Here is a 41,072-nt window from a genome sequence, read left to right as displayed (position 1 = left end):
ACCAGAGCGCACCCATGCAGCCGCCCCCCGCAAAACGCGCCATTGCCGCACCGCGCAGGCCTGCGGCGCCGACCAGGGAACTGGCCACGGCCGGGGGTGACTGGGAGACTTTCTAGTTCATGAGTCCCTGGAGCGTTGAGGCTGAAGTTTTCTGTGCGCGGCTGGCTGCTTCTTGCTCAAGTTTTCGGGGGAAATGTCGTTATCTCTCACAGAGGCGGTCGAAAAACGCCACCGGGTCATTGTCGTCGCCTTGAAAGGCCAGCCTAAATGTCGAATAGCATGTTTTATACCGGTCTGAGTGGCCTCAATGCCGCCCAGGCTGCATTGGTGACCACCGGCCACAATACCGCCAACGTCAATACCCCCGGCTACAGCCGCCAGGCTGCGCAGCTTGCCTCGAGTAACGGTATTTACAACCCGGGCGTCGGGTTTTTCGGCAGCGGGGTCAAGGTGGGTGACGTGACACGCAGCTATGACCAGTACCTTGTGTCACAGCTTAACCAGGCGCAATCCCTGAACCAGTCGCTGACGACGTATTTCACGCAGATCAGCCAGATCGACAATTTGCTGGCTAACCAGAAAGCGGGCCTGGCGCCCCAGCTGCAGTCGCTCTTCACCAACATTCAAGCAGTGGCCAACACACCGGCCGATCCGGCGGCCCGGCAGCAGCTGATCAGTTCCGCGCAAGCCACGGCCAACCAGTTCCGGTCCATGGATCAGTACCTGACCGGCCTCAACGGCAGTGTCAATGACCAGATTGCCGGTAGTGTCGATCAGATCAACACCTACGCCGAGCAGATCGCCAGCCTGAACAAGCAGGTCGCCATGCTCAGCAATGCCACCGGCGGACAGGCTCCCAATGACCTGCTGGATCAACGGGACCAGCTGGTCAATGAATTGGGGCAGCTGATTGGTACCAAACTGGTGGTTCAGGACGGCGGCCAGTACAACATCTTTGTCGGCAACGGGCAGACCCTGGTGCTGGGCGACAAGGCCACCAGGCTGGCTGCGGTGGCTTCATCGGGCGACCCCACCCGATCGGTTGTCGCGGTGGTCAACGCAGGCGGCAATGCCGTTCAACTGCAGGACAGCACACTCGGCGGGGGCGGTTCGCTCGGCGGGCTGCTGCAATTTCGCAGCGAAACGCTGGCACCGGCGCAAAACGCGCTGGGCCGCATGGCGATCGCATTGGCCGATACTTTCAATGCCCAGCAGAACCTCGGTACTGATCTGAACGGTGTCCTGGGATCTGACTTCTTTTCGCAGGCAAGCCCGGCTGTGCTGGTGAACAGCAAGAACACAGGCAATTTGGTGCTGACGCCGTCTTTTTCCGACAGCAACCAGTTGACCACGAGCGACTACCGACTTGACGTGTCCGCCGGCCCCGCCTACACCCTGACGCGGCTGTCGGACAACCAGAACATTCCCCTGACAGCTGGTTTTCCCGGTGCAGCGCCTGCGGACACCACCACCTTCGACGGCGTCACCCTGACCCTGGCCAGTGGCGCCGGCGCACCGGGCGACTCCTTCCTGATCCAACCCACCCGTACCGGTGCACGCGACTTGGCGGTACTGATGTCCGATCCGGCGAAAATCGCCGCGGCTTCGCCCATCGTGACCGGCAACACGGCCGGCAACCAGGGCAGCGGCGCCATCAGCGCCGGCAAAGTCGACGCGGCCTACCTGGCGACGCCGTTAGCGGCCACGGTAACGCTGACGTACAACAGCGTCACCAACCAGTTGTCGGGTTTTCCAGCCGGGGCGGCCGTCACGGTGACGCCAGCCAACGGCGTGCCTGACCCTGCCAGCCCCTACGCCGCGGGCGCACCCGTCACGTATTCGCAGGGGGCGACCATGAGCTTCAATGGCATCACCCTCACCATCAGCGGTACGCCGTCAAACGGCGACCGGTTCACCGTTGAAAAAAACAACGGTGGCGTTTCCGATGGCAGCAATGCCCTGTTGCTGGGCGCATTGCAGAACAAGAAAACCATGGGCAATGGATCGGCTACCTTTAACGACGCGTATGCGCAAATGGTCAGCAGCGTCGGCAACAAGGCCCGGCAGATCCAGATCGCCGGTACCGCCCAGACCAGTCTGACCACCCAGATCCGGTCTGCCCAGCAGTCGGTGTCGGGCGTGAACCAGGACGAGGAAACCGCCAACCTGCTGATGTTCCAGCAGATGTACCAAGCCAATGCCAAAGTGATCCAGACGGCGTCAACGATGTTTGATGCGGTCCTGGGCATCAGCCACTAGGCGTCACCCGCCACCAGGAGTTCATGATGCGTATCAGCACCCAGTCTTTTTACGAACAAAGCCAGACCACCATGGGCGCGCAGCAGAGCAGCCTGCTGCGGGTCCAGCAGCAGATTGGCGCCATGACCAAAATCCTGGCGCCGTCCGATGACCCGCTTGGCGCTACCCGAGCGCTGGCCGTATCGCAGTCCATCGCCCTGAATTCACAGTATGCGACCAGCCGCGGGCAGGCCACGCAGACTCTGTCGCTGGAGGAAAACACCCTGCAAAGTGTCACCACGGTGCTGCAGACCATCAAGGGCCTGCTGGTTGAGGCCGGCAACGGCACCCGAACCGACGCCGATCGGGCCACCATCGCCACCACGCTGCAAAGCAGCTTTGACCAGTTGCAGGGACTGGCGAACACCGATGACGGTACCGGGCAGTTCCTCTTTGCCGGTTTCAAGAGTGCCAGCGCGCCGTTTGTGCGGCAGTCCGACGGCAGTGTTCTCTATGCCGGCGACCAGGGCCAGCGCCTGATGCAGGTGGACGTGTCCCGGCGGATGGCGGGCACGGACGACGGCCGCAGCATTTTTCAGACCGTGCAGGGCGGGGCAGGCTACGTCAGCGCGTCACCCGTCGGCAACACGGGCAGCGGCGTGTTCGGCCCCGCGTCGGTGGTGGATCTGGCCGATCCCAACTACGGCAAGGATTTCGTGATCAGTTTTCCGACGGCCACCACCTACCAGGTCGATACGGCGGAGGTGCCGCCCGTGGCTGTGGTGCCAGCCACTGCTTTCACGGCCGACAGTCCCATTCAATTCGGCGGCCTGCAGATCAGCATCAGCGGTGCGCCGGCCGCCGGCGACAGCTTCAGTGTCGCCACCGCCAAAAATGCGGGTACGGACATGTTTGCAGCGATCGGCGATGTGATCGCCGCACTGCGGGCGCCGGTGGACAACGCCGGTCCGGCCGCACAGGCCAAGCTGTTGAACGCGTTGAGCACCGGCAACAGGAAGATCACCAATGCGCACGACAACGTCCTGACGGTGCGTGCTTCGGTCGGCACGCGCCTGCAGGAGCTGGACGCGTTGGGAAGCGCCGGCGACAGTCGTGCCCTTTATGACAAGAGTTACCTGTCCGACCTGCAGGACCTTGACTATGCGAGCGCCATTTCCGAGTTCTACCAGCGTGAGACCGCACTGAAGGCCAGCCAGCAGACCTTTGTCAGAATCCAGCAGATCGCGCTGTTCAATTACCTGTAGGCTTCATTGCGGATCCGCCCAATACGCTATTGATTTAATAGCTATCTGCGCACGTGGGTATTGGGCTAGGGCCTCAAACCGTGTAAAAAATCCAGCGTGGTCGTAAAACCTGATGCAAACCGCGGTTCCAGAAAAGGCGCCAGGTACTGCATCAGCAACTGCAGCATGGCCATGCCGGCCAGCAGTGTAATGGGAAAGCCAACGGCAAAGATGCTGAACTGCGGTGAGACCCGGTTCAAAATGCCCATGGCCAGGTTCAGGGTCAACAGCGTGGCGATGAGAGGCAGCGCCAGCATGAGGCCACCCGAGAAGATCTCGCCGCCCGCTGCCACCAGCTGGAACCAGCCGCCGGCGGCCAGTGGGGCGTCGGCCACCGGCAGGGCCTGGAAGCTCTCGGCCAGTGTCATGACCACCATCAAATGGCCGTCCACCGCGAGAAAAATCAGCATGGCCATCACGTTGAGCAGGCGTGCGATGACCATGGTGTTGCCGCCGCTGGTGGGATCGAAAAATGACGCAAAAGACAGGCCCATCTGCAGGCCCACGTATTCACCGGCCGCCTGCACCGCAGCAAACACCAGGCGCATGGAAAAGCCCATTGCCGCGCCAATGAGTACTTGCTGGATCAGGATCCAGAAGCCGGCGGCAGACACCAGCGGGACTGCCGGCATGGCGCCCAGCGTGGGCGCAACAACGATGGCCAGCAGGGCGGAGAGGCCGACCTTGGCGGCGCGCGGAACAGCGCGTTCGCTGAAGATGGGTGCGGTGCTGACAAGCGCCAGCATGCGCACAAAAGGCCAGAGAAAGGCCACCATCCAGAGATTGAGCTGGTCGGAGGTGACCGAGAAAACAGGGGGCATCAGCCGACGAGCTGCGGGATGGATGAAAACAGGTTGCGCATGTAGTCCAGCACACTGTTGAGCATCCACGGACCCGCAATCACCAAGGTGGCAAACACGGCCAGCAGCTTGGGAATGAAAGACAGCGTCATTTCATTGATCTGTGTCGCGGCCTGGAACAGGCTGATCAGCAGACCGGTGACCAGGGCCACCAGCAACAGCGGCGCGCCCAGCAGGAGAGAGAGCTTCATGGCCTCGTAGCCGAGCGCCATGACTGATTCGGGCGTCATGTCCAGTCCATCCCTAGGTGTAGAAGCTCTGCGCCAACGCCCCGATCAGCAGCTGCCAGCCGTCCACCAGAACGAACAGCATCAATTTGAACGGGAGCGAAATCGTGGCGGGCGGCACCATCATCATGCCCATGGACATCAACACGCTGGCCACCACAAGGTCGACGATGAGGAAAGGAATGAAGATCGTGAAGCCGATCTGGAAGGCGGTCTTGAGCTCGCTGATTACAAAAGCCGGCAGGAGAATTCGCAAGGTGACCTGCTCCGGGCCTTCCAGTTTCTCGATATTGGCCAGCCTGGCAAACAGCGCCAGATCAGCCTCGCGGGTCTGCTTGAGCATGAACTGCTTGAACGGCTCGACGCCGCGCTCCAGGGCCTGTTCTGCACTGATCCTGTTTTCGGAGAAAGGCTTGTAGGCCGTGCTGTGGACTTTGTCGAAGACGGGCGACATGACAAAAAAGGTCAGGAACAGCGAGAGCCCGACCAGCACCTGGTTGGGCGGTGAGGATTGTGTGCCGATGGCCGTGCGCAGCAGGCCGAGCACAATGAGAATCCGGGTGAAGCTGGTCATGGACAGCAGCAGCGCCGGCAGGAAAGACAGGGAGGTCAGCAGCACCAGCGTCTGCACGCTGAGCGACCAGGTCTGGCTGCCGCCGGGTCCGCGCGAGCTGGTGATGCCCGGCAGACCCTGGGCACCGGCCAGGGCCGGCAGGAGCATCAGCGCCAACAGCAGAAAGGGCAGAAGGAGCGGCAACACCGCGCGGCTTCCCAGGTAGACAGGACGGGTCACTGTCCGTCCCGCTTTCCGAGCTTGGTGAGGGATTCCGCCAGCCTTTGTGAAAATGCACTTGCGCCTGCCAGGGCACGGTGGGTCGGCGCCGCATCGAATTCGGACAGCTTTTGCGCTGGCATGGTGTGCAGCGCACTGACCTGACCCGCGGCGACGCCAAGCACCAGCCACGATCCGCCGATCTCCACCACCACGACCCGCTCGCGCTGCCCCACCATGGCGCTGGACACCACCTTCAGCAGGCGGCCACCGCCGGCCTGCTGCAGGCCAAAGCGCCGCGCGGCCCAGGCACAGAGAAAGATGAGGGCCAGCACCACGGCCAGGCCCAGGCCCGCCTGCAGCAGCCCGGCGGCACCGAAGGATCGTACGGGTTCTGCCGCCGCCGTGGGAACGGTCGGCAATACTGCACCAGCTGAAAAGCTGAGGCTGGCCAGCGCGGCGGCCGCCAGCGCACGAAGGTCCGCCCGCCTCATCGGTTCAGTTTCTGCATACGTTCTGACGGCGTGATGATGTCGGTCAGACGAATGCCAAACTTGTCGTTGACCACCACCACCTCTCCCTGGGCAATCAGGTAGCCGTTGATGAAGACATCCATCGGCTGACCCGCCAGACCGTCGAGTTCGACCACCGACCCCTGCGACAGCTGCAGCAGGCTCTTGATGGTGATGCGCGTGCGTCCCAGTTCGGCTGTCAGCTGGACAGGAACGTCGAGCACCCTGTCGATGTCGCCTTTGGCGATGTCGAAACCCGCGTTGCCCTGGATCGGCTGGAAAACCCGCTCGCCGGCCGGTGTGGACGATGGTGCGGGTGCCGGGGGTGGCGGGACCGGGGCCGGTGCTGTGTCTGCTGCCGAGGCGAGCGCCTGCTCGGCAAGTGCGCTGCCCCAGTCGTCCAGTTCGGCCGCTGGCTCTTGCTTGCTGTCTTCACTCATGGTCTTTTCCCTTGCTGGAGTCGCTGTCTTGGTGGTGGATCATTTTTTCCACGCGCAAGGCATAGTGGTTGTTGGAGGTGCCGTAGCCGCACTCCATGACAGGCACGCCGTTGACCTTGCCGATGATGGTTTCCGGAATCTCGACAGGCAGCACGTCGCCGACCTGCAGCCTGAGCAGCTGGCCGATGCTCGATTGCATGCTCAGGAAATGCGCCCTGAGCTCGACGTCGGCGCTTTGTACCTGCTGCGACAGCTGCCTGACCCAGCGTTTGTCAACTTCGATTTCGTCCTGCAACGGGTTGGACAACAGATCCCGGATCGGCTCGATCATGGAATACGGAATGCAGACATTGAGCGCGCCGCCGATGGGTCCGAACTCGATCTGGAAGGTCGTGTTGATCACCACTTCGTTGGGCGCCACGATATTGGCCAGTTTGGCGTGCATCTCGGAACGCACATATTCAAAGGCGAGCGGATAGACCGGCTGCCACGCGCTGCCGTAACTTTCCAGCGTGAGGTTGAGCAGCCGCTTGATGATGCGTTGTTCGGTCTGGGTGAAGTCGCGGCCCTCGATCCGGACGTGGTAACGGCCGTCGCTGCCGAACAGGTTGTCCACCACAAGGAAAACCAGCTTGGGGTCAAACACGAACAAGGCCGTGCCGCGCAACGGCTTCATGTGCATGAGGTTGATATTGGCCGGAACCGGCAGGTGGCGGATGAAGTCGCCGTACTTCTGGATCTGCACCGCGCCGACCGAAATGTCGGCGCTGCGCCGCATGAAGGTCAGCAGCGCACTGCGCAGGTGCCGGGCGAAACGGTCGTTGATGACCTCCAGCGTGTGCATGCGGCTGCGCACGATGCGATCGTCGGTGCCGAGGTTGTAGGTCGGCGGACCTTCCTGAGGAGGTGGCGGCGCACTGACTGCGTCGGTGTCACCGGTGACACCCTGCAGCAGCGCATCTACTTCGTCCTGGGACAGCTGCTGGTCATAAGCCATGGGTGAATTTCATTGAGCGGGTTACTGCAACATGAAAGTCGTGAACATCACACTGGATATCCTCAGCGACGGCAAATTGGCCACGAAGGGCTGGTTGAGCGTCGTCATGATGTCGGCGGCCAGCTGGGCTCTTTCTTCCGGGGTGACCAGCGACTCGCCCGCGCGGTTGGACAGGGCCGTGAGAAGCCGGCTGCGCACTTCCGGCAGGTATTGGGTGACCAGGGCCTGCGACTTGACGTCCGGAACCTTCAACGTGACGGCCACATGCAGGAATCGGCTGCGGCCGTTGGGCTGGAGGTTGACGGTCATGGGCTCCAGAGCGATGAAAATCGGATCGACGGGCGCCGTTGCGACGGGCGCGGCTTCCTTGCGCTTGCTGGCCAGATAAAAGGCTGCGCCAGCCGCCGCCAGGGTGACCAGCGTGACCAGAACAATCAGCAGGACGAGGCGCTTGCGCGACTTGGGGAGCTTCGCGGGGGGAGTGCTGGTGGCCATGACTTTGCTGTTGGGGTTTGAGAATCGATTGTTTTCGAAAACCGGCGCGCGGCATCGTGGGATAAGCAGGGGTAAAACGCGTCAGATCCGGCATTTGCCGGACACGCGTCTCATGGTGCTCCTCAAGCGTAGGTGTCTACGCTGATTCCTCTGCCTGGTGGCCGCGAAGCTTCCATCGCTTGCCTGACCACGGGTGTCAGGTTATCGGGTGTACGCTCCCCCCGGTAGCCGGGTTGGCCAGACTGCCCGTTCTGTCCCTCCGCGAAGGCTGCTTGCTGCTGGCTCCCGGAGTTGACCGACGTGTTGCCAAGGCTGATCCCGCTATCAGCCAGGGTGCTACGCAATTGCGGCAATGCGGCCTCCACGGCGGCACGCACCGATGAATGGGCCGATACAAACATGGCCTGGACCTGTTGGTCGTTCATGCTCAGTGTGACCTTCAGGGGACCGAGCCCCGGAGGATTGAGCTGGAGCTCTGCCACCTGTTCACCGCCCTTGCCCATGTGGATCATCTGCTGACCCAGGGCCTTGCCCCATTCGCCGCTGCCGACCTCGGGGGCGAGCGCTCGCGTCATGGCCGCAGGCGTCGGGGTGGGGGCAAGCAGCCCGGCGGGTGCTGGCGCTGCAACGCCGGCAGGACTGATGGCCACGGTGACGCTGGCGGCGGGCATGTCGGCGACGGCTGCCTGACCGATGGCGCTGGTGCCAGTGCCTGCAGGCAAGGCATCGGGCGCCATCGTCGTCGAAGGGAGCGGCTTGACGCTGGCGGGTGTGGCGTCGCGTTCAGGACCGCTGGCGGCCGTTGTTTCGGCGGGAACCTGTGACAGTTCGTCGGCTAGGCTGCGGTGCTGTGGCGACTGACCGGCCGTGCCGCTGTCCGCGTCGGTGGATGAAGCCGGGATAACCGCCGCAGCCGTTGCTGCGGCCGGGCTGGCGTCCGTGGCTTGCGGTCGACCGGGCAGGGCGGTCAGCCCTTTGTCCTTCTGGCTGGCCGCCGCCAGTTCGGGTGTCAGCCCGCTTGACAGTGCCAGTCGCGGTTCGGCCTCCTCCGCAGGGTCGGCGGTTGCAGGCGTGGTGATCGGTTCGCCGGCCAAGTCTGCCGCGAGGGCTTCCCCTGCAGGCAGACCCGTCAGCGCAGGGCTGGCAGCGCCCGCGATGGCGCCAGTGCGGGACGCCGCAACGGCTGCGGCCACCGTCCTGGGCGGCAGGTCTCCCGGCGGGACCAAAGGCAGCGCCATGGCATTGACCAGCTCCTCCGGATCCGGCTTATGGTCTTCCGGTGGACGCCGGGTCGCCGCGGCGGTGGCAGCCTTGCCCTCCGCCTTGCCGACGCCATCGCCGGCGGGTGCGAGTGAGCGGGAAAGTACGGCGCCGAAACTTTCGGCGCCGTTCGAGGCGGGCTCCTCGCTGCGTGTGGACGACTGGGAAGGCTGACTGTCGGGCGGGCGGGGCACGCTGACGGATGAAAGAATGGAAGACATGTTTTTCTCGGGTGAATTCAGTCGGCCACGGTGCCTGCGCGCAGGTAGAACTGCCGGGAAGTGCGTTCGTCACTGTCTCGTTGCTCTTTCTTGCCGAGCCTGACCATTTCCTGCTGGCGCACCCGATTGGCCAGCGTGTCGAAGGAGTTGAGGCGGCGCTTGTTGTTTTGCCAGTCCCCGCGTCCGTGCACCAGCCGCGTGTCGGCCTGGTCGGTCAGGGCGCGCTGCTGCTCGATGGCGCCATCCAGCGTGCTGATGAAGTTCTGGAAATTGCGCACATGGGACGATGACAAGCCGGCCAGCATCTGCTGCTGCAGCTGGACCAGGTATTCCTGCCGGTACTGCAGCAACATTTCCAGTTTCCCGGCAGCGCTGGTGTGGGCGTTCTGCAACTGGCCGAGCCGGCGAGTCGCCTCGTCGGTCTTGTTTTGCGCCAGTTCGATCAGTGTCGCGAGAGGAAGCTTGTTGGGCACGGCGTTTCTCCTGGTGGTTCGAGGGGTTGCGGTGATTGCGTCAGGGTCAGGACTGGAACAGGCTGTTGAGCTGCGCGGTGGCGGCCGCGTAGTCGACGCGTTCTTCCATCGTTTGCTGCAGGAAAGCCTCAATTTTTGGGTACAGGGCAATGGCCTGGTCCAGCTGGGTGTCGTGGCCGGGCGCATAGGCTCCCACGCTGATCAGATCGCGGTTGCGCTGATAACGCGACAGGGCCTGCTTGAAACCGCGAATGACCTGGAATTGCGCGGGCTCGATCAGCGCGGTCATGGTGCGGCTGATGGACGCTTCGATGTCGATGGCCGGGTAATGGCCGGATTCGGCGAGGCTGCGCGACAGCACCACGTGGCCGTCCAGGATGGCGCGCGCCGAGTCCGCAATCGGATCCTGCTGGTCGTCGCCTTCGGTCAGCACCGTGTAGAACGCGGTGATGGAGCCGCCCCGACCCTCGGCATCGCGAGCACCATTGCCCGCGCGTTCCACCAGGGCGGGCAGCTTGGCAAACACCGAGGGCGGGTACCCTTTGGTGGCCGGCGGTTCGCCGACGGCCAGCGCGATCTCCCTCTGGGCCATCGCGTAGCGGGTCAACGAGTCCATGATCAGCAGGACATTTTTCCCCTGGTCTCGAAAATACTCCGCCAGACAGGTCGCGTAGGCGGCGCCCTGCAGGCGAAAGAGGGGCGAGGTATCGGCCGGTGCCGCCACCAGCACGGCGCGGGCCATGCCTTCCTTGCCCAGCGTGTTTTCAATGAAGTCCTTGACTTCGCGGCCGCGTTCGCCAATCAGGCCAACCACAATCACGTCGGCGCTGGTGTAACGCGCCATCATGCCCAGCAGCACACTCTTGCCGACGCCGGAGCCTGCGAACAGGCCCATGCGCTGACCGCGGCCGACGGTCAGCAAGCCGTTGATGGCGCGCACTCCGACATCAAGCACGCTGTCAATCGGCGCACGGGTCAGAGGGTTGATGGGAGGGGCCGCCAGCGGTACTTCCCGGGAAAAATCGAGCGGACCCAGCCCGTCCAGAGGCCGGCCAGCTGCGTCCACCACGCGGCCCAGCATGCCGTCGCCCACCGGCAGGCGTTTGGTTCGTGGCCCGGTGCCACTGGCATGGCCCCCGGGCGACTCCAGCGCGTACACCCGGGCTCCCGGCAGCAGCCCGTCCACCTCGCTTTGGGGCATCAGGAAAATGCGGTCGCCAGCGAAGCCGACCACTTCAGCCTCGGCGTGTTTTTGAGGGTAGCCGGGAGGCAATTCAATCAGGCAGTCGCTGCCGACGGGAAGCCGCAGCCCGACTGCTTCAAGGACCAGCCCCACGGCGCGTGTCAGCCGGCCATAGGTGCGTACCGGAACGCTGTGTGCGACAGAAGAGCGCGCGTCGTCCATCAAGGTCTGCCAGGCCTCCAGCGGCGGCCTGGTGATGACGTTGGGTGTTTCAACCATGGACCAGCGCGGCGGTGGCGGTCATGTGGGGTCCCAGCGCCGCGGTAACGCGGTCCCAGCGGCTTTGCAGCGTAGCGTCCCGCTCGCCGCTGGCCGCCAGCACCCGGCAGCCGCCGCGCTGGGTACCCGCGTCCGCACGGATTCGCCATCCCGCTGTCTGCAGATCGTCCGCGAGATGTTCCTGCACCAGCGCCGCGTCATCCGGGTGCAGAACCAGCTGGGGTGAACCGGTCAGGGTGGGCTCGGCCTGCAGCAATTCACGAACCGTCTGCAAAATGGCCTGCGGGTCCAGTGCCAAGGCCTGGCCCAGCACCTGGCGTGCAATGTCCATCGCCAGCGCCAGCAGCTGTCCGGCGACCTCGCGCTCGGCAAGGCGCAAGGCGGCGGGAAGTGCCAGGGACAATGCCCGCAGGTGGTCGGCCTGTTCATGGACGGAAGCCATCGCGGCGGCATGGCCCTCGGCCTGCCCCTGCGCATATCCCTGCTGACGCCCTTCCTCTTCACCGGCCTGCTGCGCCTGAAGCCGCAGGCGGGCCAGTTCGTTTTCATCGATCAGCAGTTCCGGCTTGAGCGGCTCGACGACGCAGGCCGGTCCGGGTTCCGCGGAAATTGGCACCATGTCCTGCGCGAGGGATGTCATTTCCCAGCGTTCCCAGGCGGTCATCTGCTCCTTCGCTGCGCCGGGTCGACGCACGGCGGGCGCGGCGAAGCCTGAGGCGAATCGGTCGGTGCCGGAACGCTTGGCGAGTGGGGTCTGCTCATACATAAGAGTCGTTTCCTTGACCGCCGAGCACTATTTCCCCAGCGTCGGCCAGGCGGCGCACGATCTGCAGAATGCCTTTTTGTTCGGCTTCGACCTGTGACACCCGCACCGGACCGCGCATCTCGATGTCCTCGCGCAGCATTTCGGCAGCGCGCTGCGACATGTTCTTCAGGAACTTGTCGCGCAGTTCCTGAGGTGCGCCCTTGAGCGCAATGATCAGCGATTCCGACTCCACTTCCTTGAGCAACAGCTGGACGCTGCGGTCTTCGAGCTCCAGCAGGTTCTCGAAGAGGAACATTTCGTCGATCATCTTTTGCGCCAGCGCTTCGTCATGCTCGCGAACATGCTTGATCACGCTTTCTTCCTGAGCGCTGCTCATCATGTTGACAATTTCGGCGGCGGCGCGGATGCCGCCGAGACGGCTGCGCTTGCCGCCGTCTCCGCCCAGCATGTCGGTCAGCACCTCGGTCAGTTCCTTGAGCGCTGCGGGCTGCACGCCGCCAAAGGTGGCCACGCGCAAAACGGCGTCGTGGCGTGCGCGCTCGGGCAGGTGTTCCAGCACGTCGGCGGCCTTGTTGCGATCCATGTGGACCAGCAGCGTGGCGATGATCTGCGGGTGCTCGTCGCGAATCAGCTCGACCACTTCGGTGGCTTCCAGCTGGTTCAGCCGCTCGATGCCGCTGACCGATTCATTCGACTGCAGGATGCCTTCCAGGAGGTCTGCGGCACGATCATTGCCCATGGCCTTGTTCAGCACGGCCCGCAGATAGGTGCCTGAATCCAGGTGGAGCGCCGAGTATTGTTCGGTTTCGAGGCGAAACTCGTCCAATACGTCATTGACCTCGGTGCGTTTGACATGCGCCAGGGTGGCCATGGCCTCACCGAGGGCCTGGACTTCGTTGGGGGACATCTGCTGCAGCACCTTGCCGGCAGCTTCCTCGCCGAGCGTCATCAACAGGATGGCGCTTTTACGTGTTCCTTCGTCAAACATTTTTTTCGCCCATCCAGTGTTTGATCAGCATGGCAACAGCCCTCGGCTCCTTGGCGGCTGTTTCCTGCGCGTACCGGATGTTCTCCAGATGGCGTTCGGCCTGCCGTTCCTGCGATTGCGCCACAGTCTCTGCGGAGGGGGCCTCTTCCTTGCCGGGCGCTGCTGCCTGGACCGGTTCCGGATACAGATGTTTGCGCAGCAGCGGCCGCAGCACGGCAAACCACAGGTACAGGGCCAGTATTCCCAGCAACAGGTACTTGCCGCCGGTCTTGGCCATCTCGATGTTGTCGGGCTGGCGCCACACAGGCAGTTCAGGTGTATCAGTGCTGTCCGAGGCGAACGGGCTGTTGACCACATTGAGCGAGTCGCCGCGCTCGGCGCTGAAGCCCATGGCCTGGCTGGCCAGGTTCTTGATCTGCTCCAGCTCGGCGGCCGTCAGCGCCTGTGCAGTGCGCTTGCCCTGGGCGCCCGTCGCTCCGCGGTAATTGACCACCACGGCCACCGACAGCCGCTTGATGCCACCTGCACCTTGCTGCACATGGCGAATGGAGCGGTCCAGCTCGTAGTTGATGGTGGTGTCCTTGCGGTTGCTGGCCGGGCCAGTGGTGCGCGCCGGCGCGCCCATCACGGCGCCCAGTTCCGTGGTCATTTTGAGCTGACCTGCGCCGGCTGCGGCCGGTGGCTTGCCGGGCGCAGTGATGGGGGCCACCGGGTCCGGTCCGGGCTGATTGCTCAGCGCGCCCGGCACGCCGCCCACTGCGCCCGCGCCTTGCTGGCCGGACTCGCTGGACTGCTGGCTTCGCACCGCAGCGCTGCCGGGTTCCTGATTGGGGCGGTACTTCTCGTCGGTGTTCTCGACAATCGAGAAGTCGATATCCGCCGCCACCTGCGCGCGGACATTGCCGCTACCGACGATGGGTTGCAAAATGGCTTCGATGCGACGGATGTAGCCCTGCTCGATCTCCTGCGCATATTTGAGCTGGCTGACATCAAGGCCGCGTGTGCCGGCGTTCGCCGCAGACAGCAGGTTGCCCGCCTGGTCCACCACGGTGATGCTTTTGGCCGACAGCTCGGGCACGCTGCTGGAGATCAGATGGACAATGGCGCTGACCTGTCCCTCGTCGATGGTCCGTCCGCGATGCAGGCTCAGAACCACGGACGCACTCGGCTTTTTCTGGTCGCGCACGAAGAGCGAGGGTTTGGGCAGCGCCAGGTGCACGCGTGCCGACTCCACGGCCGAAATCGAATTGATTGACCGCGCGAGTTCTCCTTCAAGGGCGCGCTGGTAATTGATCTGTTCGGCAAACTGGCTGGTGCCGAACTTCTGGCTGTCCATCAGCTCGAACCCCACCGTGCCGCCTTTGGGCAGGCCCTGGGAAGCCAGCCGCAGGCGGGCTTCTGGAACCTTGTTGGCAGCGACCAGCAATGCCCCGCCGCCTTCGGCGAACTTGTAGGGAATGTTCATCTGCTGCAGCGACGCGATGATGGCACCACCGTCGCGATCCGACAGGTTGCTGTACAGCACTCCGTAGTCCGGGGCACGGCTCCACAGCAAAAGGGCCGCCACCGCCGCCACCGCGGCAGAGGCGCCAATCATTATTGGCAGACGGGGATTGGCTCTCAGCTGCTCCAGCCAGGGCAGGGCTTTGGGCAGGCCTGCTTCAGTACCCATGGCGGCGGAACTCATGCGCTCACCCGCTTAGCGCCGCGCCGCGGCGCGGAGGGGGTGCGGGCCGGTGAGCGTGCGGTAGTCCGGGTGCCTGCTGAGGCTGCAGATCGGCGACAGGACAGAGACGACAGGTGACATACGACAGTGATTGATAGATAAGGCATAAGGCGAAGGACCGGCTGGCCGGTGCAGTGAAGGGGCAGCCGGTGTTCGTGAATGATTGTCAGAGCGTGGTTTCTTTCCCGATCAGCCGAATAGCCGGGAGTTTTGCCGTCTTTTGGCGGGATGCGCCGCCTGGCTCGCTGGTACGCTTCAACCCGTTCATCAAGCAACGGGCGCACAGGCGCCAGGAAAACACCATGGCGATATCTTCTATTGAGTCCGTCCTGCAGCAAATGCGGGTTCTTGCCCAGACTTCCGGTCATCCATCGGCGGTGAGCAGCGAGGTGGCCAGCGGCGGTTTTGCCGGTGAGCTGAAAAAGTCGCTGGACCGCATCAGTGATACCCAGCAGCAGGCGTCCAGCCAGGCCGAAGCCTTTGAGCTCGGCAAGCCCGGGGTTGCCCTGAACGACGTGATGGTGGACATGCAAAAAGCCGGCATCGGTTTCCAGATGGGCCTGCAGGTGCGCAATCGGGTGGTTGCGGCCTACCAGGAGATCATGAATATGCCTGCCTGACGGGCGGCGGCGCGGCAAGGTGGATCTTTTTCGGGGTTGGCGCTAAAGGTTTTTCCGGGTCTGGCCGTTAACTTGAATAACGGTGGCTTGCAGACGGTTTCGGCAAGCAAGGCCAGCGTGACGGCAAGTTAGCCGGAGTCCACAACCTTTGTCAATCAGGAGTCCCTCATGGCCCAAGTCATCAATACCAATTCGCTCTCCCTGCTCACGCAGAACAACCTCAACAAGTCGCAGTCGTCGCTGAACACCGCTATCCAGCGCCTGTCCTCCGGTCTGCGCATCAACAGCGCCAAGGACGACGCCGCCGGCCAGGCCATCGCCAACCGCTTCACGTCCAACATCAAGGGTCTGGCTGTTGCACAACGCAATGCCAACGACGGCATCTCGCTGGCGCAAACGACTGAAGGCGCGTTGACCGAAATCAACAGCAACCTGCAGCGCGTCCGCGAACTGGCCGTGCAATCGGCCAACGGCTCCAACTCGGTGGCCGACAAGGCCTCGATCCAGGCTGAAATCACCCAGCGCCTCGCTGAAATCGACCGCACCTCGGCGCAAACCGACTTCAACGGTGTCAAGGTGCTGGCTGCCAACAGCAAGCTGTCCATCCAGGTCGGCGCGAACGACGGTGAGACCATCGACATCAACCTGAAGCAGATCGACTCTTCCTCACTCAAGCTGAGCGGCTTCTCCGTGGCCGCCAAATCGCTGACCGTCGGTGCCGCCGAGTTGACGGTTGACCCGGGCGCCGGTGCCCCCTTCGCGACGGACCTGTCTGCAGCTGCCACAGCCTTGACGACTGCGACCGGAAAGACGGTTGCCGCGGGCGACCTCTCGCTGCACAACGTGCTCGATGCAGCGGGCGCGGCTACCGACAAGTACGTGGTGAAGTTTGGTGAAGATTTCTACGCAGCGTCGGTTGATTCTGCAAGCGGCGGCGTTGATATCAATACGGTTGACGTCGATTTTGCCGATGCAGCCAATGGCATCGTGACCGCTTCGCCTGTGACGCTGACCGCCCAGTTGGTCAAGGTCGGAGCCGACGCCGCCGGCGCTGCACAAGCTTACGTCACGGTTCAAGGCAAGAGCTTTACCGTCAACAACGATTCGCTGGTCGACGCCGACAGCACGACCGTGACGGCGGGTACCCCTGCCGCCGCTCCCATCGAACTCAGCTCTGGCGGTGCCACCGTCGCTACCGCCGAATTCGCAGGCGTGGCTACCGGCAACGCGCTGACGAAGATCGACGCAGCACTGAAGATGGTGGACGACCTGCGCGGCTCCCTCGGTGCGGTGCAGAACCGTTTTGACTCGGTGATTTCCAACCTGGGCACCACGGTGACCAACCTGTCTTCCTCGCGTTCGCGCATCGAAGATGCTGACTACGCGACCGAAGTGTCCAACATGACGCGCGCGAACATCCTGCAACAGGCTGGCACCTCCGTGTTGGCCCAGGCCAACCAGACCACCCAGGGCGTGTTGTCCCTGCTGCGTTAATCGCCCACGGCACGCCTTCTTCGGAAGGTGTGCCTGCTTTTGTGCAAGCCAGGCGGCTTTGTCCGCCTGCGCTACGCACTCCCGCCTGGGGGTCCAGGCGTGAGTGCCTAGCGATTTCTCCGGGAGAGCCAGCATGACGATTTCTTCCAGTGCCGTGACAGCCGCTTCGTGGCGTGAGGCCGTGCCGCCGTCGCCGTCGCCTTCTGCCCGCGCCGGCGGGCCGCGCGACGTTGCCGCCGCAAAAGAGGCGGTGCCCGTGCCCGCGCAGGAGCGAGCCGCGCTGGTCGAGGTCAACCAGACCCTGAGGATGGCGTCCATCGGCGTGCAGTTCGAGTTCGACAAGGAGGCTGACACCCTGATCGTCAAGGTGGTCGATGTGGACAGCGGCGAGCTGATCCGGCAGATGCCTTCGGAAGAGGTGGTGCGGATCTCGCGGGCGCTCGGCAAACTCCAGGGCCTGCTCGTTCACCAGGCCGTCTAGTTCAAAACACCTTCAGGAGTCATCCATGGCATCGGTTTCAAGTTTGGGTATTGGGTCAAATCTCGATTTGAGTGGCCTTCTCACCAGTCTCACCAAGGCGGAAAGCCAACCCCTCGTCATGCTGCAAAAGCAGCAGATCAGCTACACCGCCAAGCTGTCGGCCTACGGCACCCTTCAGGGCGCGCTCAGCACCTTGCAGACAGCGGCCGGCAAGCTGGCTGACGCCAACCTGTTCCAGGGCGTCAAGGCGGCCTCCAGTAACACCGACGTACTTACTGCTGCGGCCTCGGCCACGGGCGCCGCCGGGATTTATGCGGTCAACGTCACCCAGCTGGCCGCAGCGCAGTCGCTGGCCGCCGCGGGCGTAGCCAACGCCACGGCCGCCGTGGGCAAGGGCACCGTCACCATCGATTTCGGCACCATCTCTGGCGGCACGCTGAACGCCGCCACCGGCACCTACAGCGGTGCGTCCTTCACCGCCGATGCCGCTCGCGCGGCGAAGTCCATCGTGATCGACGACAGCAACAACTCGCTGGAAGGTCTGCGCGACGCGATCAACAAGAGCGCCGACATTGGCGTCACGGCCGCCATCGTCAATGACGGCGGGACTTCGCCGTACCGCTTGGTGCTCACTTCCAAAGACACGGGCGTGGCCTCGAGCATGCGGATTTCCGTCGCCGGCGACGCCAGCCTGCAAGGGCTGCTCAACCATGACGCTTCCGGCGCGCAGGCCCTGCAGCAGACCGCCGTCGCGTCCAATGCGATGCTCACGATCGGCGGCGTGGCCGTGACCTCCAAGACCAATACGGTGGCCGACGCCGCCCCCGGCGTGACGATGACGCTGGCAAAGACCGGGGCCAGCACGCTGACGGTCAGTCGCGACAGCTCCTCAGTGGAAGCGGCCATCGCCGGTTTCGTCACAGCCTACAACAGCCTGCAGACCACGGCGGCCCAGCTGACCAAATACGACACGGAAAAGCATACCGGTGCGCCGCTGGTCGGCGACTCGACGCTACGTACCATCCAGACACGAATTCGTGCCGCGCTGAACACACCACAGGCAGGCGAGCTCAAGGTGCTGTCCAGGATTGGTGTGGGTTTCCAGAAGGACGGCACCCTGGCTTTCGACACCGCCAAGCTGAAGACCGCTTTGGCGGCCAGTCCGACCGCGGTGGCCGAGCTGTTCGCCGGCGACGGGACCACGGGCGGCGTCGGCAAACAGGTGTCGACCTTGCTGGAGGGTTTCACCAAGACCAACGGCATGATCAGCGCCGCGACGACGGGCATACAGACCTCGCTGAAATCGCTGGACCACCAATACACCGCGACGCAGAGCCGGGTCGAGGCCACCATTGAGCGCTACAAAAAACAGTTCACCGCGCTGGACCTGCTGGTATCGCGCATGCAGGCTACCGGCAACTATCTGACGCAGCAGTTCGCCAACATGAGTTCAAGCAAATAGGCCCGAAGGTTTTATGTACACCCCCTCCCACTCCTACAATTCGGGCGCGAGCGCCTACGCCAAAGTCGGCACTGAGAGCGGAGCCATGAGTGCCTCGCCGCACCAGCTGATCACTATGCTGTTCGACGGCGCCAAAACGGCCATTGCCATGGCACGTCACCACATGGCCAGCAACGACATCAGTGCCAAGGGACAGGCCATTTCGAAGGCCATCAACATCGTCGACAACGGCCTGAAGGCGAGCCTGGACCCGGAAGCCGGCGGCATGGCCGGCGCCGAACTGGTGGCGGACCTGTCGGCGTTTTACGACTATGTCACCCAGCGCCTTCTGTTTGCCAATCTGCGCAACGACCCAGCGCTGCTGGACGAGGCGGACCGCTTGCTGGACAACATCAGTTCCGCATGGCGCGAAATCGACCCCCACCAGTCGCGACCGCTGCCGACGGCTTCCGCTGCGCCCGGGGCGGCCCGTTTTTCTGCCGGAGCGTGACATGGGTTCCCAAAGTGAAGTCATGAACTGTTACGAGCAGATTGCGCCGCTGACCGAGCGCATGCTGATCCTGGCCCGAACCAGGCAATGGGCCGACTTGCCGATACTGGAAACGCAGTACAGCGGTATGGTGGATCGCCTCAGGGAGATCGAACCCCTGCATGCGCTGGACGAAGCGCAGTCGGCACGGAAGTACCAGTTGCTGGGCCGTATCACTGCCAATTCCAACGAGATCTTCGGCATGGTCATGCCCCAGCTTGCCAAGCTGGTGACGGCGATGCAGAGCCTGGAGCAGCAGCAGAGCGTTCAACGGGCCTACGGTCAAGGTCATTCCCTTTCATGAGCGGCGTGACGCCTTTGGTCGATACCCTTTTGGCCACGCGGCTGGGTCAGCGCGTGGACCTGGTACCGCTGAAGGCGCAGGTTGAAATTGCCGGTCCCGGCGCCGTGACCACTGTCGAAGAAGTCAGCAATGACGTGCGCCTGCCTTCGCGCGAAGCCTTGCAGCGTCAGTTGGCCGGGGTGCTTCCTGAAAAGGGTGACGGCGGACATGGCAGCGCTACGGGCCGGGCGGGCGGTGCCGTTACCCTGAGTGCTGCCGCCCGTGTTGTCAGCACCATCCTGAATCTGCCGACGGATTCCGTGCCTGCCGTTCGTGGGGCGGTCCCCCTCTCCCCCTTGGGCTCCACCCTGGCGGTTCCCGCCTTGGCTGCGACGCTGGCCCGGACCGTCGCCGTTTCGGGCCTGTTTTACGAATCCCACCTGCAACAGTATGCCGCTGGCTCGCGCTCGCTGGCCCAGATGGCGCAGGAGCCGCAAGCCGGGCTGACGTCTGCTGCCAGGCGCGTCATGCCCGTTCCGGCCGCGACCCTGGCTGCGCTGGAACTGTCAGCCAGCGGTGCCGCGGCGCCAGCCGTCCCGGCATCCACCTTGGTGCCCGCTGGCACCATTTCTGTATTGCCTGGCATCGATACCCTGGCGCCTGCGGAAGTGCAGCAGGATGCTGCACCGGCTTCGCCGGACAGCAGTGCCGAAGCCGATGCTGCTCCGGAACGCCTTCCGCAGCCATCTGTCAGGACGGGTCACCCGGAAACAGCCGAACTCGCCGCCGCCTACAGCCGTGTGGGAATGCCTGAAAGCGGACTGATCCCCCTTCATGGCGCCGATGCAGAGCAATTCACGGACGCTGACCCCGGCACGGGCGCCGTACCCGTTCGCGCGCGAGGCGAGCCGGTCCCGGCCATTCATCCGGAGGCTGTTGCGCTGGTGCGCCAGCAACTCGAGATGCTGGCGCTGCCGGTCTTTCGCTGGAGCGGTGAAGGCTGGCCGGGCACACCCATGGACTGGGAAATACGCGAGGAGGGCAGGGAGCAGAACCAACAGGAGGCGGACCGCAATGACGACGGTGATCGCCCTGCAGCGTCCACCTGGACCACGCGGGTGGCCCTGCAACTGCCCAGGCTGGGCGATGTGGACCTCCGCTTGAGCCTTTGCGGTACTGCGCTGCGGCTGCGTCTGATGGCATCCGAAAAGGCCACTGTTGCACTGCTCGGCGCGGGCCGCGACCTGTTGCCGCAGCGCTTCGGTGCACTGGGACTGCAGTTGACCGAGTTCCAGATCGGCGCCCTGGCGGAAGACACCCGGGCATCGGACAAACCGGGACATGGCGATGCCGCTTGACCCCTCCTCATGGCCCGTGGCCAAAAGCCACATGCCCGACCGGCCAAGCGCGATTGCGCTCTCCGCTGCAGTGGGAGGTGCTGCACCCCGGGTCGTCGCCAAGGGTTATGGCGCGGTGGCCGATGCCATCGTCCAGCGTGCGCAGGAAAGCGGCCTGTATGTGCATACCTCGCCTGAACTCGTGAAACTGCTGATGCACGTGGACCTTGATTCCCGGATTCCGCCCAATTTGTACATCGCTGTCGCGGAAATGCTGGCTTGGGTGCATCAACTGGAGCGACAGGAACTTAGCCCTGGATAGCCACTTTGTCGTCGAGATGACCATTTAAATAATCAAAAGTAGTTTTTTTATAACTCTAATCGGTTATTGAATATGATAATTGACGTAAAAATGATACTCAAATGATAAATACGATCTTGATGTGTAAGTTTTAACTGTTCTATGTTAAAAATTGCAAAGCAGATTTTTTCTGACATAAATACTGATAAATCTGTGATAGCGCGGAAATATGACAAAAGTGTTACTTTTGTACGCCTTCCGCAATAAACCTGCATGACGAGATACAAGAGGAGTTCAGACGTGGTTGAAACTGGTACCGCCAGCGAAATTGGTGATTTGAATTTGGCCTACCTGCTGCTGGCCCAGCGGCTGGTCAGGGAAGATGTTGCTTCTGCGATGTTCCGGCTGGGCATGAGCCGGGAATTGGCCGACCTGCTTGGCAACCTGTCGCTTTCGCAGATTGTGAAGCTGGCCGGTTCCAGCCTGCTGCTGTGCCGCTTCCGTTTTGACGATCAACCCATTTTGTCGGCGCTGACGCTGGGCGGCAAAAATCTGGCCTTGCAGCAGGCGCACACCGCCATTTTGCTGTCCGGCCAGCAGGTCGAGGCGGTTAACTGATGGTTCGCCCAGTCCGCAACGCCCCCGCGCTTCAATGTTCCGGGAGCCATCCGTATGGCCGCTAAAAGCGTCATCCTTGAGGCACGTGAAATCCACCTGGCAATGGACTTGATCAAGCTGGGTGCCCGCCTGCAGTTCCTGGAAGCCGAAACCAGTCTGAGCCGTGACCGTCTGATCAAGCTGTACAAGGAGATCAAGGGCGCATCGCCTCCCAAAGGCCTGCTGCCTTTCTCCACCGACTGGTTCATGACCTGGCTGTCGAACATCCATTCGTCGATGTTTTACAACATCTACCGCTTCATGGTCACGCATGGGGGGTGCACCCGGATCTCGGCCATCATCAAGAGCTACCGGCTCTATATCGAGCAGGTGCAGCAGCAGGGCGTCGAGCCGGTGCTTGACTTCACAAGGGCCTGGACACTGGTGCGCTTCTTTGACAGTGACATGTTGCAACTGAGCACCTGCACCCGCTGCACGGGCCTTTTTGTCGCCCATGCCCATGACTCCCAGTCCGGTTACGTCTGCGTGTTGTGTCGTCCTCCCTCGCGGGCAGGCAAGACACGCAAGACCAGTGTCCCGCACGACCATGCCGACATGCCGGTCACCGTCGCTGGCAACCCATGCACGATTTCATCCTCGCAGTGGCTGGCTGACGTGATGAATGGGGCGCGCGGGTCGCGGGTGACCGGTTTGCCTGCAGCCTGATTTGAATGAGTAGTGGGAGAACACTGTGCTGGTAATTGTTGGCTATCTGGTTGTGCTGGGGTCCGTGTTCGGCGGGTATGCGCTGATGGGCGGGCATTTCGGCGTGCTGTTTCAGCCTCTCGAGGTGCTGATCATCGGCGGGGCCGCCGTGGGGGCATTTGTCGCGGGAAATGACAGCAGGACCATACGCGCCACGATGAAGCAGCTTCCCAAGCTGCTGGGCAACTCGAAGAAACACGACAAGGCGCTTTACATGGAGCTGCTTGCACTGCTGTATGTGCTGCTCTCCAAAGGCCGCAAGGAAGGCATGATGGCACTGGAGTCGGATATCGACGACCCCCAGAACAGTGCAGTTTTCGCGCCCTACCCGGTCATTCTGAAAGATGAGCGTGTGTTGGAGTTCATGACCGACTACCTGCGGCTGATCGTGAGCGGCAACACGGATGCGCATGAGATCGGGGAGTTGATGGAGCACGAACTCGAAACCTACAGGCACGAGGCGGAGGTTCCGGCACACAGCCTGATGCGTGTCGGCGATGCGCTTCCGGCGCTGGGCATTGTGGCCGCGGTTCTCGGCGTTGTGCATGCGCTTGCTTCTGCCGACTTGCCACCCGCGGAAATGGGCCAATTGATTGCGCATGCGATGGTCGGTACCTTTCTCGGCATCCTGATGGCCTACGGCTTTGTGTCACCGCTGGCCAGTTTGATCGAGCACAAGGTGGTCGAGTCGCTGAAGGTCTACCAGTGCATCAAGGTCACCCTGATGGCCAGTCTGAACGGATATGCGCCACAACTGGCCGTTGAATTTGGACGGAAGATCCTCTGTTCGACCGAACGACCGTCGTTTACCGAGCTTGACGAGCACGTCCGTGAAGTCAAGAGCCGTTAAGGCAGGCGGAAGGAGTCAGCAGTGAGCGACACCGGCGGCAAACGGCCCATCATCATCATCAAGCGGCCGGTGCGGGCAGCTGCTCACCACGGCGGCGCGTGGAAAATTGCGTTTGCCGACTTCATGACGGCGATGTTCGCGTTTTTCCTGGTCATGTGGCTGCTGAGTACACAGACACCGAAGCAGCTCGCCGGCATCGCGGAACAGTTCAAGATGCCCCTGAAGGTTGCCATCAGCGGGGGCCAGAAAAGCAGCACCAGCACCAGTGTGATTCCGGGCGGTGGCTCCGACCCGACTTCCCGTGTCGACGGGGAGGTCAGGCAGTCCGAAGAAGAGAGCAGCAATGACCCGAATGACGTCAAGCGGCTGGAGAACCTCAAACAGCGGCTCGACGACATGATCGAGTCCAGTCCGGTGCTCAAGCAGTTCCGGCCGCAGCTGCTGATCGACATCACGCCCGAGGGCCTGCGAATCCAGATCGTCGACAGCAGCAACCGGCCCATGTTCGACCGCTCCAGCGCCGTGGTGGTGTCCTATATGCGCACCATCCTGCGCGAACTCGGTCCGGTGCTCAATGAACAACCCAGCAAACTCACGCTCTCGGGGCACACCGATGCAACGGTGTACACCCAGGGCGACAAGTCCTACAGCAATTGGGAACTGTCGGCGGACCGGGCCAACGCCTCGAGGCGGGAATTGCTTGCCGGCGGCATGCAGGATACGAAAGTGCTGCGGGTCGTGGGAGTGTCTTCGAGTGTGCATCTGAACAAGGATGACCCGTATGCGGCGGTTAACCGCCGTATCAGCATCGTGGTGCTGAACCGCCGTGCCCAGGCAGACATAGAAAACAGCAACATGGCCACTTCCGCGCTCAAGCAGGTCGGCGTCAAGCCAGGCCCTGGCAAACAAGCCGCGCTCGATGCCACAGCCACAAAGCCGGGAGGCCGTATCTAAATGAACATGAAAACCATATTGGTCGTTGACGACTCGGCCGTCATGCGCCATCTCAACTCCGCGGTGCTTCAGCAGGCGGGTTACGCCGTGTTGCTGGCCGAAGACGGCAGTGCTGCGCTGGAACAGGTCAGCAAGTCCGCGGTTGATCTGGTGCTGACCGACTGGACCATGATTCCCATGGATGGGGGCGAGCTGACGCGCCAGCTGCGGCAGCGGTCTGATTGCGCGCAGGTACCCATCCTGATTCTGAGCACGATCAGCAATGACGCCAGCAAATCAGAGGCGAGAAAGGCCGGCGCGACCGGCTGGTTGTGCAAGCCCATTGAATCCGACACCCTGCTGGCCGTGGTCGGCAGCCTGATGGCCTGAGGCCGTCCCTCCCCCGACGGGTGGCATCTGTCGCCCACCGGGGGCGACAGTACCCCAATACGAGAGACCTAGCGCGATGGATATCACCCAGTTTTACCAGGCATTTTTTGAGGAGGCCGACGAGTTGCTGGCCGAGATGGAGCTGCTGCTTCTCGGGCTCGACCTTGAGGCACCGGACAGCGAACACCTCAATGCGATTTTTCGTGCCGCACATTCGATCAAGGGCGGCGCAGCCACATTTGGTTTTCTGGCGTTGACGGACACCACGCACCTGCTTGAAAACCTGTTCGACCGTGCGCGCCACGGCGAACTCAAACTGAACACCAGGCTGATGGATGCCTTTCTGGAGACCAAAGACGTGCTGCAAAAACAAATGAGTGCCTACCGGGACGGCGGCGAACCTGACCGTGACACGGTCACGCGAATCTGCGAGGTGTTGCGGCAGCTGGCCCAGGAGGAAGGGGGCGGATCGGCTGCCGGACCTGCTGCAGCCCCGGCGCAGGCGGCAGTCGCCGTGCCGGCACCGGCTCCGGCTCCGCCTGCAGCCGAGACGGCAGACGCCACGGACGGGCAGACCCTGAAAGTGCGTTTTCTGAAAGTTTCGGAAGGCGATTGCCGGGTGCTGAGCGGTGAGCTGGCCAATCTGGGAAAAGTGATCGCGCAAACCCAGACAGAGGACAGCCTGAGCATCTGGCTCAAGACCACCTGTGATGCTGACGACATCATTGCTGTTTGCTGCTTCATCATCGAGGCTGATCAGATGGAAATCAGCACGGAGCCCCTGGCCGCTCCCGTTGCCGCCACGGTGATCCAGGACACCAATATCCCGGAGGGCCAGGCGGTCTCCGCGGAGACTTCTGCGCCTGCACCGGTCGCAGTCAAGCCGGCTGCGGGTGCTGCTGCGGTTGCGGTGGCCGGGAGCGCCAAGGAGTCCAGCTCGATCCGGGTGGATGTTGAAAAGGTCGACCAGATCATCAACCTGGTCGGTGAGCTTGTGATCACCCAGTCGATGCTGACGCAGACCGCTTCGACGCTGGACCCGGTGCTGCACGAACGCCTGCTCAGTGGCATGGGTCATCTGGAGCGCAATGCGCGTGATCTGCAGGAATCGGTGATGTCGATCCGGATGATGCCCATGGACTATGTCTTCAGCCGTTTTCCGCGCCTGATCCGCGACCTGTCCGCCAAGCTCGGAAAGCAGGTCCAGTTGATCACGGTCGGCAAGGAAACGGAGCTCGACAAGAGCCTGATCGAGCGGATCATCGACCCGATCACCCATCTGGTCCGCAACAGCCTGGACCACGGCATCGAAAGTCCCGAGCAACGGGTGTTCGCAGGCAAGGACCCGGTCGGGCGTTTGACCATGTCAGCGCAGCACCAGGGCGGCAGCATCGTGATCGAGGTCAAGGACGACGGCGGCGGACTGGTCCGGGAGAGGATTCTGGCCAAGGCGATACAGCAGGGCATGGCCATCAGCGAGACGATTTCCGATGACGAAGTCTGGCAGCTGATTTTTGCCCCCGGTTTTTCCACGGCGGAGGCCGTGACGGACGTGTCCGGCCGCGGGGTGGGCATGGATGTGGTGAAACGCAACATCCACGAAATGGGGGGCCATGTGGAAATTGCGTCCGCGCAAGGCAAGGGCACAACCATCAGGATCGTCCTGCCGCTGACGCTGGCCATCCTCAACGGCATGTCAGTCAAGGTGGGCAAGGAGATCTACATCCTTCCGCTCAACTATGTCATCGAATCCCTGCAGCCGCTGGAAAAGGATGTCCACTCGATCACCAGCGACGAACATGTCATGCATGTACGCGGCGAGTACCTGGCGCTGATCGAGCTGCACAAGCTGTTCGGGGTCGCCGACGCGGTGAGCCATCCGATGCAGGGCATTGCGGTCATTGTCCAGGCGGACGGCACACGTTTTGCGTTGTTGGTGGATCAGCTGGTCGGCCAACACCAGGTGGTGGTCAAGAACCTGGAGACCAATTACCGCAAGGTGCCGGGCATTTCCGCTGCAACGATTCTGGGCGATGGCAACGTGGCGTTGATCATCGATGTTGTTGCAGTCCAGCGGATCAATCGCGAGCAGGCCGGCCAGCGAGGCTCGAGCCGTCAGGCGACCGGTCAGGGAGCAGGCTGATCCAACCCTGTCGCCCGGTCAGCAGGCAGAAGTCCGGCCTGGGCAGAACGGCTCCTTCCGCCCCGACGCCTGCCTGGCCACCAGAGCGCACGGCCGGCGGTTGGCCGTTGGCGGCTTGGTCGATAAACCACGGTACCATGACGGGTGAATTCAGCCGGCAAGTATCAAATTCGCTGGAACAGCGAAATTCATGAATCAATCCATCAAAATGCGCCATTTGCCGGATTCCAACCTTTTTGGACATTCACGTGACGCTTGACCCTCCATCCTTCGAGAACGCCATTTCGGCGAAAGAACTCTCCGGTGACGACTACTGCGGCACCACCTATGCCGCCAAGTTGCTGGGCTTGTCGGTGGCCACGGTGCAGTCGCTGGTTGAGAGAGGGGAGATCCCGGCCTGGAAAACTCTGGGTGGCCACCGCCGGCTGTCCCTGCGGGCGCTCAACAACTACCTGAAAAAACACAACCCCCAACTCGCCAGGGCCGCACCGGATACCCGGCAACGCCTGAGGGTTCTGGTGGTGGAAGATGAAGAGCTGACCCGCGAGTTGTACCTCGCCCATTTCGACGAATGGGACCTGGCGATGGATTGCACCTTCATGCCGTCGGCGATGGAGGCGTTGATGGACATTGCCAGCATGCGTCCGGACTTGCTGATCACCGACCTGAACATGCCCGGCGTCGATGGCATCGAGATGCTGCGCAGCATCAAGCGCAACCAGCAGCTGGCCGCCATGCAGATCCTGGTGATCAGCGGTATGCCCAGGGAAGCCATCCAGGCCAAGGGCGGCCTTCCGGCCGACGCGCATTTTCATGAAAAACCGATTAACTTTGACTGGTTGCAGGGTTACGTTACCGCCCTTGTCGGAGCCAACAGCAAATGGCGTTGATGCGGCGCTGAGGCGCTGAGGCGATGGTCTGGCGGCGGCCTGACGACCATGTCGCCAATGAACAGCCGGCTTGCGCTGAACCCGGCGCTCCCCGGGAGGCATCGTTTCAGGCCGGCGCAAACCGGTAAATGCCGTCGTCACCCAGCCGGCGCTGCAGCCGGCCCTCAAACCACAAGGTGTGCAGATGCGCCACCGCCTCACCCATGGCGAATGTGGTCTGGTGCAGGTCCAGGGCCCGCTTGAACATGACAGGCAGGATATCGGCGCCGCTGCAGGGGCTGGCCTGGCAGGCGTGGACGACTTCGGCCAGACGGTCCCGGTGGTGTTCATGCAGCTGGGCAATCCTGGTGTGCAGGCCCCGGAAGGGCTTGCCGTGAGAGGGCAGGGTCAGCGTATCGGCGTGCAGGGGCGCGAACTTGTCGATGGACTGCAGGAACAGGGTCAGCGGATTGGATTCGGGTTCGGAGTCGTACACGCTGACATTGGTTGAAATGCGCGGCAACACCATGTCCCCGCTGATCAGCGTGTGGGTTTCAGCGCAGTGCAGCGCGATGTGTTCAGGCGCATGGCCATAACCGCTGATGCAGGTCCAGCGGCGCCCGCCGATGGTGACCACCTGGCCGTCGAGCATTCGGTGGAAGTGGGCGGGCACTTCGGGCACCAGGCCCGGATAGTAGTTGGCGCGGGCCCGGATCATGGCCAGCGAATCGGGATCGGTCAGTCCATGAGAGGCAAAGAAGGCGGCAGCACTTTCACCACCAAAGCCGGTGCTGTTCCGGGTGGCGATGCGGGCGGTATGGTAGTCGGTGGCGCTGATCCACAGCGGCGCGTTCCAGCGCTGGCACAACCAGTGCGCCAGGCCAATGTGGTCCGGGTGCATGTGCGTCACGATGACCCGCAGAATCGGCAAACCCTCCAGCTCACCGGCAAAAATCTGTTCCCACTGCGCCTTGGCCTCGTCGCGACTGACACAGCAGTCCACCACGGTCCAGCCGGCCACAGCCGCCCCCGTGGGGCCGGGCAGCTCGTCACGCAGCAGCCACAGGTTGATGTGGTCCAGCGCAAAGGGCAGACGCATGCGCAGCCACTTGACGCCCGGGGCGACCTCCAGGGCGCCGCCGGACGGCGGCAGGGCATCGCCGAAAGGGTAGTGCAGCTGGGCTTCCTGTGGATTCATCTTGTAAGATCGCCGGGTTGAATTGACGTTTACGTTAACGTAAGCTTGATGTCTGCATTACACCCGAATTAGCGAGCGGCTTCACCAGCAACCTGTCCCCAGGGTTTCACCACATGGCAACCACGACCACGCACTCCATCAGCGATCTGGCCAAAGAGTTCGACCTGACCACACGCGCCATCCGCTTTTATGAAGACATGGGCCTGTTGCAGCCGCAGCGCGAGGGGCCCGGCGGGCGCAACCGTGTGTACAGCGCACGCGACCGCACCCGGCTCAAGCTCACCCTGCGCGCCAAGCGCCTGGGGTTGAGCCTGTCCGAGGCCAAGGAAATCATCGACACCTATGACAGCCCGCGTGACACCGGGCCGCAGCTCAAAAAATTCCTGGCCGTGCTGGCCCAGCACCGCAAGCAGCTGGAAGAACAGATGGCCGACCTGCAGGCCAATCTCGAAGAGGTCCGGCTCCATGAGAAGGAAGCCCGCGCGCTGCTGGGCAAGACGGCCAAAACCGCAAAATAGGCCATAATTGACGTTTACGTAAACGTCAATCAGGAACCGGCCATGGAATTGCCCCATTTCGAGCCCAAAGACCCGGGCTATGCGGCCCGCGTGCAGGACAGTTTTGCACGTCAGGGGGCCATGGCCACCCTGGGCGCCTCGCTGGCCGGCATCACGCCCGGCCGGGTGGTCATCGAGCTCGACTGGGCTGCCGGGCTGAGCCAGCAGCACGGTTTTCTGCATGCCGGCATGGTGGCTACGGCGCTCGACTCGGCCTGCGGCTACGCCGGCTTCACGCTCATGCCGCTGGACGCCGGCGTGCTGACCATCGAATACAAAATCAACCTGCTGGCCCCCGCCAAAGGCCAGCGCTTTCGCATGGTGGGCCAGGTCGTCAAGCCCGGGCGCACCGTCACCGTGACCGAAGGGCGGGCCTATGCCATCGACGACGGCCGCGAAAAACTCATTGCCACCATGGGTGCCACGCTGATGACCATCACCGGTCGTGACGACGTGAAAAACTGAACCAGAAAAGGAGACTTTCCCATGAACAACCTGCCCGGACTCAACTTCCAGCTTGGCGAAGACATTGACGCACTGCGCGACGCCGTGCGCGAATTTTCCCAGGCCGAGATCGCGCCGCGTGCCGCCGCCATCGACGCCAACGACCAGTTCCCCATGGACCTGTGGCAGAAAATGGGCAGCCTCGGTGTGCTCGGCATCACCGTCAGCGAGGAGTACGGCGGCGCCAACATGGGTTACCTGGCGCACATGATCGCGATGGAAGAAATCAGCCGGGCCAGCGCCTCGGTCGGCTTGTCCTACGGCGCGCACAGCAACCTGTGTGTCAACCAGATCAAGCGCAATGGCAGCGAAGAACAGCGCAAAAAATACCTGCCCAAACTGATCAGCGGAGAGCATGTTGGCGCGCTGGCCATGAGCGAGCCCGGCGCCGGCAGCGACGTCATCAGCATGAAGCTCAAGGCGGAAGACAAGGGCGGTTATTACCTGCTCAACGGCAGCAAGATGTGGATCACCAACGGCCCCGACGCCGACACCCTGGTGGTGTATGCCAAGACCGAACCCGAACTCGGCGCGCGTGGCGTCACCGCCTTCCTGATCGAAAAAGGCATGAAGGGCTTTTCCGTGGCGCAAAAGCTCGACAAGCTGGGCATGCGCGGCAGCCACACCGGCGAGCTGGTGTTCAGCAACGTCGAGGTGCCGGCACAGAACATCCTGGGCGGCCTCAACAGCGGCGCCAAGGTGCTCATGAGCGGCCTCGACTACGAGCGCGCGGTGCTCACCGGCGGGCCGCTGGGCATCATGCAATCCGTCATGGACAGTGTGATTCCCTACATTCATGACCGCAAGCAGTTCGGCACCAGCATCGGCGAGTTCCAGCTGATCCAGGGCAAGGTGGCGGACATGTACACCGTGCTGCAGGCCGGCCGCTCGTTTGCCTACACCGTCGCCAAAAACCTTGACCTGCTGGGCACCGAACACGTGCGCCAGGTGCGCAAGGACTGCGCTTCCGTCATTCTCTGGTGCGCCGAAAAGGCCACCTGGATGGCCGGCGAGGGCGTGCAGATTTTTGGCGGCAACGGCTACATCAACGACTACCCGCTGGGCCGGCTCTGGCGCGATGCCAAGCTGTATGAAATCGGCGCCGGCACCAGCGAGATACGCCGCATGCTGATCGGGCGCGAGCTGTTTGCTGAAACCATGTGAGCCGTCCGTGCAGGCCGTGTCCGACCCAGCAGGTGAAAATACCAGCATGACTTCCTCCATCCAAGACCTTTTTTCCCATAACCGCGCCTGGGCCGAGCAGGTTGAACGTGATCGGCCCGGCTTCTTCACCAAGCTGGTCAAGCAGCAAAAGCCCAAGTACATGTGGATCGGCTGCTCCGACAGCCGCGTGCCGGCCAACCAGATCACCGGCCTGGAGCCGGGCGAGGTGTTTGTGCACCGCAATGTGGCCAACATCGTGGTGCACTCCGACCTCAATGCGCTGTCGGCGATCCAGTTCGCGGTGGACATGCTCAAGGTCGAACACATCATGGTGGTGGGCCACTACGGTTGCGGCGGCGTGCAGGCGGCGCTGGACGGCGCGCGCATCGGCCTGGCCGACAACTGGATACGCCACATCCAGGACGTGCGGCATCGCCACCGCCAGCTGCTCGACAGCCTGCCCGAGGCTGTGCGCGCCGATGCGTTGTGCGACCTCAATGTGATCGAGCAGGTGGTCAACGTCTGCGTCAGCACCGTCATGGTCGATGCCTGGGCCAAGGGCCAGAAAGTCAGCATCCACGGCTGGGCCTTCGGCGTGCACGACGGCCTGCTGCAGGACCTGAAAATGACGATTGCCAACCCCGCGGAGCTTGACGACTTCTACCGTGCGGCCGTCGAACGTGTCTGGGACTCCCGGCGCCCCGCCTGACGGCCATGTTTCCCCAGCGCCTCGACTCGCCGCTTGCCTACGACATCGCCAAGGCGATGATGGACGGCTTCAACCGCCATTACCAGCTGTTCCGTACCGAGTCGGCGCGCGCCAAACACCGCTTTGAAACCGCCGACTGGCATGGCCAGCAGCGGGCCCAGCGCGAACGCATCGAGTTCTACGACTTGCGGGTGCGCGAGGCCTCCAACCGGCTGGAGCGCGAGTTCAAGGCGGGCGAGCAGTCCATGGACGTCTGGCACCAGGTCAAGCTGCATTACATCGGCCTGCTGGTCGACCACCACCAGCCGGAACTGGCCGAGACCTTCTTCAACTCGGTCACCACCAAGATCCTGCACCGCAGCTATTTCCAGAACGACTTCATTTTTGTGCGGCCGGCGATCAGCACCGAGTACATTGAAAATACCGAGCCCGCCGCGCGGCCTACCTACCGGGCCTACTACCCCCAGCGCGACACCCTGCACGACCACCTGGTCCGGCTGGTCAACGATTTCGAGCTGCACATCGAGTTTGAAGACCTGGCGCGCGACGCCGGCTACGTGGTCGGGGAACTCGACGCCCGCCTGGGCGACGTCAAGCTGCGCGCCAACTTCCAGATCCAGGTGCTATCTAGCCTGTTCTTTCGCAACAAGGGCGCCTATATCGTCGGCAAGCTGATTAACGGCTTCAACGAGCTGCCCTTTGCGCTGCCGCTGCTGCACGCAAAATCAGGCAAGCTGGCGATTGATTCCGTGCTGATTGGCGAGGACGATCTCCTGATTCTGTTCAGTTTTGCCCGGGCCTATTTCATGGTGGACATGGGCATTCCCTCGGCCTATGTGCAGTTCCTGCGCAGCATGATGCCGCGCATGCCGCGTGCCGAAATCTACAACGCGCTGGGCCTGGCCAAGCAGGGCAAGACGCTGTTCTACCGCGACTTTCTCTACCACCTGCGTCATTCCACCGACAAATTCCGCAGCGCCCCTGGCATCAAGGGCATGGTCATGCTGGTGTTCGACCTGCCTTCCTTTCCCTATGTGTTCAAGGTCATCAAGGACTACTACCCGCCGCAGAAGGACACCACGCGCGAGCAGATCAAGGCCAAGTACCTGCTGGTCAAGCAGCACGACCGCGTCGGCCGCATGGCCGACACGCAGGAGTACAGCGAGGTGGCCTTCCCGCGCGAACGTTTTGACGACGAGCTGATTGCCGAGATCGAAAAATTCGCGCCCAGCCAGCTCGAGGTCAGCGACCGCGACGGCGATGGCAACATCGAAGTCATCATCAAGCATGTGTACATCGAGCGGCGCATGATCCCGCTCAACATCTACCTGCAGGAAGCCTTCGACACCGGCGTGGACGAGCCGGCGGCCAGGGCGCAGATCGAACGCGCCGTGGTCGAATACGGCAACGCCATCAAGGACATGGTGGCCGCCAACATCTTCCCGGGCGACATGCTGTTCAAGAACTTCGGCATCACGCGCCACGGCAAGGTCGTGTTCTACGACTACGACGAGATCGAATACCTCACCGACTGCAACTTCCGCAAGGTGCCCACGCCGCGCAACGAAGAAGAAGAGATGAGCGGCGAGGTCTGGTACTCGGTCGGGCCGCGCGACGTGTTCCCGGAAACCTTCGCGCCCTTCCTGCTGGGCAACGCCGCCGTGCGCGAGGTCTTCATGAAGCACCACGCCGACCTGCTTGACGCCGCCTTCTGGCAGGGCCACAAGGAGCGCATTGCCGCCGGCCACGTGCACGACGTGTTTCCCTACGAGCGCGAGCGGCGTTTTCTGCGCCGGCACGCGGCGCAGAAAGCTTGAGGCCGGCCATGATCATCTGCGACATGCTGACTTCGCTGTTCGGGCGCGACTACATGCGCGACTACATGTGCGAGTGGTGCCAGCGCAAGAATTTTTTCAATTTGTCCAACTTGTTCAACCCAGGAGAAAACCATGTCCACATCCACCACTGATTCCGTCGTCATCCTCGGCGCTGCCCGCACCCCCATGGGCGGCTTCCAGGGCGACTTTTCCAGCCTCGCCGCGCACGACCTTGGCGGCGCTGCCATCAAGGCCGCCATCGAACGCTCGGGCATTGCCCCCGAAAAAGTCGACGAAGTGCTGTTCGGCAACTGCCTGATGGCCGGCCAGGGCCAGGCGCCGGCGCGCCAGGCCGGCTTCAAGGGCGGCCTGCCCGCCAGCGCGGGCGCGGTCACCTTGTCCAAGATGTGCGGCTCCGGCATGGAAGCCACCCTGCTCGCGCATGACCAGCTGCTGGTCGGCAGCCGCGACGTGATGGTCTCCGGCGGCATGGAAAGCATGACCAATGCACCGCACCTGCTGCTCAAAGGGCGCAGCGGCATCCGCATCGGCCATGACCGCATTTATGACCACATGATGCTCGACGGCCTGGAAGACGCCTACGAACCGGGCCGCGCCATGGGCACCTTCGGCGAGCAGTGCGCCGAGAAGTACCAGTTCACGCGTGAAGCGCAGGACGCGTTTGCCACCGCCAGCGTGAACCGCGCCAAGGCCGCCACCGAGTCCGGCGCCTTCAAGGACGAAATCACCCCCATCACCGTGAAGGGCCGCAGCGGCGATACCGTGATTTCCATCGACGAAGGTCCGGGCAAGGTCAAGCTCGACAAGATCGCCACGCTGCGTCCTGCCTTCAAGAAAGACGGCACCATCACTGCCGCGTCCAGCTCGTCGATCAACGACGGCGCGGCCGCCCTGGTGCTCACGCGCGAATCCACCGCCAAGGAGCTGGGCGCCAAGCCGCTGGCCCGCATCGTCGGCCACGCCACCTTTGCCCAGGCGCCCGAGTGGTTCACCACCGCGCCGGTCGGCGCCGTGAACAAGCTGCTCAAGAAAATCGGCTGGAGCGTGAAAGACGTGGACCTGTGGGAAATCAACGAGGCCTTCGCCGTCGTGCCCATGGCCGCCATGAAAGAGCTCGGCATCAGCCACGACATCGTCAACGTCAACGGCGGCGCCTGCGCGCTCGGCCACCCGATTGGTTGCAGCGGCGCCCGCATCATCGTCACGCTGATGTACGCGCTCAAGGCCCGCGGCCTGAAAAAAGGTGTTGCCACGCTGTGTATCGGTGGCGGCGAAGGCACGGCAATCGCCATTGAATTGCTATAAATTAAATAGCTGGTGGCGCAATCTGTATAAGGGCTGGAGGCTAATTTGATGCATGAAAGCCTGACATGAGCACGGTACTCGTCATCGGCGCCTCGCGCGGTATCGGGCTGGAGTTTGTGCGCCAGTACCTGGCCGACGGCGCCAAGGTCATTGCCACGGCACGCGACGACGCGGGCCTGCAACGCCTCAAAGCGCTGGGCGCCAAAGCCCTGCGCGTCGATGTGGCCGAGCCGGCCAGCATCAGCGGCCTGGCCTGGTTGCTGGACGGCGAGGAGATCGACCTTGCGCTCTACGTCGCCGGTGTGTTCCCCCACGGTGATGCGCTGACGCCGCCCACGCGCGAGGCCTTCGACCAGGCCATGCGCACCAATGTGCTGGGGGCCATGCAGGCCATTCCGCAGGTGACGCCCATGGTCGAAGCGGCCAGGTCGGGCGGTGGCGGCAAAGGCTGCTTTGTTTTCATCAGCAGCACGATGGCGAAAATTGACGGCGTTGAAAACAGCCGCGGCTGGGTTTACCGCGCCAGCAAGGCGGCACTGAACATGGCCGTCGCCTCGGCCCAGCACGACTACCCCGGCGCCATTCTGGTCGCCATGTCGCCTGGCTGGGTGCAGACCGACATGGGCGGCGCGGGTGCCCCGCTGACGGTGGCGCAAAGCGTGGCCAGCATGCGGCAGACGATCTCGGGCCTGGGCCCGCAACACAAAGGCGCGTTCCTCGACCATGACGGTTCGCGTTTTGCCACCTGGTAGCCAACATGCTTTTGACCCAAGACCAGCAGATGATCCGCGACGCGGTGCGCGACTTTGCCCAGACCGAGCTCTGGCCCCATGCCGCCGCCTGGGACAAGGCGCACCACTTCCCGAAAGAGGCGCACCAGGGCCTGGCAGCGCTGGGCGCTTACGGCATCTGCGTGCCCGAAGAGCTGGGCGGTGCCCACCTCGACTACCTGACGCTCGCGCTGGTGATCGAGGAGATCGCCGCCGGCGACGGCGGCACCAGCACCGCGATTTCCGTGACCAACTGCCCGGTCAACGCCATCCTGCTGCGCTACGGCAATGCCGCGCAGAAAAAGCAGTGGCTCACGCCGCTGGCGCAGGGCCAGATGCTGGGTGCGTTCTGCCTGACCGAGCCACATGTGGGCAGCGATGCGTCCTCATTGCGCACCACCGCGGTGAAAGAGGGTGACGAGTACGTGATCAACGGCGTCAAGCAGTTCATCACCAGCGGCAAGAACGGCCACGCCGCCGTGGTGATTGCTGTCACCGACAAGGGCGCCGGCAAAAAAGGCATGAGCGCCTTCATGGTGCCGACGGATGCGCCGGGTTATGTGGTGGCGCGTCTTGAAGACAAGCTGGGCCAGAACTCCAGCGACACGGCGCAGATCAATTTCGACAACTGCCGCATCCCGGCCGAGAACCTGATCGGTGCCGAGGGCGAGGGCTACAAGATCGCGCTGGGTGCGCTCGAAGGCGGGCGCATCGGCATTGCCGCGCAAAGCGTCGGCATGGCGCGCAGCGCATTTGAATTTGCCGTGCAGTACGCCAAGGAGCGCCAGAGTTTCGGCACCGCCATCTTCAACCACCAGGCGGTCGGTTTCCGCCTGGCCGACTGCGCCACCCAGCTCGAGGCCGCACGCCAGCTGATCTGGCACGCGGCGAGTTTGCGCGACGCCGGCCTGCCGTGTCTGAAGGAAGCGGCCATGGCCAAACTCTTCGCCAGCGAAATGGCCGAAAAAGTCTGCAGCGCCGCCATCCAGACCCTGGGCGGCTACGGTTATGTCAGCGACTTCCCGGTGGAACGCATCTACCGCGACGTGCGCGTCTGCCAGATCTACGAAGGCACGTCCGACGTGCAGAAAATCATCATTCAAAGAGCACTTTAAGCACACCCCCGTTGAGGCTCACTGCGTGTAGCCTCCTCCCCCTTGCAGGGGGCGGCGCCTGCGGTCCGGCAAAGCCGGTCCCGCGGCCCCTGCTTGAACAGAGCCCGGGGATGCTGGCGGGTGGTAATGCACGCCGTAAACTGGATCATCCCGCCCATCACGTTCACAGGAGACAACCCCATGCCCATCACCAAAGGATTCCGCGCCCTCGTCGATGAGGCCATGGCGCAGGTCACCACGTATTCGGTGGCCGAAGCCCAGGCCAGACTCGCCGATCCGCAGGTGCAGATTGTCGACATCCGCGACGTGCGCGAGCTTGAGCGTGAAGGCACCGTGCCCGGCGCCCTGCTGGCGCCGCGCGGCATGCTGGAGTTCTGGGTCGACCCGGCCTCGCCCTATTTCAAGCCTGTGTTTGGTGAGGAGGGCAAGCAGTTCATCCTGTTCTGCGGCGCCGGCTGGCGCAGCGCGCTGGCCACCAAAACCCTGCAGGACATGGGCATGACCAACGTGGCCCACATCGACGGCGGCTTTGCCGAGTGGAAAAAGCAGGGCGCCCCGATGGAAACCCTGGAAGCGCACAAGCAGGCCCACGCGGCGCGCCATCCGGCCAAAGGCTGACGGTGGCCGCCTGCCCCTGCGGCCGGGCCGATGCGCGCAGCCGCCCGCTGGCCTACGCCGCCTGCTGCGCCCGCTTCATCGAAAGCTTCGACAGCGCACCCGCTCCCGACGCCGAGTCGCTCATGCGCTCGCGCTACGCCGCCTTTGTGCTCGAACGCGCCGACTACCTGCTGGCCACCTGGCACACCAGCCAGCGCCCGCCAGGCATCGAGTTCGACCCTGGCGTCAAGTGGCTGGGGCTGGAGGTGCGCCAGCACCGCGTGCTGGACGACAGCCACGCCGAAGTCGAATTTGTCGCCCGCCAGAAAAGCCCGGGCAGCCCGGCCGTGCGCCTGCACGAGCGCAGCCGCTTTGTGCGCGAAGCCGGCCGTTGGTACTATGTGGACGGCGACCAGCTGTAGCGCCAGAAGTTTGTGAACAAAAAGGCCTCTGGCCCTTGCTCCGCGTGCGCTGCCAGCTACTGAATCAATAGCATTTTGAAGAGAGGCCACCCGTGTTGAAATTTGAAGCCGTGTTGTTTGACTGTGACGGCGTGCTGGTCGACAGCGAACCCATCACCAACGGCGTGCTGCGCGACATGCTGGAAGAAGCCGGCTGGAAGCTCAGCTCTGCCGAATGCATGCGCCTGTTCATCGGCAAGGCCGTCAAGGACGAGATCGCTGTCATCGAGGCCAACACCGGGCAGCCGCTGACCGAGCAGTGGCTGCACGAGTTTCGCGGCCGGCGCAACGAGGCCCTTGCCGAAGGCCTGCTGCCGATTCGCGGCGCCCTTGAAGCCGTGGTGCAGATTCACACGCTGTACGAAGGCCGCATTGCCTGCGCCTCCGGCGCCGACCGTTTCAAGGTCGAGCTGCAGCTGGAAAAGTGCGGCCTCATGCCCAGCTTCCACGGCCGCATCTTCAGCGGTCACGAAATGCCGCGCTCCAAACCCGCGCCCGATGTCTACCTGGCCGCCGCCGCCGCACTGGGCATCGCCCCGCACCGCTGTGTGGTGGTGGAAGACACCGTGACGGGTGTAGCTTCAGGCGTCGCCGCAGGCGCCACCGTGTTCGGCTACAGCCCGCCCGAAGCCGGGCACGACGCGCCCGACGCCCTGCTCAGGGCGGGCGCCCGCCACGTTTTTGCCGACATGGGGGTTCTGCCCGCGCTGCTGGGTTGAACGGCCAGCTGCGGCCCCACGCGATAAGATGCCCCCACCTCACCCTGCCCAATGCGCGCGCCCTCCCTTCCCATCAACGAAGCTGATCGGCTTGCCGAACTTCACGACTTTGGCGTGCTGGACACACCCTCGGAGAAGGTATTCAACGAATTCGCCGAGCTGGCTGCGGCCATCTGCGGCACCCAGTACGCGGCCGTCACGCTGATCGACCACGACCGGCAATGGTTCAAGGCCGAGTACGGCCTGGCCTTCGGCCAGACCACCCGTGATGAAAGTGTCTGTGGCCACGCCATCCTTGAGCACGCGGTGTTCGAGGTGCCCGACACCGAGCGCGACGAGCGCTTTGCAAACAACCCCGTGCTCACCAACGCCGGCATCCGGTTTTATTGCGGCAGCCAGCTGCGCAGCGACCGGGGCCACGCCATCGGCATGTTGTGTGTGCTCGACTCCGAACCCCGGCAACTCAGCCTGGCCCAGCGGCATTCCTTGACCCAGCTGGCCGATGTGATGATGGCCGTGCTCGAAGCCGGGCGGCAAAGCCGCATGCTCAACTGGTTTGGCGCGCTCGTGGACACGGTGGCCGACGAGATCATGGTCACCGACATGCAGTCCCAGCGCTACCTCTACGCCAACCCCAGCGCGGTACGCAGCCTGGGCTATTCGCTGGAGCAGTTGCGCGGCATGACGTCGATGGACGTGATGGAAGGCCAGAGCCATGCAACCTTCAACGCCCATGTGCAGCAGCTGCAGGAAGGCGCGCCGCAAGTTGTGTTTGAAGGGGTGCGGCGGCGCAGCGACGGCGGCAGTTACCCGGTGGAGGCGCGTTGGCAACTGGTGTCCAGCTTTGGCCGGCCGGTCATCCTTTCCATCGTCACCGACATCACGCAGCGCAAGGAAATGGAGCGCATGAAAAGCGAGTTCATTTCGGTGGTGAGCCATGAACTGCGCACACCGCTCACCTCCATCCACGGTGCCGTCAAGCTCCTTGACAGCGGCATTGCCGGTGTGTTGCCGGAAGGCGCCGCGCGGCTGGTGACGCTGGCCGCGCGCAATTCAGAGCGCCTGCGCACCATCGTGGACGACATCCTGGACATGGAGAAGATGGCCTCCGGCCAGATGACGTTCCAGATCGACGCCCTGGCTGTCTCGCCCCTGCTGGAGCGCGCAGCGCAGGCGTTTGAAGCCGTGGCAAAGACGGCCGGCGTGCGGCTTGAAGTCTCGGGCGGCGCCGACCTGCACCTGCTCGCTGACGCCCAGCGCCTGCATCAGGTGCTGGCCAACCTGATTTCCAATGCACTGAAGTTTGCCCCCAAGGGCAGCCAGGTGCGGGTGGAGGCTTCGCAGGCCGGCCCTGGCGGCGCTGTCCGCCTGCAGGTCACGGACCAGGGCCCCGGTGTTCCCGACGAATTTCGCGGGCGCATCTTCCAGCGTTTTGCACAGGCCCAGATGACGACCAACCGGCCAAAAGGCGGCTCGGGCCTCGGCCTGTCGATCGCCAAGGAAATGGTCGAGCACATGGGGGGCAGCATCGGTTATGACTCCGTGCCCGGCCGCACCGCCTTCCATGTGACCTTGCCACCGGCGGTTGCGTAGGCGCGCAGAGCGCGGCCTGTCGGCGCTGTCGGACCTTGACGAGCGGCCAGGCGGCCTGCAGGTGAAAACTGTGCGTCAAATTGGCCTTCAGCCCTTGTGGAGCGGGCGCAAGCAGCTATAAAACTTGTAGCAGAAGTGTTTGCAGTGTTCGCCGCCGGGGCCGGGCCGGACGCGCCGGCGGCAGCGCTCAGCCTGTGAGGATGGGGCGCAGCGTGTCCAGCTCGCTGGCCATGAAATCAAAGAAGGCCGACACCCGCGGCGTGCGCCGCAGCTGCCGCGTGGTGAGAAGGCGCCAGATGCGTTTCAGTTCGGGCACCGGGCCCAGCACCCGCACCAGGTCGGGTTCGGCATCGCCCAGCGCCGTCGGCAGCGCGGCCAGGCCCACATTTGCTTTTGCCAGCTGAACCAGGCCCAGCACACTGCCGCTGGTAGCCACAAGGCGTACGCCGGGCGCCACCTGGTGCAGCCATTGCATCGCGCGGTGCGGGCCCATGCTTTCGTCAAAGCCTGTCCAGGCGTGCTGCGCCAGGTCCTCGGTGCGCGCCGGGCTGCCCTGGCGGGCCAGGTAATCGCGGCCCCCATACACCGCCCACAGCGAATCGGCCACCTTGCGCCCGACAAGCTGGTTGTCCACGGTGTCGCCCGAGCGCAGCGCCACATCGGCTTCGCCCTTGCCCAGGTCCACGTAATGGTCGCTCATGACAAACTCCACACGCAGGCCCGGGTGCCGTGTGTGCAGGTGTTCCA

General features: G+C 63.3%; 45 protein-coding genes (1 of these 45 cut by a window edge). 30 read left to right on the top strand and 15 right to left on the bottom strand.

Annotation, left to right across the window (positions count from 1 at the left end; all coding sequences use genetic code 11):
• Window positions 1-267: 267 nt before the first annotated feature.
• Together flgK and flgL are read left to right on the top strand one after the other, a co-directional pair.
• Window positions 268-2,259: a flagellar hook-associated protein FlgK gene (gene flgK / locus PSV33_RS18750; RefSeq protein ID WP_300564114.1), complete on the top strand. Its 1,992-nt coding sequence runs from the start codon at window positions 268-270 to the stop codon at window positions 2,257-2,259.
• Between the two features lie 26 nt (window positions 2,260-2,285).
• Window positions 2,286-3,503, top strand: a complete 1,218-nt coding sequence (gene flgL, locus PSV33_RS18745; RefSeq protein ID WP_300564112.1) for a flagellar hook-associated protein FlgL — start codon at window positions 2,286-2,288, stop codon at window positions 3,501-3,503.
• A 65-nt stretch (window positions 3,504-3,568) separates the two neighbouring features.
• On the opposite strand, the gene fliR is transcribed toward flgL, so the two are convergent.
• The 13 genes from fliR to fliF form a co-directional block, all read right to left on the bottom strand.
• Window positions 3,569-4,363, bottom strand: coding sequence for a flagellar biosynthetic protein FliR (fliR, locus tag PSV33_RS18740; RefSeq protein WP_300564110.1), 795 nt, complete (start codon window positions 4,361-4,363; stop codon window positions 3,569-3,571).
• Window positions 4,363-4,632, bottom strand: coding sequence for a flagellar biosynthesis protein FliQ (gene fliQ / locus PSV33_RS18735; protein WP_096699905.1), 270 nt, complete (start codon window positions 4,630-4,632; stop codon window positions 4,363-4,365). The genes fliR and fliQ overlap by 1 nt, the downstream gene beginning before the upstream one ends.
• A 13-nt stretch (window positions 4,633-4,645) precedes the next feature.
• Entirely contained in the window at window positions 4,646-5,350 is a 705-nt protein-coding gene (fliP, locus tag PSV33_RS18730; protein WP_300564122.1) for a flagellar type III secretion system pore protein FliP, read from the bottom strand.
• A 68-nt stretch (window positions 5,351-5,418) separates the two neighbouring features.
• On the bottom strand, window positions 5,419-5,895 hold the full coding sequence (fliO, locus tag PSV33_RS18725; protein WP_300564108.1) for a flagellar biosynthetic protein FliO: 477 nt from the start codon (window positions 5,893-5,895) through the stop codon (window positions 5,419-5,421).
• Window positions 5,892-6,353 (bottom strand): flagellar motor switch protein FliN, encoded by a 462-nt coding sequence (gene fliN, locus PSV33_RS18720; RefSeq protein WP_300564106.1) that lies wholly within the window; start codon window positions 6,351-6,353, stop codon window positions 5,892-5,894. Before fliN ends, fliO begins: the two co-directional genes overlap by 4 nt.
• Complete coding sequence (gene fliM / locus PSV33_RS18715) at window positions 6,346-7,350, bottom strand: flagellar motor switch protein FliM (protein ID WP_300564104.1); 1,005 nt, start codon at window positions 7,348-7,350, stop codon at window positions 6,346-6,348. The genes fliN and fliM overlap by 8 nt, the downstream gene beginning before the upstream one ends.
• Window positions 7,351-7,371: 21 nt before the next feature.
• The gene (fliL, locus tag PSV33_RS18710; protein ID WP_300564103.1) at window positions 7,372-7,845 is read right to left on the bottom strand and encodes a flagellar basal body-associated protein FliL; all 474 of its coding nucleotides are present in this window, start codon (window positions 7,843-7,845) and stop codon (window positions 7,372-7,374) included.
• 122 nt (window positions 7,846-7,967) lie between these two features.
• Complete coding sequence (locus tag PSV33_RS18705; RefSeq protein WP_300564101.1) at window positions 7,968-9,326, bottom strand: flagellar hook-length control protein FliK; 1,359 nt, start codon at window positions 9,324-9,326, stop codon at window positions 7,968-7,970.
• Window positions 9,327-9,343: 17 nt separating this feature from the next.
• Entirely contained in the window at window positions 9,344-9,799 is a 456-nt protein-coding gene (gene fliJ, locus PSV33_RS18700) for a flagellar export protein FliJ (protein ID WP_300564100.1), read from the bottom strand.
• 46 nt (window positions 9,800-9,845) lie between these two features.
• The gene (fliI, locus tag PSV33_RS18695) at window positions 9,846-11,261 is read right to left on the bottom strand and encodes a flagellar protein export ATPase FliI (RefSeq protein WP_300564098.1); all 1,416 of its coding nucleotides are present in this window, start codon (window positions 11,259-11,261) and stop codon (window positions 9,846-9,848) included.
• On the bottom strand, window positions 11,254-12,027 hold the full coding sequence (locus PSV33_RS18690) for a flagellar assembly protein FliH (protein ID WP_300564096.1): 774 nt from the start codon (window positions 12,025-12,027) through the stop codon (window positions 11,254-11,256). Before PSV33_RS18690 ends, fliI begins: the two co-directional genes overlap by 8 nt.
• A complete protein-coding gene (gene fliG / locus PSV33_RS18685) occupies window positions 12,020-13,015 on the bottom strand; it encodes a flagellar motor switch protein FliG (RefSeq protein WP_300564094.1) in 996 nt (331 codons plus the stop codon). Before fliG ends, PSV33_RS18690 begins: the two co-directional genes overlap by 8 nt.
• A complete protein-coding gene (gene fliF, locus PSV33_RS18680) occupies window positions 13,008-14,687 on the bottom strand; it encodes a flagellar basal-body MS-ring/collar protein FliF (RefSeq protein ID WP_300564092.1) in 1,680 nt (559 codons plus the stop codon). The genes fliG and fliF overlap by 8 nt, the downstream gene beginning before the upstream one ends.
• Before the next feature lie 356 nt (window positions 14,688-15,043).
• On the opposite strand from fliF, the gene fliE reads away from it, so the two are divergent.
• The 15 genes from fliE to PSV33_RS18605 all read left to right on the top strand — a co-directional run bounded on the left by fliE (window position 15,044) and on the right by PSV33_RS18605 (window position 27,816).
• Window positions 15,044-15,361 (top strand): flagellar hook-basal body complex protein FliE, encoded by a 318-nt coding sequence (gene fliE, locus PSV33_RS18675; RefSeq protein ID WP_300564090.1) that lies wholly within the window; start codon window positions 15,044-15,046, stop codon window positions 15,359-15,361.
• 168 nt (window positions 15,362-15,529) lie between these two features.
• On the top strand, window positions 15,530-16,855 hold the full coding sequence (locus PSV33_RS18670) for a FliC/FljB family flagellin (RefSeq protein WP_300564089.1): 1,326 nt from the start codon (window positions 15,530-15,532) through the stop codon (window positions 16,853-16,855).
• A 133-nt stretch (window positions 16,856-16,988) separates the two neighbouring features.
• Window positions 16,989-17,336, top strand: coding sequence for a flagellar protein FlaG (locus tag PSV33_RS18665; RefSeq protein WP_300564087.1), 348 nt, complete (start codon window positions 16,989-16,991; stop codon window positions 17,334-17,336).
• 25 nt (window positions 17,337-17,361) lie between these two features.
• Window positions 17,362-18,798, top strand: coding sequence for a flagellar filament capping protein FliD (gene fliD, locus PSV33_RS18660; protein ID WP_300564085.1), 1,437 nt, complete (start codon window positions 17,362-17,364; stop codon window positions 18,796-18,798).
• A gap of 13 nt (window positions 18,799-18,811) precedes the next feature.
• Window positions 18,812-19,288 (top strand): flagellar export chaperone FliS, encoded by a 477-nt coding sequence (fliS, locus tag PSV33_RS18655; protein WP_300564083.1) that lies wholly within the window; start codon window positions 18,812-18,814, stop codon window positions 19,286-19,288.
• 1 nt (window position 19,289) lies between these two features.
• The gene (locus PSV33_RS18650; protein WP_300564081.1) at window positions 19,290-19,631 is read left to right on the top strand and encodes a flagellar protein FliT; all 342 of its coding nucleotides are present in this window, start codon (window positions 19,290-19,292) and stop codon (window positions 19,629-19,631) included.
• Entirely contained in the window at window positions 19,628-20,968 is a 1,341-nt protein-coding gene (locus PSV33_RS18645; RefSeq protein WP_300564079.1) for a flagellar hook-length control protein FliK, read from the top strand. Before PSV33_RS18650 ends, PSV33_RS18645 begins: the two co-directional genes overlap by 4 nt.
• 31 nt (window positions 20,969-20,999) lie before the next feature.
• Window positions 21,000-21,269, top strand: a complete 270-nt coding sequence (locus tag PSV33_RS18640; RefSeq protein WP_300564120.1) for an EscU/YscU/HrcU family type III secretion system export apparatus switch protein — start codon at window positions 21,000-21,002, stop codon at window positions 21,267-21,269.
• A gap of 252 nt (window positions 21,270-21,521) precedes the next feature.
• A complete protein-coding gene (gene flhD / locus PSV33_RS18635) occupies window positions 21,522-21,866 on the top strand; it encodes a flagellar transcriptional regulator FlhD (protein ID WP_300564077.1) in 345 nt (114 codons plus the stop codon).
• Between the two features lie 54 nt (window positions 21,867-21,920).
• Window positions 21,921-22,571: a flagellar transcriptional regulator FlhC gene (gene flhC, locus PSV33_RS18630; protein ID WP_300564075.1), complete on the top strand. Its 651-nt coding sequence runs from the start codon at window positions 21,921-21,923 to the stop codon at window positions 22,569-22,571.
• A 25-nt stretch (window positions 22,572-22,596) separates the two neighbouring features.
• Entirely contained in the window at window positions 22,597-23,460 is an 864-nt protein-coding gene (motA, locus tag PSV33_RS18625; RefSeq protein WP_300564073.1) for a flagellar motor stator protein MotA, read from the top strand.
• Between the two features lie 21 nt (window positions 23,461-23,481).
• A complete protein-coding gene (gene motB / locus PSV33_RS18620; RefSeq protein ID WP_300564070.1) occupies window positions 23,482-24,414 on the top strand; it encodes a flagellar motor protein MotB in 933 nt (310 codons plus the stop codon).
• A gap of 6 nt (window positions 24,415-24,420) precedes the next feature.
• Complete coding sequence (locus PSV33_RS18615; protein ID WP_300564068.1) at window positions 24,421-24,783, top strand: response regulator; 363 nt, start codon at window positions 24,421-24,423, stop codon at window positions 24,781-24,783.
• A 76-nt stretch (window positions 24,784-24,859) separates the two neighbouring features.
• Window positions 24,860-26,926, top strand: a complete 2,067-nt coding sequence (gene cheA, locus PSV33_RS18610; RefSeq protein ID WP_300564066.1) for a chemotaxis protein CheA — start codon at window positions 24,860-24,862, stop codon at window positions 26,924-26,926.
• Window positions 26,927-27,174: 248 nt separating this feature from the next.
• Window positions 27,175-27,816, top strand: a complete 642-nt coding sequence (locus tag PSV33_RS18605) for a response regulator (protein WP_300564065.1) — start codon at window positions 27,175-27,177, stop codon at window positions 27,814-27,816.
• A gap of 106 nt (window positions 27,817-27,922) precedes the next feature.
• Here PSV33_RS18605 and PSV33_RS18600 read toward each other — a convergent pair whose 3' ends face one another.
• Window positions 27,923-28,993, bottom strand: a complete 1,071-nt coding sequence (locus PSV33_RS18600) for an MBL fold metallo-hydrolase (RefSeq protein WP_300564063.1) — start codon at window positions 28,991-28,993, stop codon at window positions 27,923-27,925.
• Between the two features lie 113 nt (window positions 28,994-29,106).
• Here PSV33_RS18600 and PSV33_RS18595 point away from each other — a divergent pair, with 113 nt between their 5' ends.
• The 13 genes from PSV33_RS18595 (at window position 29,107) to PSV33_RS18535 (ending at window position 40,325) form a co-directional block, all read left to right on the top strand.
• Window positions 29,107-29,511, top strand: a complete 405-nt coding sequence (locus PSV33_RS18595; protein ID WP_293594422.1) for a MerR family DNA-binding transcriptional regulator — start codon at window positions 29,107-29,109, stop codon at window positions 29,509-29,511.
• 42 nt (window positions 29,512-29,553) lie between these two features.
• A complete protein-coding gene (locus PSV33_RS18590) occupies window positions 29,554-30,015 on the top strand; it encodes a PaaI family thioesterase (protein ID WP_300564061.1) in 462 nt (153 codons plus the stop codon).
• Window positions 30,016-30,036: 21 nt separating this feature from the next.
• A complete protein-coding gene (locus PSV33_RS18585; RefSeq protein ID WP_300564059.1) occupies window positions 30,037-31,218 on the top strand; it encodes an isovaleryl-CoA dehydrogenase in 1,182 nt (393 codons plus the stop codon).
• Between the two features lie 46 nt (window positions 31,219-31,264).
• On the top strand, window positions 31,265-31,927 hold the full coding sequence (can, locus tag PSV33_RS18580; RefSeq protein WP_300564057.1) for a carbonate dehydratase: 663 nt from the start codon (window positions 31,265-31,267) through the stop codon (window positions 31,925-31,927).
• A gap of 5 nt (window positions 31,928-31,932) precedes the next feature.
• Complete coding sequence (gene aceK / locus PSV33_RS18575) at window positions 31,933-33,744, top strand: bifunctional isocitrate dehydrogenase kinase/phosphatase (RefSeq protein ID WP_300564055.1); 1,812 nt, start codon at window positions 31,933-31,935, stop codon at window positions 33,742-33,744.
• Between the two features lie 8 nt (window positions 33,745-33,752).
• Window positions 33,753-33,896 (top strand): hypothetical protein, encoded by a 144-nt coding sequence (locus tag PSV33_RS18570; RefSeq protein ID WP_300564053.1) that lies wholly within the window; start codon window positions 33,753-33,755, stop codon window positions 33,894-33,896.
• Window positions 33,877-35,070: an acetyl-CoA C-acyltransferase gene (locus PSV33_RS18565; RefSeq protein ID WP_300564051.1), complete on the top strand. Its 1,194-nt coding sequence runs from the start codon at window positions 33,877-33,879 to the stop codon at window positions 35,068-35,070. Before PSV33_RS18570 ends, PSV33_RS18565 begins: the two co-directional genes overlap by 20 nt.
• A gap of 65 nt (window positions 35,071-35,135) precedes the next feature.
• Window positions 35,136-35,822, top strand: coding sequence for an SDR family oxidoreductase (locus PSV33_RS18560; RefSeq protein ID WP_300564049.1), 687 nt, complete (start codon window positions 35,136-35,138; stop codon window positions 35,820-35,822).
• A 5-nt stretch (window positions 35,823-35,827) separates the two neighbouring features.
• Window positions 35,828-36,955, top strand: coding sequence for an acyl-CoA dehydrogenase family protein (locus PSV33_RS18555; protein WP_300564047.1), 1,128 nt, complete (start codon window positions 35,828-35,830; stop codon window positions 36,953-36,955).
• A gap of 180 nt (window positions 36,956-37,135) precedes the next feature.
• The gene (locus tag PSV33_RS18550; protein WP_300564045.1) at window positions 37,136-37,573 is read left to right on the top strand and encodes a rhodanese-like domain-containing protein; all 438 of its coding nucleotides are present in this window, start codon (window positions 37,136-37,138) and stop codon (window positions 37,571-37,573) included.
• Between the two features lie 2 nt (window positions 37,574-37,575).
• Window positions 37,576-37,974 carry a YchJ family metal-binding protein gene (locus PSV33_RS18545; RefSeq protein WP_300564043.1) on the top strand — a complete coding sequence of 133 codons (399 nt, stop codon included), beginning with the start codon at window positions 37,576-37,578 and terminating at the stop codon, window positions 37,972-37,974.
• Window positions 37,975-38,069: 95 nt separating this feature from the next.
• Window positions 38,070-38,732, top strand: coding sequence for an HAD family phosphatase (locus tag PSV33_RS18540; protein ID WP_300564118.1), 663 nt, complete (start codon window positions 38,070-38,072; stop codon window positions 38,730-38,732).
• Between the two features lie 51 nt (window positions 38,733-38,783).
• Window positions 38,784-40,325 carry an ATP-binding protein gene (locus PSV33_RS18535; protein WP_300564041.1) on the top strand — a complete coding sequence of 514 codons (1,542 nt, stop codon included), beginning with the start codon at window positions 38,784-38,786 and terminating at the stop codon, window positions 40,323-40,325.
• Between the two features lie 187 nt (window positions 40,326-40,512).
• Here PSV33_RS18535 and PSV33_RS18530 read toward each other — a convergent pair whose 3' ends face one another.
• Window positions 40,513-41,072, bottom strand: partial view of a LysR family transcriptional regulator gene (locus PSV33_RS18530; protein WP_300564040.1) — the 3' portion only. 334 nt of this gene lie beyond the right edge of the window; the window shows 560 of its 894 coding nt (coding positions 335-894); its start codon lies beyond the right edge, outside the window; the stop codon is at window positions 40,513-40,515.

The organism is Polaromonas sp. (assembly GCF_029945895.1).
GTDB lineage: Bacteria > Pseudomonadota > Gammaproteobacteria > Burkholderiales > Burkholderiaceae_C > Polaromonas.
Note: the sequence above shows the minus strand (reverse complement) of the source record. Positions and strands in the feature narration are given on the sequence as shown.

What these genes read in the sequence shown, in the direction of transcription:
- flgK (WP_300564114.1), top strand. Translation starts at nt 268, where the DNA reads ATGTCGAATAGCATGTTTTATACCGGTCTGAGTGGCCTCAATGCCGCC.
- flgL (WP_300564112.1), top strand. Translation starts at nt 2,286, where the DNA reads ATGCGTATCAGCACCCAGTCTTTTTACGAACAAAGCCAGACCACCATG.
- fliR (WP_300564110.1), bottom strand. Translation starts at nt 4,363, where the DNA reads ATGCCCCCTGTTTTCTCGGTCACCTCCGACCAGCTCAATCTCTGGATG.
- fliQ (WP_096699905.1), bottom strand. Translation starts at nt 4,632, where the DNA reads ATGACGCCCGAATCAGTCATGGCGCTCGGCTACGAGGCCATGAAGCTC.
- fliP (WP_300564122.1), bottom strand. Translation starts at nt 5,350, where the DNA reads ATGCTCCTGCCGGCCCTGGCCGGTGCCCAGGGTCTGCCGGGCATCACC.
- fliO (WP_300564108.1), bottom strand. Translation starts at nt 5,895, where the DNA reads ATGAGGCGGGCGGACCTTCGTGCGCTGGCGGCCGCCGCGCTGGCCAGC.
- fliN (WP_300564106.1), bottom strand. Translation starts at nt 6,353, where the DNA reads ATGAGTGAAGACAGCAAGCAAGAGCCAGCGGCCGAACTGGACGACTGG.
- fliM (WP_300564104.1), bottom strand. Translation starts at nt 7,350, where the DNA reads ATGGCTTATGACCAGCAGCTGTCCCAGGACGAAGTAGATGCGCTGCTG.
- fliL (WP_300564103.1), bottom strand. Translation starts at nt 7,845, where the DNA reads ATGGCCACCAGCACTCCCCCCGCGAAGCTCCCCAAGTCGCGCAAGCGC.
- PSV33_RS18705 (WP_300564101.1), bottom strand. Translation starts at nt 9,326, where the DNA reads ATGTCTTCCATTCTTTCATCCGTCAGCGTGCCCCGCCCGCCCGACAGT.
- fliI (WP_300564098.1), bottom strand. Translation starts at nt 11,261, where the DNA reads ATGGTTGAAACACCCAACGTCATCACCAGGCCGCCGCTGGAGGCCTGG.
- PSV33_RS18690 (WP_300564096.1), bottom strand. Translation starts at nt 12,027, where the DNA reads ATGTATGAGCAGACCCCACTCGCCAAGCGTTCCGGCACCGACCGATTC.
- fliG (WP_300564094.1), bottom strand. Translation starts at nt 13,015, where the DNA reads ATGTTTGACGAAGGAACACGTAAAAGCGCCATCCTGTTGATGACGCTC.
- fliF (WP_300564092.1), bottom strand. Translation starts at nt 14,687, where the DNA reads ATGGGTACTGAAGCAGGCCTGCCCAAAGCCCTGCCCTGGCTGGAGCAG.
- fliE (WP_300564090.1), top strand. Translation starts at nt 15,044, where the DNA reads ATGGCGATATCTTCTATTGAGTCCGTCCTGCAGCAAATGCGGGTTCTT.
- PSV33_RS18670 (WP_300564089.1), top strand. Translation starts at nt 15,530, where the DNA reads ATGGCCCAAGTCATCAATACCAATTCGCTCTCCCTGCTCACGCAGAAC.
- PSV33_RS18665 (WP_300564087.1), top strand. Translation starts at nt 16,989, where the DNA reads ATGACGATTTCTTCCAGTGCCGTGACAGCCGCTTCGTGGCGTGAGGCC.
- fliD (WP_300564085.1), top strand. Translation starts at nt 17,362, where the DNA reads ATGGCATCGGTTTCAAGTTTGGGTATTGGGTCAAATCTCGATTTGAGT.
- fliS (WP_300564083.1), top strand. Translation starts at nt 18,812, where the DNA reads ATGTACACCCCCTCCCACTCCTACAATTCGGGCGCGAGCGCCTACGCC.
- PSV33_RS18650 (WP_300564081.1), top strand. Translation starts at nt 19,290, where the DNA reads ATGGGTTCCCAAAGTGAAGTCATGAACTGTTACGAGCAGATTGCGCCG.
- PSV33_RS18645 (WP_300564079.1), top strand. Translation starts at nt 19,628, where the DNA reads ATGAGCGGCGTGACGCCTTTGGTCGATACCCTTTTGGCCACGCGGCTG.
- PSV33_RS18640 (WP_300564120.1), top strand. Translation starts at nt 21,000, where the DNA reads ATGCCCGACCGGCCAAGCGCGATTGCGCTCTCCGCTGCAGTGGGAGGT.
- flhD (WP_300564077.1), top strand. Translation starts at nt 21,522, where the DNA reads ATGACGAGATACAAGAGGAGTTCAGACGTGGTTGAAACTGGTACCGCC.
- flhC (WP_300564075.1), top strand. Translation starts at nt 21,921, where the DNA reads ATGGCCGCTAAAAGCGTCATCCTTGAGGCACGTGAAATCCACCTGGCA.
- PSV33_RS18615 (WP_300564068.1), top strand. Translation starts at nt 24,421, where the DNA reads ATGAAAACCATATTGGTCGTTGACGACTCGGCCGTCATGCGCCATCTC.
- cheA (WP_300564066.1), top strand. Translation starts at nt 24,860, where the DNA reads ATGGATATCACCCAGTTTTACCAGGCATTTTTTGAGGAGGCCGACGAG.
- PSV33_RS18600 (WP_300564063.1), bottom strand. Translation starts at nt 28,993, where the DNA reads ATGAATCCACAGGAAGCCCAGCTGCACTACCCTTTCGGCGATGCCCTG.
- PSV33_RS18595 (WP_293594422.1), top strand. Translation starts at nt 29,107, where the DNA reads ATGGCAACCACGACCACGCACTCCATCAGCGATCTGGCCAAAGAGTTC.
- PSV33_RS18590 (WP_300564061.1), top strand. Translation starts at nt 29,554, where the DNA reads ATGGAATTGCCCCATTTCGAGCCCAAAGACCCGGGCTATGCGGCCCGC.
- PSV33_RS18585 (WP_300564059.1), top strand. Translation starts at nt 30,037, where the DNA reads ATGAACAACCTGCCCGGACTCAACTTCCAGCTTGGCGAAGACATTGAC.
- can (WP_300564057.1), top strand. Translation starts at nt 31,265, where the DNA reads ATGACTTCCTCCATCCAAGACCTTTTTTCCCATAACCGCGCCTGGGCC.
- aceK (WP_300564055.1), top strand. Translation starts at nt 31,933, where the DNA reads ATGTTTCCCCAGCGCCTCGACTCGCCGCTTGCCTACGACATCGCCAAG.
- PSV33_RS18570 (WP_300564053.1), top strand. Translation starts at nt 33,753, where the DNA reads ATGATCATCTGCGACATGCTGACTTCGCTGTTCGGGCGCGACTACATG.
- PSV33_RS18565 (WP_300564051.1), top strand. Translation starts at nt 33,877, where the DNA reads ATGTCCACATCCACCACTGATTCCGTCGTCATCCTCGGCGCTGCCCGC.
- PSV33_RS18560 (WP_300564049.1), top strand. Translation starts at nt 35,136, where the DNA reads ATGAGCACGGTACTCGTCATCGGCGCCTCGCGCGGTATCGGGCTGGAG.
- PSV33_RS18555 (WP_300564047.1), top strand. Translation starts at nt 35,828, where the DNA reads ATGCTTTTGACCCAAGACCAGCAGATGATCCGCGACGCGGTGCGCGAC.
- PSV33_RS18550 (WP_300564045.1), top strand. Translation starts at nt 37,136, where the DNA reads ATGCCCATCACCAAAGGATTCCGCGCCCTCGTCGATGAGGCCATGGCG.
- PSV33_RS18535 (WP_300564041.1), top strand. Translation starts at nt 38,784, where the DNA reads ATGCGCGCGCCCTCCCTTCCCATCAACGAAGCTGATCGGCTTGCCGAA.